The organism is Glycomyces mayteni (assembly GCF_042428885.1).
Lineage (GTDB): Bacteria > Actinomycetota > Actinomycetes > Mycobacteriales > Micromonosporaceae > Glycomyces > Glycomyces mayteni.
On sequence record NZ_JBHMBP010000005.1, the window covers coordinates 227,362 to 283,690 of the forward strand.

Genomic DNA, 56,329 nt, shown 5'->3' on the forward strand with positions numbered 1-56,329 from the left:
CCTGGAGGGTCGGTCCCGGCGATGCTCGCCATCCGCGACACGATGCGGCTCGTGCCGTGCGACGTCGCGACGCTGGCCCTCGGGATCGCGTGCAGCGCAGGGCAGTTCCTGCTCTCGGCCGGGACGCGGGGCAAGCGGAAGGTGCTGCCGCACGCGCGCATCCTCATGCACCAGGGGTCGGCTGGGATCGGCGGCGGGGCCGTCGACATCGAGTTGCAGGCCAACGACCTGCGCTACACCAGGGACACCGTCCTCAAGCTCATCGCCGAGGACACCGGGCAGACGGTCGAGCGGATCTTCGAGGACTCGCTGCGCGACCGCTGGTACACCGCCGACGAGGCCCGCGAGTACGGGTTCGTGGACGGGACCGTCACCTCGTTCGAGGAGATCACGCCGAAAGAGCGACCGGGCATCGGGCTGCGCGTCGCGGCCGAGAGGGGCACGAAGTGAGCAGCTACATGATTCCGAACGTGATCGTCGACCAGGGCCGCGGCGAGCGCGTCATGGACGTCTACTCGCACCTGCTGTCGGGCCGGATCATCTACCTGGGCACCGGGATCGACGCGGGCGTCGCGAACGCGCTGGTGGCGCAGCTCCTGCACCTGGAGGAGGCGAACCCCGACAAGGACGTCAACCTCTACATCAACTGCGAGGGCGGCGACCCGAGTGCGATGCTCGCCGTCTACGACACGCTCCGCTACATCCGCCCGAAGGTCGCCACGCTGTGCGTGGGCCAGGCCGTGGGCGTCGGCGCGGTCCTCCTCGCGGCCGGCACCGAGGGGATGCGCTCGGCGCTGCCGCACGCGCGCATCGTCCTCGACCAGCCCGGCGGCCAGGGCCGCGGCCCGATCCCGGACCTCATCATCCAGGCCGACGAGCTGGTGCGGGTGCGCGACAGCATGGAGCAGATCCTCGCGCGCCACACCGGGCAGACCGCCGAGCAGCTGCGCATCGACACCGACCGGGACCGCGTCTTCACGCCCGAGGCCGCCAAGGCCTACGGTCTGGTCGACAACATCCTGGAGGCGCAGTGACCGCATAGACTCGCCCGATGCTGATTGTCGAAGACCTGCTGCTGCTCCTGCTCGACGACGAGAAGGGCCACATCGCCGGGGAGGGGACGCTGTACTACCCGCTCGGCGGGGCGGTCCTCATGGACCTGGCGCTCGCGGGGAGCGTGCGCTTCGAGGAGGGGAGCGGCGCGTTCTCGGTCGCGAAGGTCCACGCGGTCGCGGGCGCGGCGCCCGAGGACGACCTGCTCGCCGACGCGTACGCGGTCGCGGCCCCCAAGCCGCGCACCGTGAACGAGCTGCTGATCCTCATCGGGACGAAGCTGCGCACGCGCGTTGCCGACCGGCTGGTGGACAAGGGCCTGGTGCGGCGCGACACGAAGAAGGTGCTCGGACTGTTCCGCTCGACCACGTGGCCCGCCGCCGACGCCGCCCACGAGGAGGAGCTGCGCGGTCGCGTCAAGGCCGTGCTCGTCGGCGGCGAGGAGCCCGACGCCCGGACCGGGGCCGTCATCGCGCTCCTGTCGGCGAGCGGGAGCCTGCACCAGGTGCTCCACTACGACGAGCTCAAGTGGACCGAGCTCGACAAGCGCGCCAGGGCCGTGGTCGAGGGCCGGTGGGCCGCGGAGGCGGTGCGGAACGCGATCACCGCCACGAACGCGGCGGTCGCGTCGGCCGCGACCGCCGCCGCGGTCACCATCGCGACCCAGTAGCGGGCCGCAGGAGCGGGGCCCGGACGGCTCCGGGCCGCCGAGTCTCCGACCCGAAACGGGCCCTATGCCGCCAGCGCGTAGGCCGCCCGGCAGACCGGGCCGGACGGGGCGCCCGCGCGGTCGACGGTGGACCTGTCGAGGAGGATGCGCTCGGCGACTTGGAGGACCAGGTCGCCGAGGGTGGTCTCCAGGGCCCCGGCGACGGCGGCGATCATCTCGCTCGACGGTTCTTTCACGCCGCGTTCGATCTCGGAGAGGTACTGCGGGGAGATGCCCGCGCGGTCGGCGGTCTCGCTCAGGGTCTCGCCGCGGTCGCGGCGGGCGGATCGGAGCTGTTCGCCGAGGGCGTCGCGCCACAGGGGCTCGCTGGGAGCCGGGCTCGGCGGCGTCGGTCGGTGGTGTTCCGGCGCGGTGACCGGGTTCGGGGAAGTCTCAGCCATGGTTAACCGTATTCCGGCGCGGGCGGGGTTTTCCACCGGTTCCGCTGAAGGCGCAATCTGAGGATTCCTTGAGAAATCTGGGACCCCGCTGTTGACTTGATACCCCCAGGGGGTATAAATTGAGATCAAGGAGATACCCTCCAGGGGTATGATCGAGCGAGAGGAAGCCGCCATGAGCGTCATCGAGTACCAGGTCACCGGAATGACCTGCGGCCACTGCGAGATGTCGGTGCGCGAAGAGGTCGGCAAGATCGGCCCCGTCGGCACGATCGACGTCAGCGCCGCCACCGGCAAGCTCGTCCTCACCACCGACGCCGCCGTGGACGACGCCGCGGTCATCGCCGCCGTCGACGAGGCCGGGTACAAGGCGGTGCGGATCTGATGAAGACCCCCGTCCGACTCGGCGCCTTCGGGCTCGGACTCGCCGCGCTGTTCGGGGGCGCGTACGCGGTCGCCGCGAACGTCGTCCCCGACAGCGCCGTCGACCAGCGCCTCGAAGACACCGACACCGAGCACGACATGGACATGGAGACGGAGACCGGCATGGAAGACCACGGCGGCCACGAGGCCGACCCGGTCCGGGGCCTCTCGATCGAGCAGGACGGCTACGTCCTCAGCGAGGTCGCCGCACCCGCGGCCACCGGCGACGAAGGCGTGCTCGCCTTCGGCATCACCGCCCCCGGCGGCGAGCCGCTCAAGCAGTACACCGAGTCCCACGAGAAGGAGCTCCACCTCATCGTCGTCCGCGCCGACGGCGCCGAGTTCCGGCACGTCCACCCCGAGTTCGACGGCGAGACCTGGTCCCTGCCCTGGTCCTGGGAGCAGCCCGGCACCTACCGCGTCTTCGCCGACTTCGTCCCCGGCGACGCCGCCGAGGACATCGACGTGACGCTCTCGCGGACCGTGGAGGTCGCGGGCGACTACGAGCCCCGCGCCGAGAACCCGGTCACCCGCACTGCCAGCGTCGACGGCTTCGACGTCACTCTCACCGGCGACCTCGCCGCGGGCACGACCACCGAACTCACCGTCGAGGTCACCCGGGACGGCGCGCCCGTCACCGCCCTGGAGCCCTACCTCGGCGCCTGGGGCCACCTCGTCGCCCTCCGCGAAGGCGACCTCGGCTACCTGCACGTCCACCCCGAAGGCGACGAGCCCGAACCCGGCACCACCTCAGGGCCCGAGATCGTGTTCGCCACCGCCGCCCCCACCGAGGGCCGGTACCTCCTCTACCTGGACTTCCAGGTCGACGGCCAGGTCCACACCGCGCCCTTCGTCCTCGACACCGACGGCACCGAGCCTGCTGGGGACGCCACCGGCGAGGAACCGCACGGCCACGACGCCGACGAGCCCTCGCACGACGACAATTAGACGCACGAGCAGAGGAAGGACGAGACCATGGCATCGGCCCCCGCCGCCGCGAACCGCATCGAACTCGAAATCGGCGGCATGACCTGCGCCTCCTGCGCCATGCGGATCGAGAAGAAGCTCAACAAGCTCGACGGCGTCACCGCCAGCGTCAACTACGCGACCGAGAAGGCCCAGATCGAGGCCCCCGCGGGCACCGACCCGGCCGAGCTCATCGCCGTGGTCGAGAAGACCGGCTACACCGCGGCCGTCCCCAAGGCCCCCGAGCCCGAGGCCGACGACGCGGACCGGCCCGACCCCGAGCTCACCTCGCTGCGAGGCCGCCTCATCGCCTCGATCGTCCTGTCGGTCCCGGTCATCGCCATGTCGATGGCCCCGGTCCTCCAGTTCGAGTACTGGCAGTGGCTCTCGCTCGCGCTGGCGTGGCCGGTGATCCTGTGGGGCGCGTGGCCCTTCCACAAGGCCGCATGGACGAACCTTCGCCATGGCGCGGCCACCATGGACACGCTCGTGTCGGTGGGCACCCTCGCGGCGTTCGCGTGGTCGGTCTACGCGCTGTTCTGGGGGACGGCCGGGACGCCGGGCATGAAGCACCCGTTCGAGTTCACCGTGGAGCCCAGCGACGGCGCCTCGAACCTGTACCTCGAAGTGGCCGCGGGCGTCACGATGTTCATCCTCGCCGGCCGCTACTTCGAGAAGCGCTCCAAGCGCAAGGCCGGGGCGGCGCTGCGGGCGCTGCTGGAGATGGGCGCCAAGGACGTCGCGGTGCTCCGCGGCGGGACCGAGGCCCGCATCCCGATCGCGCAGCTCGCCGTCGGGGACGAGTTCGTGGTGCGGCCGGGGGAGAAGATCGCCGCCGACGGCGTGATCGTCTCCGGCACCTCCGCGATCGACGCGTCGATGCTCACCGGCGAGTCGGTGCCCGTGGAGGTCGCCGAGGGCGACCCGGTCACCGGCGCGACCGTCAACGCCGGGGGCCGCCTGGTCGTCAAGGCCACGCGGGTCGGCTCGGACACGCAGCTCGCGCAGATGGCGCGCCTCGTCGAAGAGGCCCAGTCCGGGAAGGCCGAGGTCCAGCGCCTCGCCGACCAGGTCTCGGGGATCTTCGTGCCCGTGGTCATCGCGATCGCGATCGGCACGCTCGGGTTCTGGCTCGGCGCCGGGTTCCCCGCGGCCTCGGCGTTCACCGCCGCCGTCGCGGTCCTCATCATCGCCTGCCCGTGCGCCCTCGGCCTCGCCACGCCGACCGCGCTGCTGGTCGGCACCGGCCGCGGCGCCCAGATGGGCGTGCTCATCAAGGGCCCGGAGATCCTGGAGTCCACGCGCAAGGTGGACACGATCGTCCTCGACAAGACCGGCACCGTCACCACCGGGAAGATGACCCTGGTCGACGCACTCGCCGCGGAGGGGACCGACCGGACCGAGCTGCTGCGGCTCGCCGGCGCGATCGAGCACGCCTCGGAGCACCCGGTGGCGCAGGCGATCGCGAAGGGCGCGGCCGCGGAGGTCGAGCTCCCGGCGGTCGAGGACTTCCAGAACGTCGAGGGCAAGGGCGTGCAGGGCGTCGTGGACGGGCACTACGTCGTGGTCGGCCGCGAGAGCCTCCTGGCGGACTGGAAGCTCGAACTGGACCCGGCGCTGGCCGAGGCGAAGGCCGAGGCCGAGCGCGGCGGCAAGACCGCTGTGGCCGTGGCCTGGGACGGCGAGGCCCGCGGGGTCCTGGTCGTGGCCGACACGGTCAAGCCGACCAGCGTCGAGGCCGTCGCCCAGTTCAAGGCCCTCGGGCTGACGCCGGTCCTGCTGACCGGCGACAACCGGGCCGTGGCCGAGCGCATCGGCGCGGAGGTGGGGATCGAGGAGGTCATCGCCGAGGTCCTGCCCGCGGACAAGGTCGCTGCCGTCGCGAGGCTCCAGGCCGAGGGCAAAGTGGTGGCGATGGTCGGCGACGGCGTCAACGACGCCGCGGCGCTCGCCAAGGCCGACCTGGGCCTGGCGATGGGCACCGGCACCGACGTCGCGATCGAGGCCGCCGACTTGACGCTGGTCCGCGGCGACCTGCGCGGCGCGGCGGACGCCATCCGCCTGTCGCGGCGCACGCTCGGCACCATCAAGGGCAACCTGTTCTGGGCGTTCGCCTACAACGTCGCGGCGATCCCGCTCGCGGCCCTGGGCCTGCTCAACCCGATGCTCGCCGGTGCGGCCATGGCCTTCTCCAGCGTGTTCGTGGTCGGCAACAGCCTGCGGCTGCGCTCGTTCAAGAGCCGCGCGCTCTGACAAGACGACGAACCGCCCCGGCGCTCTGCGCCGGGGCGGTTCGCGTGTCGCGTTCAGGCGGGCTGCGCGGCGGCGCGCTCGGCGGCGAGGAACTCCTCGCGTTTGCGGTGGTGGAACCAGAACGGCGCCAGCGGGACCACGGAGCAGACGAGCGCGAGGAGCGTGGTGCCGAAGCCCCAGCCGAGACGGCGGCGGATGACGAGGGTCGAGCCGGCGAGGAGCACGAAGAGCGCGCCGTGGAGCGAGCCCAGCGGCATGACCAGGTCGATCTCTGAGACCCGGCTCAGGCCCGAGCCGAAGACGAGGAGGAGCACGAAGGACCAGCCTTCGGCGAGGGTGAGCATCCGGTAGAGGAAGACGGGGTTCTTGGCCATGGCCGGGACTCCTTCGGTCGGTTTCCGCGCCGAACCTAACACCGGCCGCCCGGAGGGCGGCGGGGCGGAGCTGCGGGTGTAGGCCGCGCCTCGGCGCGGGTCCGGGGCGGGTCCGGCGCGGGGCCTGCGGCGAGGTCCGGAGGCGGCGTTGGGAGTGGAGTCCGGGCGGCGGGGCCCGGCGGCGAGGGCCGCCGCGGCGCCTGCGGCGCCCGCCGCGCGGCGGGCGTAGGGCACGCCCCGTCCCACCCACATCCACCACCACCAACCGAAAAAGACAAACGTCTCACCGGGGTCCGACATCGGGGCCCTCTTGGAGGGCCGATCGGGGGTGGGAGCGGTGCCGGTGTGACTGGTGTTGCGTTCTCGGGAGACTCTGATATCGTTCCTGGAAACGTTCTTAAGAACGTTCCCAAACCCCTCCTGCCAGCAAGGATCGAGGATGGCTGAGACGAAGAAGTCCAACCTCCAGCTCGTGGCCGCCAAGGCCGGCGTGTCCGTGTCCTCCGTGTCGCGGGTCCTCAACGGCGGCTCCGCCTCGGAGGAGCTCGCCAGGAAGGTCCGCGAGGCCGCCGACGAACTCGGCTACGTCCCCCACGCCAGCGCCCGCACCATGCGGACCGGCCGCACCGACCAGATCACCCTCGCCGTCGCCGACGTCGGCAACCCCGTCTACGTGCAGATGATGCGCACCGTCACCGGGATCGTCGCCAAGGCCGGGTACCGGCTCGTGGTCTCCTCCACCGGCGCCGACCCGCAGTCGCAGATCGACCTGGTCACCAGCCTCAACCGCGGGTATGCCGACGGGCTGCTCATGAGCCCGCTGCGCATCACCGAGGACCTCGTGGAGGCCATGCGGTCCAGCCGCCTCCCGATCGTCGTCATCGGCACCCTCCCCGCCGACGTCGCGCTCGACAACGTGCGCGCCGACTCCGCCACGGGCATCGGCCTCGCCGTGGAGCACCTGGTCGCCCAGGGCCGCCGCCGGATCGCGCTCGTCAACGGCCCCGTGGACACGGTGCCCGGCTCGGCGCGCCTCGCCGGGTACCTCTCGGCGATCGAGCGGTTCGGGCTCGCGACCTCCGCGGAGCTCCAGGTCACCGCCTCGGCGTTCACGTACAAGGCCGGGCGCAAAGCCACCGCCGCGCTCCTGGGGCAGGCCAGCCCCGACGCGATCATCGGCGCCAACGACCTGCTCGGCGTCGCCGCGCTCAAGGAGCTCGCCGCGGCCGGGCGGCGCGTCCCCGGGGACGTCGCGGTCGTCGGCATGGACGACACCGACGCCGCCGAACTCGCCACCCCGTCGCTGACCTCGGTGGACCTGGGCTCGGCGAAGCGCGCCAAGGCCGCCGCGAAGCTCCTCATCCGCCGCATCGCCGACCCCGGCGCCCCCGTCAGCCGCATCGTCATCCCGCCGGCCCTGTCCGTCCGCGAATCCACCGGAGGCCAGGCATGACCGTCCTCGCCGCACCCGCACCGCCCCTGAAGCGGCGCCGCTCGACCGAGGGCCGCGACGCGTGGCTGCTGGTCCTGCCCGCGCTGCTGCCGGTGATGCTGTTCAGCGTCTATCCGCTCGTGTACGGCGTGCTCCTGGGCTTCACCGACGCGAAGGCCGGGCTGAACGCCGAGACGCACTTCAACGGCCTCGACAACTACGCCGCGCTCATGGGCAACGAGCTGTTCTGGAACTCGTTCAAGATCGGCCTCGTCTGGGCGTTCTCGGTGACGATCCTCCAGTTCCTCGCCTCCCTGGGCCTGGCGCTGCTGCTCAACCTGAACCTGCGGCTGCGCTGGCTGGCGCGGACGCTCGCGCTCATCCCGTGGGCGATGCCGCCGGTGATCATCGCGATCATGTGGCAGCTCATGCTCAACCCGAACTACGGGCCTGTCAACCGGACCCTCGACGCGGTGGGCCTGCCGGCCTCGATCAACTGGCTCGGCGAGTCGGCGATCGCGCTCCCGGTGGTCATCGTCGTGGGCGTGTGGGCGGGGATGCCGCAGACGACGATCACGCTCCTGGCCGGGCTCCAGTCGGTGCCCGCGGAGCTGAACGAGGCCGCCGCGATCGACGGCGCCTCCACATGGCGCCGGTTCTGGCACGTGACGCTCCCGGCGCTGCGCCCGATCGTCACGGCGATCACCACGCTCGACCTGATCTGGAACTTCAACTCGTTCGCGCTGGTGTTCGTGCTGACCGCGGGCGGCCCCGGCGGGACCACGATGCTGCCGAGCCTGTTCGCGTACAACGAGGCGTTCCGGTACGGCAACTTCGGCTACGCCGCCGCGATGGGCAACGTCATGGTCATCCTGATCGGCGCCTTCCTGATCCTGTACCTGCGCGCCCAGATGCGGAGCCGGAACTCATGACGAAGTCGATGCGCAACCCCCTCGCCCGCCCGCTCCAGTACGTCGCGCTCCTGGCGTACATGTGCTTCCTGGCGTTCCCGCTGGTCTTCCTGCTGACGACCGCGTTCAAGACCGACCGCGAGATCCGCTCGCCCGACCCGAGCTTCCTGCCGCAGTCGCTGAGCTTCGACAACTTCACGACCGCGATCGAGCGCGCGGACCTGTTCCGCGCGGCCGGGAACAGCCTCCTGACCGCGGTCACCACCACCGTGATCGTCACGGCAGTGGCGCTCCCGGCGGCCTACGCGCTGGTGCGGTTCCGCACGAGGCTGCGGGCCGTCGCCACCGGGTGGATCCTGCTGTCGCAGGTGTTCCCGTTCATCCTCATCATCATCCCGCTGTTCCTGCTGCTCAAGGACATCGGATTGGTGAACACGCTGCTGGGCCTGGTCCTGGTGTACGCGGTGTGGGCGCTGCCGTTCGCACTGTGGATGCTCCAGGGCTACGTCTCGGCGATCCCCGTCGAACTCGAAGAGGCCAGCGCCGTCGACGGCGCGGGGCGGTTCAAGACCCTCGTCAAGATCGTGCTGCCGCTCCTGGCCCCGGGCCTGGTCGCGACCAGCCTGTTCACGTTCATCAACTCCTGGAACGAGTTCTTCTTCGCGCTCGTGCTCATCCAGGACCCTGACATGCAGACCCTGCCGCTCGCCCTCGCCCGCTTCGTGGGCGCCGAGGGGCAGGTCCAACTCGGGCCGCTGGCCGCGGCCGCGCTCATCGCGTGCCTGCCCAGCCTCGTGTTCTTCATGCTCATTCAGAAACGGCTCACCGCCGGACTCCTCAGCGGCGCGGTCAAAGGCTGACCGGGCCGACCACTATGGAAAGAGAGAACGAAATGCGAACTCGCACCAGCGCCAGCGTCGCCGCGGTTGCCGGGCTGCTCGCCCTGCCCCTCGCGCTGACCGGATGCTCGGCCTTCGGCGTCGGGGACGACGGCGACGACGGCGGGAAGGTCACCCTGACCTTCCAGTCCCTCGCCTACCAGGACACCACGATCGCTGCCACGCAGGGAATCGTCGACGCCTGGAACGAGGCCAACCCCGACGTCCAGGTCGAACTCGTCCAGGGCTCGTGGGATAACGTCCACGACCAGCTCGTGACCCAGTTCCAGGGCGGCACCGCCCCGGACATCATCCACGACGAGTCCGCCGACATCATGGGCTTCGCCGAGCAGGGCTACCTCGCCGACCTGAGCCCCTACCTCTCGGACGACACCAAGTCCGCGGTCTCGGACGACATCTGGGGCACCGTCACCGCCTCCGACGGCGCCGTCGTCGCGGCCCCGACCCTGCTCCAGTCGTACGTGGTCTTCGCGAACACCGACGCGTTCGCCGACGCGGGCCTGGAACTCCCGACCGGCACGGAGCTGACCTGGGACGACTTCCAGGCCCTCGCCGGCCAGGTCGCCGGGGACGGCTTCGGCCTCGGGTGGGGCCTCCAGCAGCCCACCGCCGCGGTCATGAACCTCTCCCTCGGATTCGACGGGACCTTCTTCGACGGCGACGCCATCGACGTCGGCGCCGAAGAGCTCGCCGTGCCCGAGCGCATCCACGCCATGGCCTACGACGACGGCTCGCTCGACCCGGTCTCGCTGACCCAGTCCGGCTCCGACGTGCTGCCGGGCTTCTTCGACGGCAAGTACCCGATGTACGTCGCGGGCAACTACATCGCCCAGCAGATCACCGAGTCCGCGCCCGAGGGCTTCAACTGGGCGGTCCTGCCCCCGCTCGCCGGCACCGCCGGGGCCGCCCAGGCCGCGAACCCGCAGACCATGTCCGTGGCCGCCGAGTCCGAGCACGTCGAGGAGTCGGCCGCGTTCATCGACTTCTTCATGCAGGCCGACCACCAGGCCGCGCTCGCGCAGGGCGACTGGCTCATCCCCTCCTCCACGGACGCCCGCGACCTCGTCGCCGAGCAGACCGCGGGCGAGAACGGCTGGGACGCGATCCTCGCCTCCGGCGAGGGCCTGTCGGCCGCGCCGTTCCAGTCGGCTGTGAACTACCCGCAGTGGAAGGACCAGTACGCGACCCCGGCCCTCCAGCAGTACCTGGCCGACGAGATCACCGCCGAGCAGCTCCAGACGCAGCTGACCGACGGCTGGAACAGCCTCGGATAGCCACCGCCCGAACCACCCCGCGCCGCCGGGGCCGCGAGGCCCCGGCGGGCACCCGAACCGAACTGAGGAGACACGATGACCCTGCCGCCGAACACCGACGTACTCGTGGACAAGGCGACCGGCGCGCTCGCGGGCGCCGCGGTGGGCGACGCGCTCGGCGGCGCCGCCGAAGGGAACACGCCCGAGGCGATCCAGCAGCGGTACGGCGGCTTCATCGAGGGGATCGTGCCGCCCTTCAACGCGGACTGGCGCAACGCCCGCCCCATCGCCCCCTACCACAAGGGCGACGGGCACATCACCGACGACACGCTCATGACCTGCGCACTCGTCGACGTGTACGGCACCGTCCGGGACCACCTCACCGCCCACGACGTCGCGGCGCACCTCGTGCCGCTGCTCATGGGGGAGAAGCGGTGGATCCCCGAGTTCGAGTCCGAGGCGCTGCTGCTGCACCGGATCTTCCTCGCCGAGAAGTGGCTCGTGGCCCGCCTCCACTACGGGCACATCGACCCGCGCGAAGCCGGGGTCGGCAACATCGTCAACTGCGGCGCGACCATGTACGCCGCCCCGATCGGCATCGTCAACGCGGGCAGCCCCGAGGCCGCCTACGCTGAGGCCATCGACGTCGCCGGAGCCCACCAGTCCTCCTACGGCCGCGAGGCCGCAGGGGTCTACGCCGCCGCCGTCGCCGAGGCCATGCGCCCCGGCGCGAGCGTCGAGTCCGTCGTCGCCACCGCCCTGCGCCTCGCCAAGGACGGCACCCGCGCCGCCATCGCCGCCGTCACCGACGCCGCCCGCACCGTCGCCGACTGGCGGACCGGCCTCGCCGACCTGCGCCGCGCCGTCGAGCCGTTCGACACCGTCGGCCCGAACTACCGCGCCCCCGCCATGGACGCGCGCATCCCCAGCCGCACCAAGGCCATCGAAGAACTCCCGATCGCCCTCGGCATGCTCGTGGCCGCCCGCGGCGACTACCGCGACGCCGTCCTCGGGTCCGTCAACTACGGCCGCGACTCCGACTCCATCGCCGTCATGGCCGGATCGATCGCCGGGGCCCTCGGCGGCCTCGCCGCCGTCCCCGCCGCCTGGGTCGAGGACGTCTCCGCGGCCAGCCGCATCGACGTCACCGCCACCGGCCCCGCCATGGCCGCCGTCGCCCGCGACGTGTGGGCCCGCGACGCCGAGCGCGCCGCAAAGGTCGCCGACGCGCGCACCGCCTACGCCGGAGCCGCCGCATGATCCGACTCTCCTGGACCCAGCCCGAGGACCTCGTCCCGCACGCGCTCGAAGCGGCCCGCCTCGACGGCCGCGACGCCGCCGCGATCCGCGACCGCTGGACCGCCGCGGGCGGCTCCACGACCGCGCCCGTCTCCGGCGCGACCCCCGAGCCCGCCCCCGAACCCCTGCGCGCCCTCGCCCGCGAGCTCCTCGACGACCTCGACCGGCTCCCCGACCCCGCTGCGCTGCAAGCGAACGAACCCGACGACCTCGGCCCCGTCCTCGCCCTCGCCGCGCCCCCCGAACTCCCCGAACCCGGGAACCTCCAGGACCGCGTCCTCGGCGCGTGGCTCGGCCGCGCCGCCGGATGCCTCCTGGGCAAACCCGTCGAGAAGATCCCCCTCGACGGCATCCGCGCCATCGCCAAGTCCACCGGCAACTGGCCCCTCCACGGCTACTTCACCGAACAGGGCCTCGACCCCGACATCGCCGCGCGCCACCCGTGGAACCGGCGCTCGCGCCCCACCAGCCTCGCCGAGAACATCGACGGGATGCCCGAGGACGACGACCTCAACTTCCCGCTCATCGCCCTCCACCTCCTGGAGCGCCACGGGCCCGGCTTCACCACCGACCACGTCGCCCAGGCCTGGCTCGACCTCCTCCCCGGCGGCCGCGTCTTCACCGCCGAGCGCATCGCCTACCGCAACCTCCTCGACGGCGTCGAACCCGACCGGGCCGCCGCCGTCCGCAACCCCTTCCGCGACTGGATCGGCGCGCAGATCCGCACCGACCTGTACGGCTGGACCCGACCCGGCCTGCCCGTCGAGGCCGCGACGCTCGCCTGGACCGACGCGCGCCTCTCCCACGGCCGCAACGGCCTCTACGGCGCCATGTTCGCCGCCGCAGCCTCCTCGGCCGCCGTCACCGGCGCCTCCGTGGACACCGTCCTCGCCGCAGGGCTCTCGGTCGTCCCGGCCCGCAGCCGCTACGCCGCCGCCGTCGCCCGCGGCATCGCACTCGCCGCGGGCGACCTGCCCGACGAGGCCGCGATCGACGCCCTCCACGCCGAGTACGGCCACCTCCACTGGGTCCACGTCCTCAACAACGCCGCGCTGCTCGCGTTCGCGCTGGCCCGCGGCGCGGGGGACTTCCACCGCACGATCACCCTCGCCGTCTCCGGCGGCTGGGACACCGACTCCGTCGGCGCCACCGCCGGGGCGATCACCGGCGCCATCACGGGCGCGAAGGCCCTGCCCGCCGAGTGGACCGCGCCCCTCGACGACCGGTACACGACCTCGGTGCCCGGCTTCGCCGGCGCCACGTTCACGGCCCTCGCGGCCCGCACCCTGGAGGCCTCCGCATGACCGTCCTCGTCCTCGGCTCCGCGAACCTCGACCTCGTCTACGAGGTCGAGCGCATCCCCGCGCCCGGTGAGACCGTCCTGTCGCTCGGCTTCGGGTCGTTCGCGGGCGGCAAGGGCAACAACCAGGCCGTCGCCGCCGCCCGCGCGGGCGCCGACACCCGGTTCATCGCCGCGCTCGGCGCCGACGCCTCGGGCGACCGGCTCGCCGCCGAGGCCCGCGACGCCGGGATCACCCTCCTCGACCGCCGCGTGGACGCCCCCACCGGGACCGCCGCGATCTTCGTGGACCGGCGCGGCGAGAACTCCATCGTCGTCGAGTCCGGCGCGAACGCGCTGCTCACCGACCTCACCGCCGCCGAACACGCGGCCATCGCCGACGCCGACGTGCTCGTCCTGCAACTGGAGACGCCCGTCCCGACCGTGGCCGCCGCGGTCGCCGCCGCGAAGGCCGCCGGGACCCGCGTGGTCCTCAACGCCGCGCCCTCGGGCGACGTGCCCCCCGACGTGCTCTCCGCCGTGGACGTGCTCGTCGTCAACGAGCACGAGGCCGCTGACCTGGCCGGGCCCGGCGACGCCGTCGCGGCCCTGACCGCCCGCGGCTGCGCCGTCATCGTCACCCTCGGCGCCGAAGGCGCCCTCGTCGGCGTCCCCGGCCAGGACCCCGTCCGGGTCCCCAGCTACAAGGTCAACGCCGTCGACACCACCGGCGCCGGAGACACGTTCGTCGGCGCGTTCGCCGCCGCCCTGGACGACGCCGCCGGCGGCGCCGCCACCGGCCTCGAAGCGCTCGTGGCCGCCACCGGCTTCGCCACCGCCGCCGCCGCGCTCGCTGTGCAGCGCAAGGGCGCCGTCCCGTCCATTCCGACCCTGGAGGAGGTGCGGGAGTTCCGTGACGCACGCTGATCCCGACGAGGCCGCCACCAACACCTTCGACCCGCTGGTGCCCCGCCCCATCGACCGGCCCACCGTCCTGCCCGAAGGCGGGAAGATCGACCCCGGGACCGGGGACGTCGCGAAGATCTTCGCCGCCCCCGAGGACCCCGCCGACTGGCCCGCCTGGCGCGCCGACCTCGCCGCCTGGCGCGACGAGGCCCGCGCCCGGCTCGCCTACGACGGCAACGCCTACGAGGACCCCCGCACGGCGTGGGCGTCCCGCGCGTTCGCCGTCGCCCAGGTGTGGCTGTGGGACGAGCGCCTCTTCGACCACGCCGAGCAGCGGTTCACCGTCGACCGGTTCCTGGAGTCCATCGCAGGCCAAGGCGGCCTCGACGGCCTCGTCCTGTGGCACGCCTACCCCGTCATCGGCATCGACGACCGCAACCAGTTCGACTTCTACCGCGACGTGCCCGGCCTCGCCGGGCTCGTGCGCGAGTTCCACGACCGCGGCCTGCGCGTGTTCGTCGACTACAACCCCTGGGACACCGGCACCCGCCGCACCGGCCGCGACGACGCCGACGAACTCGCCGCCCTCTGCGCCGAGATCGGCGCCGACGGCGTCTTCCTCGACACCCTCAAGGAAGGCGACGCGAACCTCACCCGCGCCCTCACCGCCACCGACCCGCCGCAGGTCCTCGAAGGCGAGTCCCGCGTCCCCAACCAGCGCATCGAGGACCACCTCCTGTCCTGGGCCCAGTGGTTCGCCGACTCCGAGGCCCCCGGAGTGCAGCGCGCCCACTGGTACGAGCGCCGCCACATGATGCACTCCATCCGCCGCTGGAACCGCGACCACTCCGGCGAACTCCAGTCTGCGTGGATGAACGGCACCGGCGTCCTCGTGTGGGACGCGGTCTTCGGCGTCTGGGTCGGGTGGAACCGCCGCGACGAGGCCACCCTGCGGCGCATGCTCCGCGTGCAGCGCGCCCTCGCCGACGTGCTCGCCGACGGCGAATGGGCGCCCCTCGACGGCGCGACCCCCGAAGCGGTCGCCGCCGGGGTCTACGCCTCCCGCTGGACGCTCGGCGACCTCACCCTGTGGACCCTGGTGAACCGCCGCGACATCGACTGGATCGGCGCCCCGCTCGCCGCCCCCGCCGCGGGCCGCCGCCTCGACCTCACCGCCGGGACCGAGGTCACCGGCGCCGTCAAGGTCCCCGGCCGCGGCATCACCGGCATCCTCGACCTCGCCCCCGGCGCCGCCGCTCCCGAATGGCTCGACGCGCTCCTCGCCGAGGCCGCCGCCGACCCCGGCTCCTCCGACGCCCGCTTCCCCGCCCGCGACGCCGTCCGCGTGCGCCCGAAGCGGTCCGCACTCCAGATCCCGCCCAACACCGCCGTGCGGCCCGCCCCCGGCACCAGACGGCTCCCGGTGACCTTCCGCCGCCGCGAGACCGGCTTCTACCAGGGCGCGCCCTACGTCGAGGAGTGGAAGCCCCTGCCCCCGCGCCTCCACGACGACCGCGAAGAGACCGTGACCGCCGAGACCGGCCCGGTCGCCGTGGCCGCCAACGAGGTCACCGTCCGCCAGTACCGCCAGTTCCTCGAACGCTCCGGATACGAGCCGCAGATCCGCGACCGGTTCCTGTGCGGCACCGAAGACGCCGCGGACGCCGCGCCCGTCACCGGCGTGTCCCTCGACGACGCCCGCGCCTACGCCGCCTGGGCCGGGGCCCGCCTCCCCGACGAGTTCGAATGGCAGCTCGCCGCCGCCGAACCCGGCTTCGCGCGCCGCGAACCGGCCGTGTGGAACTGGACCGAGAGCGAGCACGCCGACGGCGTCACCCGCTTCGCGATGCTCAAAGGCGGCAGCGATCACCGCTCCGAAGGCTCCGACTGGTACACCGACGGCGGCGTCCAGGACCCCTCGTTCAGCCTCAAATTCCTCCTCCCCGGCCTCGGCCTCGAACGCTCCAGCAGCATCGGCTTCCGCATCGCCTGGGACCTGACCCGAGAGGAGCGCGCATGACCGCGCCGCTGGAGGGCCTGCGCGTCCTCGACGTCTCGACCCTGTTCGCCGGGCCCATCGCCGCGACCTTCCTCGGCGACTTCGGCGCCGACGTGATCAAAGTGGAGCACCCGACGAAACCGGACGCCTCCCGCGGCCACGGGCCCTCCAAGGACGGCGTCAACCTGTGGTGGAAGACCCTGGGCCGCAACAAGCGCACCGTCACCGTCAACCTCGGCGACCCCGAGGGCGCCGACCTGCTGCTGCGCCTCGCCGCCGACGCCGACGTCCTCATCGAGAACTTCCGGCCCGGCACCCTCGAACGCTGGGGCCTCTCGCCCGAGCGCCTCCACGAGGCCAACCCGCGGCTCGTCGTCGCCCGCGTCACCGCGTTCGGCCAGACCGGCCCCTACTCGCACCGCCCCGGCTTCGGGAGCCTCGCCGAGGCCATGAGCGGCTTCGCGGCCCTCACCGGCCAGCCCGACGGGCCCCCGACGCTCCCGCCGTTCGGCCTCGCCGACGGCATCGCCGCGCTCGCGACCGCCTACGCCGTCATGGTCGCGCTCCGCTCCGCCGACCGCGACGGCCGCGGCCAGGTCGTCGACCTCGCCATCATCGAGCCGATCCTCATGCTCCTCGGCGGCCAGATCACCGCCTACGACCAGCTCGGCACCCTCCAGGCCCGCAGCGGGAACCGCTCGGTCAACAACGCGCCCCGCAACGTCTACAAGACCGGCGACGGCGAATGGGTCGCCGTCTCCACCTCCTCCCAGTCCATCGCCGAACGCGTCCTGCGCCTGGTCGGGCGCGGCGATCTCGTCGCCGAACCCTGGTTCGCCTCCGGCCACACCCGCGCCGAGCACGCCGACGAACTCGACGACGCCGTCGGGGCCTGGATCAAGGCGCGCCCCACCGCCGAGGTGGTCGCCGCGTTCGAGGACGCCCAGGCCGCCGTCGCCCCCGTCTACGACGTGCGCGGCGTCCTCGCCGACCCCCAGTACCGGGCGATCGGCACCGTCCAGACCGTCCAGGACGAGGAGCTCGGCCCCCTCAAGATGCAGAACGTGCTGTTCCGCCTCTCCGAGACCCCCGGCGCGATCCGCTTCCCCGGCCGCCGCCACGGCCAGGACACCGACGAGGTCCTCGCCGAGGTCGGCGTGACCCGCGAGCAACTCGAACGACTGCGGGAGAAGGGGATCGTATGAACCCGGTCAGCGCGCTCTACGTCCCGGGCGACCGCCCGGACCGCTTCGACAAGGCCGCCGCCTCCGGCGCCGACACCGTCATCCTCGACCTGGAGGACGCCGTCGCCGACACCGCGAAGGCCGCCGCCCTCGACCACGTCACCGCCTGGCTCGCCGCCTACGACGGCACGGTCGACGTGCAAGTCCGCGTCAACGTCGGCGCCGACCACGAGATCCGCGCCGTCCGCGCCACCGGAGCGCCCGCGGGCCTGCGCATCCCCAAAGTCGAGACGCCCGAAGACCTCGGCGTCATCGCCCACCTCGCGCAGGGCCTGCCGCTGACCGCGCTCATCGAGTCCGCGCGCGGCCTCCAGAACGCCGCCGCCATCGCCGCCCACCCCGCCGTCGCCGCCCTCGCCCTCGGCGAGGCCGACCTGCGCTCCGACCTCGGCGCCACCGCCGAAGCCGTCCTCGACCACGCCCGCATCCTCGTCCTCGTCGCCGCCCGCGCCGCCGGACTGCCCGCCCCGATGCTCTCGGTCTACCCGCGCATCCAGGACCTCGACGGCCTCCGCGCCGACACCGAGCGCGGCAGGGCCCTCGGCCTGCGCGGCCGCACCGCCGTCCACCCCAAGCAGCTCCCGGTCATCCGCGAGGTCTTCGCGCCCACCGCAGCAGAGACCGCCTGGGCCGAAGCCGTCGTCGCCGCCCTCGCGGACGGGGGCGTGGCGACCCTCCCCGGCGGCGAGATGGTCGACCCCGCGATGCTGGGCCGGGCCCGGAGCATCCTCGGCCGGTAGCGGGCATACTCGTGCGGTGACACTCATCCGACGCGAAGCCGACGGCGACCAGATCGCCGTCCACGCCCTCCAGGACGCCGCCTTCAAGACCGCCGCCCACGCCTCCGGCCACGAGGCCGACCTCGTCGACGCCCTCCGCGGCACCGACGCGTGGGACCCGCGCTTCTCCCTCGTCGCCGAGACCGACGGCGAGGTGACCGGCCACGTCGTCTCCACCTACGGCACCCTCGCCGGGACCCGCGTCCTCGGCCTCGGCCCCATCGGCGTCGACCCCGCCCGCCACGGGAAGGGCATCGGCTCGGCCCTCATGCACGCCGCCATCGGCGCCGCCGACGCCGCCGGCGAACCCGCGATCATCCTCCTGGGCGACCCGAAGTTCTACGGCCGCTTCGGCTTCGTTCCCGCCTCCGCCCACGGCGTCGACCCCGGACCCCACGAATGGGGCGACTACTTCCAGATCCGCACCCTCGCCGCCTGGAACGACGACCTGCACGGCTCCTTCGCCTACGCCCCGCCCTTCGACCAGTTCGGCTGACACCGATGAATCCCCGCCCCCGGCCGCGTCAGAGAGGAAGGAGAGAGGAGACCAGGTGACCGACCTGCCCAAGACCGCGCTCTGGAACGCGATCTTCGCCGAACGCGACGCCCTCGCGGCCGACCTCGCCGGATTCGAGGACTGGACCGCGCCCTCGCTGTGCGAGGGCCTCACCGTGCGCGAGGTGCTCGCCCACCTCACCGCCGGCGCCAGCCTCACCTTCAGCACATGGATGGCCGGGGTCTTCAAATGCCGCTTCGACTTCGACAAGCAGGTCGACATGCAGCTGCGCCGCCACATGGGCGCCTCGGGCGCCGAGACCCTCGACCGGTTCGCGCGGACCGCCACCAGCACGAAGCACCCGGTCCCCGTCCCCGCCGTGCTCGGCGAGATCGTCGTCCATGGCGAGGACATCCGCCGCCCCCTCGGCATCCGCCGCGACCACCCGGTCCCGGTGCTGACCGCGCTGGCCGTGTACTTCCAGCGCTCGAACATGACCGTGCCCTCGGGCAAGCGCGCCGCGGGGCTGCGGCTCGACGCCGCGGACGGTCCGTTCGCGGCCGGGGACGGCCCGCTCGTCACCGGCCCGACCCTCGCCCTCGTCATGGCGATGGCCGGGCGCACCGCCTACCTCGACGAGCTGAGCGGCGAGGGCGCCCCGGAGCTTCGCGAACGGTGCGCCGACCTCAAGTGAGGCGACGCGAAAGCCGCCGGACCCTCGGGGTCCGGCGGCTTTACGCGTTGCGTCTTACCGCAGGTCGAACCGGTCGAGGTTCATGACCTTGACCCACGCGTTCGCGAAGTCCTGCGCGAACTTCTCGGCGGCGTCGTCGCTGCCGTACACCTCGGCGAGGGCCCGCAGCTCGGAGTTGGAGCCGAACAGCAGGTCCACGCGGGTGCCCGTCCACTTCACGGCGCCGGTGGCGTCGTCGTGGGCCTCGTAGACGCCGTCGTCGGCGGTCTTCCAGGTCACGCCCGGAGCCAGGAGGTTCCGGAAGAAGTCGTTGGTGAGCTGCCCGGGGCGGTCGGTGAGCACGCCGTGCTTCGCGTCCTCGAAGTTCGCGCCCAGGACGCGCAGGCCGCCGACGAGGACGGTCATCTCCGGGGCGGTCAGCGTCAGCAGGTTCGCCTTGTCCACGAGGAGGAACTCCGCGGGGATGCGGTGGCCCTTCCCGAGGTAGTTGCGGAAGCCGTCGGCCGTGGGCTCCAGCGGCGCGAACGAGTCGGCGTCGGTCTGCTCCTCGCTCGCGTCCACGCGGCCGGGCGCGAACGGCGCCTCGACGTCGAACCCGGCGTCCTTGGCGGCCTTCTTGACCGCGGCGGTGCCGCCGAGGACGATGAGGTCGGCCAGCGAGACCGGCTTGCCGAACGCGGCCTTGACCGCTTCGAGCTTCGCGAGGACGATTCCGAGCTTGTCGGGCTCGTTCACGGTCCAGCCGCGCTGCGGCTGGAGGCGGATGCGGGCGCCGTTGGCGCCGCCGCGCTTGTCGCTGCCGCGGAACGAGGAGGCCGCGGCCCACGCGGTGGTCACGAGCTGCTGCACCGACAGGCCCGAGTCGAGGATCTTCGCTTCGAGGTCGGCGACGTCGGCCGCCGACAGCGGCTCGCCCTCGGCCTGCGGCAGCGGGTCCTGCCAGATGAGGTCCTCGGAGGGCACCTCGGCGCCCAGGTAGCGGACCTTCGGGCCCATGTCGCGGTGCGTCAGCTTGAACCAGGCGCGGGCGAACGCGTCGGCGAACGCCTCCTGGTCCTCGGCGAAGCGGCGCGAGATCGGCTCGTAGACCGGGTCGAAGCGCAGCGACAGGTCGGTGGTGAGCATGGTCGGCTGGTGCGACTTGGACGGGTCGTGCGCGTCGGGGACGGTCCCGGCGCCCGCGCCGTCCTTCGGGCGCCACTGGTGCGCGCCCGCGGGGGACTTGAACAGCTCCCACTCGTAGCCGAACAGGATCTTGAAGAAGCTGTTGTCCCACAGGGTCGGCGTGTCGGTCCAGATGCCCTCCAGGCCGGAGGTGATCGCGTCGCCGCCCTTGCCGGTGCCGTAGGCGTTCTTCCAGCCCAGGCCCAGCTCCTCGACCGGGGCGCCCTCGGGCTCGGGGCCGACGTTCTCGGCCGGGCCCGCGCCGTGGGTCTTGCCGAAGGTGTGGCCGCCCGCGATGAGCGCGACGGTCTCCTCGTCGTTCATCGCCATGCGCGCGAAGGTCTCGCGGGGTTGACGTAGATCAGGCCCATCTGGACGGCGGCGAGCGGGTTCTCCAGCTCGCGGTCGCCGCTGTAGCGGGCGTCGCCCAGCCAGGTGGTCTCGGGGCCCCAGTAGACGTCCTCGTCCGGCTCCCAGACGTCCTCGCGGCCGCCCGCGAAGCCGAAGGTGCGGAAGCCCATGTTCTCCAGCGCCACGTTCCCGGTGAGGATCATCAGGTCGGCCCAGGACAGCTTCTGGCCGTACTTCTGCTTGACCGGCCACAGGAGGCGGCGGGCCTTGTCGAGGTTGCCGTTGTCGGGCCAGGAGTTGAGCGGCGCGAACCGCTGCTGCCCGGCGCCCGCGCCGCCGCGGCCGTCGCTGATGCGGTACGTGCCCGCGGAGTGCCAGGCCATGCGGATCATGAGCGGGCCGTAGTTCCCGAAGTCGGCCGGCCACCAGTCCTGGGAGGTCGTCAGGACCTGCTCGATGTCGGCCTTGACCGCGTCGAGGTCGAGCGAGAGGAACGCCTTGCCGTAGTCGAAGTCCGCGCCCAGCGGGTTGGCCTCGGCCGGGTTCTTGGCGAGCAGCTTCAGGTTGAGCCGGTCGGGCCACCAGCCGCGGTTGCCGCCGCCCTGCGCGGGGATCGGCGCGCGGCCGTGCGCGACCGGGCACTTCGACTCGGCGCCGGCCTCCGGGTCGTGGATGATGGCTTCGTGGTCGTCGGACATGGCTTTCCCTCCAGTGTCGCCGGGGAGCCCCGCACCCCTGCCGGAGCGGCCCCTACAAGGTCTAAACAACAAACTACTCGTAGTTTAGACAGAGTCTAAATGAGGGTCGTCCGGCGGCCTCCCCGCCGGAACGGACCCGTGCACCGGGCCCATTCTAGGGACGACTCGGACGATCAGGAGCGAATCGGTCGCCCGGGTCACTCGGACCAGTCGTACCCGGGGTTGCGGCACAGGCAGAACGGGTGGCCGACCGGGTCGGTGTACACCTGCCACCCGTAGCCCTCGTCGTTGACGAAGTCCTTCAGGTGGACCGCGCCGAGCGCCTCGATCCGCTCGCGCTCGGGCGCGAACTCGTCCACCTCGAAGTCCAGGTGGAACTGCTTGGGGTGCTCGTCGCCGGGCCAGCTCGGCGGCGTGTAGTCGTCCACCTTGTAGCACGCCAGCTCGATGTCGCCGAACACGACGCTCGCCCACTCCTCGCGGCTGGTCGCGGCGACCTCGCGCCCGGTCACGGCGGCGTAGAACGCGGCGAGGGCCATCGGGTCGGGGCAGTCGATGATGAAGTCGGTGAGTCGCAGCATCAGGTGATCCTAGGCGTCTTCGGCGAGGTGCTTGGGCTTGCGGGCGGCGGGGGAGCAGACGGCGGCGACCGCGACGAGGACGAGGACCACCAGGAAGGCGTTGCGCAGGCCGACCTCCTCGCCGAGGAGGCCGATGAGCGGCGGGCCGACGAGGAAGGCCATGTACCCGATGGTGGCGACGGCGGCGACGTTGGCGGTGGCCCTGCGGGGGTCGTCGGCGGCGGCCGACATGCCCACGGGGAAGCCGAGGGACGCGCCCACGCCCCACAGGACCGCGCCCGCGATGGCGATCGGGGCGGTGGGGCCGATGATGACGAGCAGGAGCCCGGCGAGCGCCAGGAGCGCCGAACCGGCCAGGACCGGGACGCGCCCGAACCGGTCGAGGGCCGCGCCGCCGAAGAGCCGCCCGGCGGTCATCGCGGTGACGAACACGGCGAAGACCGCCGCGCCGCCGGGGTTGGTCAGGCCGTAGCCGTCGACCATCGCCAGGCCGAGCCAGTCGTTCGCGGTGCCCTCGGTGAACGCCATGCCGAGGATGATGAAGCCGATGAGGATGATCCGCGGGTCCGTCCACGCCGACAGGCGGGTCCGCCAGCCCGCGGGCTCGCCCTCGGTCTCGTGCGGCTCCTCGGCGGGCTGGAGGTAGCGGACCACCCAGAGGTCCACGGCGATGACGGCCGCGCCGACGACCCCGAGGTGGGCGGCGACGGGCACGCCGAGCTGCTCGGTGAGCGCGCCGACCCCGGCGCCGAGCATGGTGCCGACGCTGAACCCCGCGTGGAACATCGGCATCAGCGTCTTGCCGATGCGCCGCTCGTTGGCGGCCCCGGCGACGTTCATCGCCACGTCGAGCACCGAGTTGCCCGCGCCCGCGACCATCAATGCCACGAACAGCAGCCAGAAGCCGGGGACGTACCCGGCGATGAGACCGGCGGCGATGAGGCCGACCGCGGCGGCCGCGAGGAACCAGCGGATCGCCTTGTTCACGCCGATGTGGGTGATGACGTGGCTGGAGGCGACGAGCCCGAGGATCGCGCCGCCGGACATGCCGAGGATGAGGAAGCCCATCTCCTGCGTGGACGCGCCGAGGATGTCGCGGATGTTCGGCACCCGAGCCGCCCAGTTCGCGAACACGAAGCCCGAGAGGGCGAAGATCGTGAACACGGCGTTGCGCCAGTGGGCCAGCACCGGGTCGGTGCGTCCTCGGCGCTCGCGCAGGGTGGAGTCGGTCACGGCGGTCCAATCCGGTCGTGGGCACAGGGGGGTGCCCGCGGCGGAGCACCGCACCAGCTTGCATCCGATCGGCCCGATCGACAAACCATTTCGACAGGTGAGGGCCGGTGGATCGCTCAACCCCGGCGGAACCCGAGGTCACGCTAGGCTTGCCCGCATGGACGAAGGGCTCTCGATCGGGGAGGTCGCCGAGGCGACCGGCCTGAGCGTGCACGCGCTCCGCTACTTCGAGCGCGAGGGCCTGTTCCTGCGCGACATCCCGCGCTCGGGCGGCGGCCGCCGGGTCTTCTCAGCGGCCGACGTGGAGTGGCTGGTGCTCCTCAACCGGCTGCGCGACTCCGGGATGCCGATCGCGGGCATCCGCGAGTTCGCGGCGCTCGTCGGGGCCGGGCCCGGCAACGAGGCGGAGCGGCTCAAGCTCCTCAAGCAGCACGAGGCCGACGTGCGGGCGAAGATCGCCGAGCTGGAAGCCTGCCTCGACGTGGTGCACCACAAGGTCGTCGCCTACGAGCGGCACGTCGAGGAGGGCACCGCGCGGGGCCTGTGGTCCCCGGGTCAGGGTGCGGCCCGGTAGGGCATCGCGCCGTCGAGGCGCCAGTGGTCCCGGTCGGCGCCCTCGCCCGCCGAGAGCAGGCGCACCCCGTCCTCCTTCCACCACAGCCACCCGGCGATCCCGGTGACCGGCAGGCCGGCCAGGAACGCGATGAGCACGGCCTTCCCCAGCGGCTCGGCCAGCGGCAGGTAGACCAGGGACCCGAACACCACCGCTGCGGCCGTGAGCGCGAGACCGGCCAGCGCGATCGTCAAGCGCCGCTTGCGGACCCGCGTCGTCTCCGCGGCGCTGCGGACGCGCAGGAGCAGCTCCCGGCCGCAGGTGCCGCAGCGGATCTCGGCGATCTCTTCCCCTGACGCGGGCCGCCGGTAGGGGACCAGGGTGGTCGCGAAGCGCTTGGTCTCGCGCGAGTAGACGATCACGGTGAAGAAACTGGTGTCGACCAGGTGCCCGACGGTGATCCCCGACTGTTCCCGCAGCTCGCGCATGGCGTGCTCCTCCCGTTGGCCGCCACTGTAGTCCGGGCCCGCCCGGACCGGTCCCGTGCGCCCCGCATCCGCCTCCGGGACGGGAGCGGCCTCGCCATGTGCTAGCGGTCGGCGGGCCCTTTGACGCCCCACGCCTGGAACAGGACCGCGGTCGTCGCCACCGGCACCATCCGCACGGTCTCGCGTCGCCGCGCGAGCCACCGGGCCGCGTCCCCCAGGTGCGGCGCGATCCCGCGCAGCGTCAGCTCGACCCCGTGCCTGGCGCACTCGCGCACCAGTTCCCGGCGGTCCACCAGCAGCGCCGGGTCGTGGACGCCGCGCACCGCGATCCGCGGAATCCGCTCCGCCACACCGATCGCCAGGAACCGGCACAGCGCCGTCGCCGCGAGCGTGTCGATCACGAGCAGCCCGCCGGGCTTGAGCAGTCGGCACGCCTCCGCGACCACCGCCGCCAGGTCCGGGACGTGCTCCAGGATCTCCCCGGCCACCACCACGTCGGCGCACCCGTCCGGCAGCGGCACCGCCGCCGCGTCCCCGCGCACCGCCAGCACTCCGCGTTCCCGTGCGAGCGCGAGCGACTCACGCGAGAGGTCCACGCCCACATGGGCATACCCGTCCACGTGCGGCGCCAGCAGCCCCGCCCCGCAGCCCAGGTCCACCAGGACCGCGCCCGGCCGCCCCGCCGGGACCAGCGCCCCGCGGGCCGCCGCCAGCCAGTGCAGCACCGCGAACACGCCCCGCGGCCGCCACCACTCCCCGGCCAGGTCGTCGTAGAGCGCCGGGTCGTTCGCGGTTCGGGTCTGGCGTGCCATACCGCCAGGGTGGCACACTGACCCGATGACAACGGCCGCGGCGATGCTCCGAGCGCTCGTCCTTGCGTCCCATCCGCTTCCGGCCCTCGCGGTCACCCTCGTCACCGCCGGCCTCGCCGCCTCCGCGGGCCGGTCCGCGCCCGGCGTCGTCGCGATCGCGTTCGCGATCCTGCTGGGCCAGCTGTCCGTCGGCTGGCTCAACGACCTCGTGGACGCCCCCCGCGACGCGCAGGCCGAACGCGCCGGGAAGCCCCTCGCCTCCGGGGAGCTCCACCCGGCGATCGCCTCCGCGGCCATCGCGCTCGCCGCGCCCGCCGCGGTCCTGCTCACTCTCGTCTCCGGCGTCCCCGCGGCCCTCGCCCACCTCGCGGCGCTCGCCTCCGCGTGGGCCTACGACCTCGGCGTCAAGTCCACCGCGTTCTCGGTGGCGCCCTTCGCGTTCTCCTTCGGGATGCTCCCGGCGATCGTCTCCCTCGGCCAGCCCGGCGCCCCCTGGCCGCCCCTGTGGCTCATGGCCGCCGCCGCGGCCCTCGGCTGCGCCGCGCACTTCGTGAACGTCCTGCCCGACCTCGCCGACGACGCCGCCACCGGCGTCCGCGGCCTCCCGCACCGACTGGGCCCCTTGGCCACACAACTCCTGGCCGCGGCCCTGGTCCTCGCCGCCTCGGTCCTGCTCGCGTTCGGGCCGCCCGGCCCGCCCTCGGCCCTGGTCCTCGCCGCCGTCCCCTTCGCCGCGCTCGTCCTCGCCGCCGGACTCGCCCTCGGGCGCAGGCCCGGTTCGCGGGCCGCGTTCCGCGCCGTGCTCCTCGTTGCCCTTGTCGACGTCGTCCTGCTCCTCCATACTGGGGTCCCTTCGGCCTGAGGAGTGAGCGCATTGCCAGCACCGACCGAGTCCAGGGGCGGCGAGGCGCTCGCGCTGGCGCGCGAGCTCGCCCCGCGGTTCGCCGACCGGGCCGCGGCCCACGACGAGCGGGGCCGCTTCCCCGAGGCCGACTTCGCGGAGCTGCGGGAGGCGGGCCTGACCGGGCTCATGGTCCCCGCGCGGCTCGGCGGCTTCGGCGCCACGTTCGCCGAGTACGCCGCGGTCGCCGCGGCGCTGGCGCGGGGCGCGGGCTCGACGGCGCTCATCTTCAACATGCACGCCTCGGTGACCGGCGCGCTCGCGCAGACCCCCGAGCACCTGGTGCGCGCCCTCGGCGCCCCCGAGTCGTTCTTCGCCGCCAGGGACAAGGCCCTCGCCGCCGCCGCGGACGGCGCCCTCTACGGGGTCGCGATGAGCGAGCGCGGCGGCGGCTCGCGGCTCTCGAAGACCACGACCGCGTACCGCCGCAGCGACAACGGCTACCGGATCACCGGCGCGAAGGCGTTCGTGTCCGGCGCCGGGCACGCCGACGCCTACCTGGTGACCGCCCGCGACGCCGACGCCGAGGAGCCGCTCGTGTCGCACTTCCTCGTGCCCGCGGGCGAGGGCGTCCGCGTCGAGGAGACCTGGGACTCGCTCGGCATGCGGGCCACGGGAAGCCACGACGTCCACTTCGACGTCGAGGTCGGCGCGGACGCGCTGCTCGGCGGCGTCGAGGGCCTCGCGCTGCTCCTGGCCGAGGCGATGCCGCAGTGGCTCGTCGCCTCCTACGCCGCGGTCTACACCGGGGTCGCCCACGCCGCCGTGGACGCCGCCGCCGCGCACGTCAGGGGCCGCGGTCTGGACGCGCTCGCGCCGGTGCGCTCGCGCATCGGCCGCGCCGACGCCGCCGTGGCCGCCGCCGAACTCGTGGTCGCCGAGGCCGCCCGGCGCATCGACGCCGCACCGGGCGAGGAGGACACCAACCGGTGGGTGTGGCGCGCGAAGCTCACCGCCGGGGACACCGCGTTCCAGGTCGCGTCCTCGCTCCTGGAGGCCGCCGGGACCTCCGCGTCCCGCCGCGGGCACCCGCTCGAACGGCTCTACCGGGACGCCCGCTGCGGGGCCCTCCAGCCGGCCACCTCGGACGTGTGCGCCGACTGGCTCGGCGCCGCGGCCCTCGGCGCCGACCCCGACCACGACACCGCGGTCCCGCGGTGGTGACCGCCGGCATCGCCGGGATCGGCACCGCCCTGCCGCCGCAGTTCGCGCAGGAATGGCTGTGGGACAACGTCTTCCGCGGCCACTTCGGCGGCAGCCGCGTCGCCGCGCGCATGTTCGACACCGCGGGCGTCTCCCGCCGCCACTCCGCCACGCCGCCCTACGAACTCGCCGACGCCGCGGACTGGTCCACCGAGGAGCGCATGCGCCGCTACGCCGAACGCGCGCCCGCGCTCGGCCTGCGCGCCGTCCGCCGGGCCCTCGCCGCCTCCGGCACCGACCCCGACGAGATCGGGCTCCTCGCCGTCGCCACCTGCACCGGTTACGGCACGCCCGGCACCGACATCGACCTCGCCGGGGCCCTGCCGCTGCGCGCCGACGCCCGGCGGCTCCTGGTGGGCCACATGGGATGCCACGCCGCGATCCCCGCGCTCGGGGCCGTCGCCGACTACACCGCCGCCCACGACCGGCCCGCCGTGCTCCTGTGCGTCGAGCTCACCTCGCTGCACGTGCAGCCCGCGACCCGCGACATCGACCAGGCCGTGGTCCACGCCCTGTTCAGCGACGCCGCCGCCGCGGTCGTGGTGCGCCCCGGCGACGGGCCGGGCCTGCGCGTGGTCGACGTCGCCGCCCGCACCGACACCGTCCGGCGCGGCCACATGACCTGGCGCGTCACCGACCTCGGCTTCCGCATGGGCCTCTCACCGGAGGTCCCCGAGGCCCTGAGCGAGCACGTCGGCCCGCTCGTGAAGGACCTCCTCGCCCGCCACGGCCTCGACCGCTCCGAGGTCGCCGCGTGGGCCGTCCACCCCGGCGGGCCGCGCGTCCTCGACGCCGTCGCCGCCGGACTCGACCTCGCCCCCACCGCCCTCGACCCGTCCCGGAAGGTCCTCGCCGAGCACGGCAACTGCTCCTCGGCCACGGTCCTCCTGGTCCTGGACGAGATCCTCAAGGACGGGCCCCCGGACGGCCCGGTCGTCATGCTCGCCTTCGGCCCCGGCCTCACCCTCTACGCCGCGCTCCTCGCCTGAAAACGCGTTGCGGGACCTGCCGGGTCCCGTGATACGTTTCGCGCCATGTCCTCGCCCGAAGCGTCCAGACCCGGGCCGCCGCACCGCCGGCGGCCCTGACGCCCGTGCGAGTCCCCAGCCCCGCTCCGAGAGCGGGGCCGCCTCTCCGCGCGTCCAGTGGCCGCGGCGGTCCACCGCCGACCGTCCGCCGCTTCCGGAGAGACACACACTCATGCCGTTCGTCCTGTACGCCCTTGCCGTCGCCGTGTTCGCGCAAGGCTCCTCCGAGTTCATGCTCGCCGGGCTCCTGCCCGACATCGCCGCCGAACTCCACCTCACCATCGCCCGCGCCGGGCTCCTGACCTCCGCGTTCGCCGCGGGCATGGTCCTCGGCGCGCCGCTCATGGCCGCCGCCGGACGCCGCTGGCCCCCGCGGGCCTCGCTCGCGGCGTTCCTCGCCCTGTTCATCGCCGCCCACGCCGCCGGAGCCCTCACCGACTCCTTCGCCCTCCTCCTCGCCACCCGCGCCGTCGCGGCCCTGGCCAACGCGGGCTTCCTCGCCGTCGCCCTCGCCACCGTCGCGCTCCTCGTCCCCGCCGACACCAGAGCCCGCGCCCTCTCGATCCTCTTGGGCGGCACCACGCTCGCCCTGGTCGCCGGGGTCCCCGCGGGCGCCCTCCTCGGCGAGGCCCTCGGCTGGCGGGCGACCCTGTGGGCCGTCGCGGCCCTCGCCGCGCCCGCGCTCGTCGCGGTCGCGCTGGCCGTCCCCGACCGGCCCGCGGCCGCCGGACCGGTCGGCCTGCGCACCGAGCTGCGGGTCCTCAAACGCCCCGACGTACTCCACGTGCTCGCGCTCGGCGTCCTCGTCAACGGCGCGACCTTCGGCGCCTACACCTACCTCGGGACGCGGCCCGCCGTGAACGTCCCGCTCGTGCTGGCGCTGTTCGGGACCGGCGCGCTCCTCGGCGTCCTCGCCGCCGGACGCCTCGCCGACCGCCGCTGGAAGGCCCTCCTCGCCTGGGGCGGGCCGCTGCTCCTGGCCGGATGGCTCGCCCTCGCGCTCCTCCCGGCCGCGCTTGGGCCCCTCGCGTTCGTCCTCGGCGCGCTGGCGTTCGCGGTGGGCAGCACGCTCATCGGACGGATCATGGCCGCCGCGCAGGACGCGCCCACCATGGGCGGGTCCTACGCGACGGCCGCGCTCAACGTCGGCGCGATGCTCGGCCCGGTCCTCGCCGGGATCGGCTACGACGCCGCCGGACCGGCGGGCCCGGCGCTCGTGGCCGCCGGACTCGTCGCCGCCGCGGTCACCGTGCGAGCACTCCGGCGCTGACCGGCCGCGGCGCGCGGACCGGCACCGCGCGCCGCGCCGCCAGCCACCCGGCGACCGACCCCGGGCGTGGGCTACCGGCTGGAGTGACGGCGGGCGCGCAGGGTGAGCTTGCGGGTCATGAGCGACGCCGACGCGGCGATCACCGTGACGTTGAACGCCATCTGCACCGTGACCAGGCCGCGCGCGATCTGGCCCTGGGCGTGGACGTCGCCGAACCCGACGGTGAGGAGCGTGCTCAGCGCGAAGTAGAGCGCGTCGATCCGCGTCGCGATCCCCGCGAACTGGCCGGGCCGGTGGACCGCGACGCCGTAGTCGGCGAGCGCGAACACGAGGACCCCGCCGAGGACGGCGACGAGGAGCCCGCCCAGCGGCGCGGCCGGGTCGCGGAGCTGCCGGACCACCTCCCAGCGGGCGACCAGCGCGATCGTCGCGAGCATGGCCGCGGTGGCGGTCCACCGCAGCACCAGCACGAGCGTGTCGGCGTCGGCCCGCATCGGCACCACCGCGTACGCGACGCCGAGCGCGGCGCACACGATCGCGTACCGCCACCCGGCCGGGAGCCGCCTCACGACGGCGCCCCCTCGGCCCGCGCCCCCTCCGGCACCTCCGCATCGCGGGGCCGGTCGAGGACCCGGCCGGTCACGAACGCGACCACCACGGCGATGAGCACGACCGGGGCCATCGCCGCCGCGTCGGCGCCGAGCAGCAGGGTCACCAGGATCGCCGCCGACACCGGCAGCGGCAGGACCGCCACGGTCGCCGCGCCCATCCCGGCCGCCAGCGCCGGGACCGCCCCGAACCCGGGGAGGGCGCTGAGCAGGACGCCCGCGGCCGCGCCGAGGAACAGGCCCGGGAAGATCGGGCCGCCGCGCAGCGCCGCCAGCGACACCGCGTACGCGACGCCCTTGAAGACGAGGATCGCGACGAGCACGCCGATCCCGAGCCCCTCGGGGTCGGCGCTCAGCTCCCCGAGCGAGTCCTGCCCCGACAGGAGCACGTCGACGGGGGAGCGGCCGGTGAGCAGCGAGTACGCGCCCGCGCAGGCGGCCGTGACCGCGACCGCGGTGAGCGCCATGGACATCGGCCGCCGCTGCGCGACCGGCGCGAGGCGCCTGCCCAGCGTGTGGACCTCGCGGACGCCGACCGCGATGAGCACCGCGGCCGGGACCGTCCACAGCAGGTCCGTGACGTGCAGGCCCGCGGACGGCAGGCCCGGCAGCTCCAGGGAGGACACCGGCAGGCCCGTCCACGACCCGAGCCCGGTGAAGATCAGCGCGCCCACGCCCGCCGACAGCAGGCACGGCAGCAGCAGCCGGGTCAGCTTCGGGCCCGCGAACCCGGCGGCCTCCAGGATGAACACGGCCGCGACCAGGGGGCTCCCGAAGATCACGGCGACCGCGGCGGCCGAACCGGAGGTGCCGACGATCATCGCCGCGGGCGTGCCCTGCGTGCGGCGCGCGAGTATGAGCGCGGTCGCCGCGCCCACGGCCATGAGCGGCGCCTCGGGGCCGAGGACCACGCCCAGCGGGAGGCCGCCGACGGCGGCGAGGAGCACGCCGGGCAGGTACGAGGGCCGCACGGGCTCGGCGGAGAGCCCGTTGATCGGCAGGTGCCCGGCCGCGCCGGGCGTCCACTTGATCGCCGCGCCGGTGAGCAGGCCGCCCAGCAGCAGCCACGGGACCGGCCACCACCACGGCACCGGGTCGAGCCCGAAGTCCGCGGGCAGGTCCTCCCACACCAGGGCCGTCAGGCGGTACAGCAGTGCGAGGAACGCGAACGCGACCGCCGAGACGGGGACGCCGACGAGCCCCGCGAGCAGCAGCAGCCTCAGGTACGCCCGGGTGCGCGCGAGCTGCTCCAGCCGCCCGGTCTCCGGTTCCGCCCGCTCGTCCACTGCGCCCCCTTGTCACAGTGGATCTTCCACCGCGCGGGGGCCCGGCACCGGGCGTTCGGCGCAAACGCCTCGGTCAGCGCGCCCCGACCGGCCGCAGCGCGGCCATGGTCCGGTCCAGGCACGGCGCGAACTGGTCGGGGTCGCAGCTGGGGAACGCCGCCGCGTGCAGGCACGCGAACGCCCCGCCGACCATCGCCCGCAGCACCACCGGGTCCGCGTCGTCCCCGACCCGCTTCGTCAATGCATCCGTGAGCATCCGCTGGAGCAGCTCCAGGCGGCACAGGTACGAGGCGAGGAGCCGCGGGCTCCCGTCGATAATTCGCTGGATCGCGGCGTCGTGGTCGCGCGATACTGGGTCGCCGAAGCGCTCGACGACCGGGTCGAACGCGCGCCGCAGCGAGTCCCACTCGGGCTCGCCCGCGGGCCGCGCCGCCAGCCGGGCCGCGAGGTCCTCTCCCAGCCGCTCCAGGCTGTCGAGGACGACCTCGTCCTTCGAGGAGAAGTACCGGAAGAACGACCGCTGCGACATGCCGACGGCCGCGGCGATCTCGTCGACCGTCGTCTCCTCGAAGCCCTTGTCGACGAACAGTTCCTCGGCGGCCCGTGCGATCCGCGACTGCACGGCCCGGCGTGACACTTCTCGCAGACTTCCACCGGCGCTCATGATCGGATGGTAGCAACTGCAATGATTGACAGTCACTGACACATCCGGTGCGTCAGCGTCGTCACCACAGCGCGGACCCGGCGGCACCGGCCCACAACACCCGAAGGATCCCCCGAAATGAGCGTTGACCAGCGACCGGCCGACACGCCGCCGGCCGAACCGGCGCAGGCCGCCGAACCCGCCCCCTCCGAAGGGGTCCCGGCCCAGATCAAACTCGTCCTCGGCGTGCTCCTGGTGGCCGCGTTCGTGATGATCCTCAACGAGACCATCATGGGCGTCGCGCTCCCCGAGCTCATGGAGCAGTTCAGCCTCACCGCCGCCACCGTCCAGTGGCTGACCACCGGGTTCATGCTCACCATGGCCGTGGTGATCCCCATGACCGGGCTCATCCTCCAGCGGTTCACCACGCGCACCGTGTTCATCGCGGCGATGACCCTGTTCACCGTCGGCACGGTCCTCGCCGCCTCCGCACCGGTCTTCGGCGTCCTCGTGGCCGCCCGCGTCATCCAGGCCAGCGGCACCGCTGTCATGCTGCCGCTGCTCATGACCACCGTCATGACGTTCGTCCCCGCCGACCGGCGCGGGCGCACCATCGGCTTCATCACGATCGTCATCGCCGTCGCCCCCGCGATCGGCCCGACGTTCTCCGGGTTCATCCTCTCCCAGCTCACCTGGCACTGGATGTTCCTGTCGGTCCTGCCGATCGCCGTCCTCGGCCTCGTCCTGGGCGCCCTGAAGATCCAGAACCTCGGCGAGACCCGCCCGGTGAAGTTCGACGTCCTGTCCGCGCTGCTGTCCGCGGTCGCCTTCGGCGGCCTCATCTACGGCCTCAGCTCGATCGGCGAGGCCGCGGCCGGCGCCCACACGCCCGTCCCGCCGTACGCGGCGATCACCGCGGGGGCGGTCGCCCTGGCGCTGTTCGTGCTCCGGCAGCTGCGCCTCCAGCGCACCGACTCGGCCCTGCTGGACCTGCGCGTCTTCCGCAGCCGCTCGTTCACCGTCGGCGTCGTCATGCTGCTGGTCTCCATGGCCGCGCTGTTCGGCTCGCTCATCCTGCTGCCCATGTACCTCCAGAACGTCCTGGAGCTCACCACGTTCCAGACCGGCCTGGTGGTCCTGCCCGGCGGCCTCGCCATGGGCCTGACCGGCCCGACGGTCGGCCGCCTCTACGACAAGCTGGGCCCGCGCCCGCTCGTCATCCCCGGCTCGTTCGGCGTGTTCGGGGCCCTCGCCCTGCTGACGCTGCTCGACCAGGCGAGCCCGGTGTGGTTCGTGGTCCTCATCCACGTCCTCATGAGCCTGAGCCTGAGCCTGCTCATGACGCCGCTCATGACGTCCTCGCTGGGGTCGCTGAAGATGGAGCTGTACTCGCACGGCAGCGCCGTCCTCACCACGCTCCAGCAGGTCGCGGGCGCCGCGGGCACCGCCGTGTTCATCACGCTGATGACCACCGGCACGAAGGCGAGCCTGGAGTCCGGGGCCGGGGCGATCACCGCCACGGCCGACGGCATCCACACCGCGTTCCTGTGGGGCGCGGGGATGGCCGTGATCGCCGTGGCCGCGGCGTTCCTGGTCCGCAAGCCCGTCGTCGACGGCCAGGAGCCCGCGCTCGCCGCGCACTAGCTCCTGCACGACGCCACCGGGCCCGGCCGCACTGCGCGGCCGGGCCCGGTTCCTCTTGTCCTACATGCCGTCGAGGTACGGCCGGTGGCTGTCCATGAACTCCCAGCCGTAGTACCGGTCCCAATTGATCGACCAGGTCATGAGCCCGCGCAGGTCGGGCGAGGGCCCGCCGCGGAGCGTGTACCCGCCGCAGTTCGCGCCCGACGTGAGGCAGTCGAGCGCCTGGTGGACCTGGGCGGGCGGCGTGTACCCGTTCCCGGCGCTCACGGCCGCGGGGAGGCCGAACGCGATCTGGTCCTCCCGCAGGCCCGGGAAGAACTGGCCGGTGTTCGCGACCTGGAACCCGGCCTTGAGCATGTCGGTCATGGCGATGTGGAAGTCCGCGCCGCCCATGTTGTGGTACTGCCCGTCGAGGCCCATGACGGGCCCGGAGTTGTAGTCCTGCACGTGGAGCACGTCGAGCTCTGAACGGAGGGCGTGGATGACCGGCAGGTAGGAGCCGGTGCGGTTGTCGCCGGCACTGGTGCCGCCGTAGAACTGGTGGCCGACCTGCACGAAGAACGTCTCGGGCGCCATGGAGAGCGTGAAGTCCTCGCCGTACTTCGCGGTGAGCGACTTCAGGGCCGAGATGAGGTTGACGATGACCGGCGTGGTCGGGTTCCGGAAGTCGCTGTCCCCGGCGTTGAAGTACAGGGAGTGGCCCTCGAGGTCGACGTCGAGGCCGTCGAGCCCGTACTCGTCGATGACGGCGCTGACGGAGTTCACGAACGCGTCGCGGGCGGCGGCCGTGGTCAACTGGACCTGCCCGTTCTGCCCGCCGATGGAGAGCAGGACCTGCTTGCCCTCGGCCTGCTTGCGGTCGACCGCGGCGATGAACTCGGCCTTGCTCTCGACGTTCGGGCACTCGGCGGCCGGGCACAGCGAGAACCGGATGTCGCCGGAGGTCGGGGTGGTCGGCTCGCCGAACGCCAGGTTGATCACGTCCCACTCGGCCGGGACGTCGTCGAGGCGGATGTAGCCCGAGCCGTTCGCGAAGCTGGTGTGCAGGTACCCGATGAGGGCATTGTCGGCGAGCCGCGGATCAGGCGTGCCCGGGTCCTCGCCGCCGTCACCGTCCCCATCGCCGTCACCGTCGCCCTCGCCGGGCGGGCCGTCGAGGACCGCGTCGTCGATCCAGAAGTCGCCCTGCCCGTACCAGCCGTGGACGTACACCTCGGCGCTCGTCTGGGAGGCGCCGGTGGTGAACGCGGTCGTCAGCTGCGTGTACTGGCCGGGGGAGGAGGTCCAGGTGGACCCGGCGCCGGTCGCCCCGAGGTACACGTAGGACCCGCGCACCCATGCGCTGAAGGTGTAGGAGGTGCCCGGCTGCACGGGAACGCTGACGGTGCACTTCCCGATCGAGGAGGCGCCGGCGGTGGACTGGAGGGCCTTCGTCCCGGACCTGACGGAGGAGCCGACGACCTGCGCGGCGTCGCAGGCCCATGTGGTCGAGCCGGACTCGAACCCGGGGTCGGCGAGCAGGTTGGCGGCCTGGGCCGGGGAGGCCGTGAGCGCCCCGGCCAGCACGACGGCCGCGGCGGCGAGCAGGGAGGCGAACAGGCGTGGTCGTGTGGCGGTGGGTCGTCTCATGTTATTGACAGTAAACCTTACTATTAATATCTGTCAATATCTCACTGCCTCAGGCGGGCGGCGCGGGCCGGTAGAGCCCCACGAGGACGCCGTGGCGCTCGCCCTCCCCGTCGTCGGCGAGCCCGTCGACCAGCTCCTCCAGCGTCGCGCGCAGCCGCCTCGCCCGCTCCTCGGTGAGGCGCACGTTCCGCAGGACCATCAGCGGGTCGCCCGGGTCGGTGAGCAGCTCGTCGGCCACGGCGCCGAGTGCGGCCCGGGTGCCCTCGCCGCTGGTGTCGTACTTGTACTTGCGGGCCGCCCGCGCGTAGTACTGCTCGGTGCCGCCGCGGACCCGGCTCGTATGCGCGAGCCGCACCAGTCCGGCCTCCACCAGGATCTTCAGGTGGTGCCCGGCGCTGCCCTTGCTGATGCCCAGCTCCGCCGCGAGCCCGCTCAGCGTCGCGGGCTCCTGCCCGAGGGCGAACAGCAGCCGGTGGCGCAGCGGGTGCGCCAGCGCCCGGTACTGGCCCGGCGTCGACAGGGTCATCGATTCCTCTGGTGCGTCCATGAATCAAGTGTCCAGAATGCTGGACACTTTGTCAAATCGGTGGTTCACTACTAGACGAGAACCCATTGGAGGACCCCATGACCCTGATCCCGCGCCTCACCGACCTGCTCCTGGAGCACTACGTCTTCCCCGACACCGCCGCCGAGCTCGCCAAGACCCTCGCCGCCGCCGACGCCGCGGGCCGCTACGACGGCGCCGACCAGGCCCGCCTCGCCGAGCTCGTCACCGCCGACCTCCAGTCCGCCAACGGCGACCTCCACCTGCGCCTGAAACACAGCGAGGCCCCCCTTGAGGAGACCCACGACGACGAGGAGACCCAGATGCGGCAGATGGGGGAGTGGGCCGACCTCACCTGCGGCGGCGTCGCGAACGCCGCCCGCCTCCCCGGCAACGTCGGCCTCCTCAAGATCGCGCCCCTGTTCTTCCCGCCAGCCGTCGCCGGCGACCGCGTCACCGCCGCCATGCACCTCCTCGCCGCCGCCGACGCCCTCATCATCGACCTGCGCGAATGCCTCGGCGGCGACCCGGACATGGTCGCCCTCGCCCACAGCTTCCTCGTCGGCCACGAACCCGTGCAGCTCTCCGGCATGGCCCACCGCGACCCCGCCGACTTCAAGCAGGCGTGGACGTTCCCCGTCCCCGGCCCCAGGTTCGGCCCCGACAAGCCCCTGTGGGTCCTCACCAGCGCCACCACGTTCTCCGGCGGCGAGGCCCTGAGCTTCGACCTCCAGGAGCAGGGCCGCGCCGTCCTCGTCGGCGAGACCACCCGCGGCGGCGCCCACCCCCGCCAAGGCTTCAAAGTGGACACCCACCTCGAAGTCACCATCCCCACCGCCCGCTCCGTCAGCCCCCTCACCGGCCGCAACTGGGAGGGCACCGGCGTCGTCCCCGACATCCCCGCCCCCGCCGCCGACGCGCTTGCCGCCGCCCACCGCCTCGCCCTCGAAGCGGTCCTCGGCCTCGGCGCCGACGGCTTCCGCGCCCAGGTCGCCGCCGAGGCCCGCCAGGCCCTGCACGACCTCGGCGACGCCTGAGCCACGACGTGATGCATTGCGGTGCAGCCGGTCCCCGGCGAACCTGAAAGCCGGGGCCCGGGACGGCGGCGTATCGTGTGGCGCACCGAGGGGCGGCAGAAACCACCACCGCCCCGCCCATAACGGTCGCACCCCGCGCCCTGGGCGTCCCCGACCCCCGTAAGGAGACCTCACTTGCAGCGCACCACACCGATGCTCGGCGTCATCAACGTCCTCATGGAAGGCCAGCGCCGCGCCGAATCACGCAGCAACGCCAAAGTGGACGCCCTCTTCGACAAGATGACCGCCAAGGCCCGCAAGGACTCCGGCACCACCGACCTCGTCCTCACCGACGAGGACGCCGAGATCCTGGAGAGCCTGCGGTTCCTCCTCCACTGCTGGGCCGCCACCCCCGCCCTCTCCGGCGTCGGCTGGCGCTCCGCGAAGGACATGGTCGAGGCCCGCATCTCCAACCTGCTCACCGTCCGCCGCCTTCAGGCCCAGCACCCGCAGGTCCGCGACGAGGTCGTCGAGCGCCCCATCTTCGTCCTCGGCCTGCCCCGCACCGCCACCACCCTCACCCAGCACATCATCGCCGGATCGGACCACGCCCGCGCGCCCGAACTGTGGGAGATGTACTACCTCGGCCTCGAACCCGACGCCGAAGAGCGCCAGCGGCGCATCCGCAAGACCCAGAAGCGCCTCGACATGACCCTCCTCATGTCCAAGACCTGGCAGCACATCCACCCCACCAACGCCGAATGGCCCGAAGAGGACTACTGGCTCAAGTTCCACGCCACGTTCCACACCACCGTCGCCCCCCTCCCCGGCTACCTCGACTGGTACCGCACCAAGTACGACCGCGACACCGACTTCCGGTTCGTGCGCGACGCCCTCCAGGTCCTCCAGGCCGGACGCCCCAAGCAGCGCTGGGTCCTCAAGCACCCCGGGAACATCTTCAACCTCGACTCGATCCTCCGCGTCTTCCCCGACGCCCAGATCGTCCTCACCCACCGCGACCCCAACACCGTCATGTCCTCGCTGTGCTCCATGGTGGAGAGCCTCTACAGCATCCACCTCAAGCGCGGCGCCGTCGACCCCAAGGCCATCGGCCGCCAGTGGCTCCACGAACTCGCCACCGGCATGGACCAGTGCCGCCGCGTCCGCGCCGAGAACGCCCGCCCCGGCCGCTTCATCGACGTCAAGTACCACCGCCTCACCGGCTCCCCCCACAACGCCGTCCCCGAGCTGTTCCGCCAGCTCGACCTCCCCTGGGGCCCCGACGACGAGGCCCGCCTCGACGAGCACCTCACCCGCACCGGCCAAGGCGGCGGCCGCGACGGCGTCCGCCGCCACGAGCACTCCCTCCTCGGCTACGGCCTCGACCCCACCGAGGTCGACGACGCCTTCGGCAGCGACTACATGCGCATCGCCGCGGGCTGACCGGCAGCCCCGCGTCCGGTCCGGTTCGTCATGACCGGACCGGACGGTGCCGAGATCGACTGCCACCCCCTCCGCTTCGCCCCCGACGGCTCCGCCCTCCAAGCCGCCCGCGACCTCCACGACATGGCCCGCCTCCGCGAGAAGTTCGGCGTCGCCACCCACTTCTGACCCCTCACCTGAAATCCCGCGACGGCGCCGCCGGACTGTTCAGATCCAGCTCGACCAGCTTGTACGCCACCACCATCGGCATCGCGCTCGCATGCGCGTCCACGGCCTTCTCCACCGTCCCCCTGATCCGCAGCGCCTTCGCCACCGTCGCCACCGACTGCCACCGCTTCCACAACCCCTGCGAGCACACCACGTTCGCGATCCCCGTCTCGTCCTCCAGGCTCAGGAACGTCACCCCCTTCGCCGTCGACGGGCGCTGGCGGTGCGTCACGATCCCGGCGATCTCCACCCGCTTCCCGTCCTTCATGTGCGGCAGCCGCCTCGCGGTGAGCACGCCCTCGGCGTCCAGCCCCGCCCGCACCAGCTCCATCGGGTGCGTCTCCACCGACAGCCCCAGCCCCGTGTAGTCCGCGCGCGCCAGCTCGGCCGCGCTCATCCCCGGCAGCGTCGGCGGCGGCGCCGCGGGCCCGGTCCCCGGGATCGTCCCCGGCCGCTCGTCCACCGTCCCCGCCGCCCACAGCGCCTTCCGCCGGTCCCCCTCCAGGCTCCCCAGCGCCCCGGCCACCGCCAGCTTCTCCATCCGCGCCCGGTCGATCCCCGCCCGCCGCGCCAGATCCGCCAGCGACCCGAACGGCCCCGCCTCCCGCGCCGCCGCGATCCGCCGCCCCGCCTCGCCCCCGAGCCCCTTGACGTTGTCCAGCCCCAACCGCACGTCCGCCACCCCGTGCAGCGGCGCCTCGCGCTCCCTCGCCGTCGCCACGAGCGAGGCCACCTCCCCGCTCGCGTTCACATCCGGCGCCAGCACCTCGATCCCGTGCCGCTGCGCATCGGCGATCAGCGACGCGGGCGAGTAGAACCCCATCGGCTGACTCGCCAGCAGCCCCGCGTAGAACGCCGCCGGATAGTGGCACTTCAGCCACGCCGACGAATACACCAGGTGCGCGAACGACGCCGCGTGCGACTCGGGGAACCCGAAGTCCGCGAACGACTTGAGCTGGTCGTAGATCTGGTCCGCCTGCGCCCCGACGATGCCGCGCTCCTCCATCCCCGCGTACAGCCGCTCCTTCAACTCCTCCATCCGCGCCGCGGACCGCTTCGCGCCCATGGCCCGCCGCAGCTGGTCGGCCTCCCCGCCGTTGAACCCCGCCGCGTCGATCGCGACCTGCATGAGCTGCTCCTGGAACAGCGGCACCCCGTACGTCTTCTTCAACGCGGGCATGAGACGCGGGTGGACCAGGTGCTCCCACGGCTCGCCGTGCCGCCGCCGCAGGTACGGGTGCACCGCCCCGCCCTGGATCGGCCCCGGCCGGATGAGCGCCACCTCCGCGACGAGGTCCTTGAACCTCCTGGGGCGCAGGCGCGGCAGCGTCGCCATCTGCGCCCGCGACTCCACCTGGAACACGCCCACCGTGTCGGCCCGGCACAGCATCTCGTAGACCTCGGGCTCGTCCGGCGGCAGCTGCCACAGGCGCACCACCCGCCCGTGGAAGTCCCGCACCAGGTCGGACATGCGGTGCAGCGCCTCCAGCATCCCCAGGCCCAGCAGGTCGAACTTCACCAGATGCGCGTCGGCGCAGTCCTCCTTGTCCCACTGGAGGACCGTCCGGTCCTTCATGCGCGCCGGCTCCACCGGCACGACCTGGCTCACCGGCTCCTCGGTGAGCACCATCCCGCCAGGGTGGATCCCCAGGTGCTGCGGCAGGTCCCGCAGCTCGCCCGCGAGCGCCTGCACGTCCGCCGGAATCCCCTGGGCCTCGCCGGGGTCGATCCCGCTCCACCGGTGCAGCCGCTTCGACCACGCCACCGCCTGGTCGTGCCCGTACCCCAGGGCCTTCGCCGCGTCCCGCACCGCCGACCGCGGCCGGTACGTCACCACGTTCGCCACCAGCGCCGCCCGGTCCCGCCCGTACTTCCCGTAGACGTACTGGATGACCTCCTCCCGGCGGCCCGACTCGATGTCGATGTCGATGTCCGGCGGCCCGGTCCGCTCGTCCGACAGGAACCGCTCGAACAGCAGCCCGAACTCCACCGGGTCCACACTGGTCACCCCGAGCGCGTAGCAGACCGCGCTGTTCGCCGCCGACCCCCTGCCCTGGCACAGGATGTCGCTGCGCTCGCAGAAGTCGACGATGTCCGCCACGATCAGGAAGTACCCGCTGAACTTCAACCGCCGGATCACCCGCAGCTCCTTGTCGAGCTGATCCCACTGGTCCACCGCCCCGGCCCGCGGCCCGTACCGCTTCAGCGCCCCCCGCAACGTCAACTCGGCCAGGTGCGAGAAGTCGTCGTACCCCTCGGGGACCGGGAAGTGCGGCAGCTGCGGCTTCAGCAGCTCCAGGTCGAACGCGCACTCCCCGGCGATCCGCACCGACTCCTCCACCGCCTCCGGGAAGTCCGCGAACCGCAGCGCCATCTCCTCGCCCGAGCGCAGATGCGCCCCCGCGTTCGCGGGCAGGAACGGGTCGACCTGCTCCAGCGTCGTCCGCGCCCGGATCGCCGCCAGCGCCGCCGCGGCCTTCGCCCGCGCCGGAGCCGCGAAATGCGCGTTGTTCGTCGCCACCACCGGGACCCGGCACCGCCGCGCCACCGCCGCCAGGGCCTCCATCCGCTCGACGTCCCCCGGCAGGTCGTGGCAGGTCAGCTCCACCGCCACGTTCCCGGCCCCGAACAGGTCCACCAGCCGCCGCAGCTCCCGCTCCGCCGCGGCGGGCCCGTCCGCGTCCAGCGCCGCGTTCAACGGGCCCTTCCGGCACCCGGTCAGGACCTGCCACCGCCCGCCCGCACTCTCGGCCAGCGACTCAAGGCCGTATTTCGGGAGGTCCTTCTCGCCGCCGTCGAGCTTCGCGACCGTGATCGCCCGCGAGAGCCGCCGGTACCCCTCGGGGTCCCGCGCCAGGACCACCAGATGCCGCCCCGCCGGGTCCGCCTGGCCCCGCCGCGCCCGCGGCATGTCCAGCCCCAGCTCCGCCCCGAACACCGTCGGCAGCTCCGGCCCCCTCGCGGCCGTCGCGAACTGCGACACCGCGTACAGGCCGTCGTGGTCGGTGATCGCGAGCCCCCGCAGCCCCAGCCGCTCCGCCTCCGCGACCAGCGCCGCAGGGGAGTCCGCGCCGTCCGCGAACGAGTAGTGCGAATGGCAGTGCAGCTCCGCGTAGTCAGTCATACCAGCCCGCCACCCGCCACCGGCCGTCCTCGCGCACCAGCAGCGCCGCGCTCCCGTCGGCCAGCTCCACCTGGAGCCGCGCGTACCTGCGGGCCTCCGCACTCCACCACCGCTCCGCCACCGGCCACGGACCCGCCCACGCCGCGACCCGAATCCGCCTGCCCCCCAACGCGACCAGCGCCGGAGTCGCCGAGAGGTCCCCACGGGACGAGACCGCCACGGGCGCCCCCGCCGCATCGAGCACCTCCACGTCCTCCCCGGCCCCCGTCAACTGCGGCAGCGGATCGGGCAGGCCGCCCGGCCACGGCCCCGACGGCGGCGCCGGGACCGGCTCGACCTCCCATGCGGCGCTGGCGTACCGCTCGTCTAGGTCGCGGCCCTCGGACAGGCCCGCGATCCGCACGGCCTCGGGGCCGAACAGGCTCTGCGCGTGCCGCAGCGCCGCCTCGGCCTTGACGGCGGCGGCGCTCTTGGCGCCCCACAGGCCCTGCCCGGCCGCGACGAGGCCGACCAGGCCGCCGGGGGCGAGTTCGAGCGAGGTGACGGCGTTCGCGGCAGCGTCCCCGCCGTGGACGAGGGGCCCGGCGGCGAGCCAGCCTTCGAGCTGCCAGCGGACGCGGCGGGAGAGGTCGGCGGCGGTGATCGCGGGGTCGACCTGCCAGGTGCGGCGCCGCTCCAGGCCGCTGCCGGTGCGGGCGGTGACGGTGACGCGGGTGCAGGTGAGGTTGCGCTCGTCGAGGACGCGCAGGAGCCGCTCGGCGAGGGGCCGGGCGGCGACCACGGCGTGCTCGACGGTCTCGTAGGGGTCCTCGGGGGTCTCGGCGACCGCGAGCTCGGGCAGGGCCGGGCGGGGGACCAGCGGGCGGGAGAAGCGCCCGGCGGCGAGCAGCTGGGCCCGCCGCACGGGCGCGCCGAACCGCTCGGCCACGGCCTGCGGCGGCAGCGCCCGGAACTTCCCGAGCGTGTCGATCCCCAAGTGCCGCAGCGTCTCGCAGTCCTCCGGCTCCACGAGGCCGGTGAAGCGCAGATCGGTGACGTCCCGTCCGGCGAGGAACGCGGCGTCGCCGCCGCGCGGCACGATCCGGCCGTCCTGCGCGGCCAGGACCGCCGCGAACAGGCCGTCGGCCACGCCGGTGAGGCAGTCGTGCCCGACCAGGCCCGCGACGGTGTCGATGAGCCGCTCGCAGAACGCCGACTCGTCGCCCGCCCCGGCGCGCAGCGGCACGGCCGCGAGGCCGGGCTCCAGGACCTCCACGTACGGGGTGAGCAGGTCGAGGGCCTCCAGGACCGGCTCGAACGCGGCGCCGTCCTCGCCGTCCCAGTCGACCAGCCGCATCACCAGGACCCGGCCCGGGGCCCGCCGGACGCGGGCGGTCATCGCGGCCCGCCCCCGGCGACGGGGTCCCCGCCGGTACGGGACCCCGCGGTGCTCACCGGGTACCGCGGGGCGATGCGCCTCCCGGTGCCGTCGCGCGCCTCCTCCGCGGCGAACCGGTTCCCGGTGCGCGTCTCCACGGCGTTCTCGCGCAGGTCGAGGACCCGCTCGGGCGGCCTGCCGCCGTACGGCCAGATCGAGGCCCGCCGCAGCCCGCCCGAGCGCCAGCGGGAGGCCACTTCGAGCTCGCACGCGTTGATGCGCCCGGCGCCCCAGCGGCGCCCGGCGTTCTCGCGCAGGCCGTTCCAGCTGGCCCGGGACACGTGCAGCCGCGCGTCGGCCCCGGCCACGGGCCGGGTCTCCCACCACACGATGGAGGCGCCGCTGCCGCGGGCGCGCGCGGTGAGCCGCCGCGCCTGCGCGGGGCTCAGGCCCTCGCTGGGGACGACGATCGCGGCGACCCCCTCGGCGAGCGCCCCGGCCGCCTCGGCGACGCGCGCCCCCGGATCGACCAGCGCGACCCGCCCGAGGTCCACCCCGGCGGCGGTCGCGGCGAGCGGATACACCCGCGGCATCCCCACCAGCGCGCACCACGCTCCCGCGCCGGTGGGGCCGGCCAGGAGGCGCCATAGGAGGGAGGTCGCGCCGCGGCGGTTGGCGGTGATGGCGGTCACTGTTGCGAGGCCGCCGTGGGGGAGGAGGGCGGAAATGTCGGGGGTGACGGGCAGGATGGTCTTCGGGGGCCCAGTGGGCGCCGCGGAGCGGCTCTCGCCGTGCCCGGGCGCCGTCGGCGCTCCGGCGGCGGGACGGACCGCGCCCGGTGCATCCGTGGGCGCGGCTGCGGTCCCGGTGCGGGCCCCGGCGCCGCCCGCGGCGGCGCGGCGCAGGTCCGCGCCGGTGCGCAGGCCGAGCTCAGCGGCCAGTGCGGCCGCGACTGTGGTCGCCACCAGAACCCCCGTGCTGTGTCGAACATGTGTACCAAGATCAACTTACCGAACGCGGCGGCCTGCGCAACTTAAAACGGGTGTTCGATAAATCTCGCGGGGCGGGTGTGCCCGACGCCATGCCACCCGGACGGGTGACAATGCGGCCGCGACCCCCGCGCGGCCCGGCGTTCTGTCGGACCCCCGGGCAAAGATCGCCGCCATGGTCCCCTGGGTGGGTGGGGGCTAGGGATGGATATACGGCCCGCGGCACTCAGCGCTACCAATCGAGACATAGCTATATAGGAAAGTCTGTGCTAAGGTCTGACTACTTCTTGCAAGATCTGCAAGAAATCATCTGGGAACGGCAAGAACCGACGAGACCGACAACCACGTCCCACAGGAGCCCGACATGACTCGCGGACCCCGCCGCCGTTCCCGGCTGCTCGCCGCCGTCCTCGCACTGGCCGCCGCGCTCATGGCGCTGGCGGCCGTCCCCGCCGCGACGGCCGCCGCCACCACCGCCACCGTCTACTACCGCGCCGCCTCCGGCTGGAGCGGCGCCAACATCCACTACGCCCCCGACGGCGGCGCCTGGACCGCCGTCCCCGGCGTCCCCATGGCCGCCGCCTGCACCGGCTGGCACACCCGCACGATCGACCTCGGCACCGCCGCCGGAGCGCAGGTCGTCTTCAACGACGGCGCAGGCGCCTGGGACAACAACGGCGGCGCGAACTACCGCGTCGGCCCCGGCGACACCACCGTCGCCGGCGGCCGGGTCAGCGCCGGGAACCCCTGCGGGGGAGCCGAAGCCGTCGTCTACTACGACCTCACCTCCATGGGCTGGACCCAGGCCTACCTCCACTACGCGCTCGCGGGGACCTGGACCACCGCCCCCGGCACCGCCATGGCCGAGCCCGCCTGCGCCGGGTGGGCCCGCCTCACCGTCCCCCTCGGCTCCGCGACCGGCCTGACCGCCGCGTTCAACAACGGCGGCGGCATCTGGGACAACAACGGCGGCAGCGACTACCGGATCGGCGAGGGCCGCACGCTCGTCTCCGGCACCGAGGTCACCGCCGTCGCGGCCGACCCGTGCGAGGCCGCCGAGCCCGACACCGTCGCCCCCGCCGCCCCGACCGGCGTCACCGCCACCGTCAACGCCACCACCGTGATCCTGTCGTGGACCGCCGCCACCGACGACGTCGGCGTCACCGGCTACCGCCTCACCCGCACCTCCGCCGACGGCACCGTCACCCGCACCACCGCCGCCACCAGGTTCACCGACGCGAACCTCGACCCGAACACCGAGTACGCCTACACCGTCGCCGCCTACGACGCCGCCGGGAACCTCTCCGGCGCCACCGGCGCCACCGCGACCACCGGCGACGCCCCGCCCGCCGCCGCGGGCGGCGAGATGCTCGGCGGCGACCCCCGCCAGGACCCGATCTACTTCGTCATGACCGCCCGCTTCTACGACGGCGACGAGTCCAACAACCGCGGCGGCGCCAAGCACGAGACCTCCGGGAACGCCGAGTACGACGACCCGATGTTCCGCGGCGACTTCTCCGGCCTCATCGAGCGCCTCGACTACATCAAGGCCCTCGGCTTCTCCGCCGTGTGGATCACCCCGGTCGTCCTCAACCGCTCCGACTACGACTACCACGGCTACCACGGGTACGACTTCTACGAAGTGGACGCCCGCCTCGAATCCGAAGGGGCCTCCTACCAGGACCTCATCGACACCGCCCACGGCAAGGACATGAAGATCTACCAGGACGTGGTCTTCAACCACTCCTCCCGCTGGGGCGCGGTCGGCCTGGAGACCCCCACCGTCTACGGCGTCCAGGACGACCAGTGGGGCGACTTCTACGACGACCCCAACCCCGACTTCACCTACGACGGCCTCGCCGTCGAACCGAACTCCGGCCGCTCTTACTACAACGGCGACCTCTGGTCCACCGCCGAGCCCGCCGGCAACACCTGCCGCAACTGGGGCGTCTTCACCGGCAACTACAGCGCCGAGGGCTGGCGGGTCTACAACTGCCAGTGGCCCAGCCCCACCTCCGGCATGTTCTCCTCCCAGCACTACCACCAGTGCTGGATCGGGAACTGGGAGGGCGAGGACGCCCGCTCCTGCTGGATCCACGAGGACCTCGCCGACTTCAACACAGAGAACGAAGCGGTCCAGGACTACCTGATCGGCGCCTACGAGCAGTACATCGACATGGGCGTCGACGGCTTCCGCGTCGACACCGCCGTCCACATCCCCCGCGTCACCTGGAACCGGGTCTTCCTCCCCGCGCTCCAAGACCACCTGGTGGAGAAGTACGGAGAGGAGAAGGCCCAGGACTTCTACATCTTCGGCGAGGTCGCCGCGTTCGTCCACGACCGCTGGAACCGCGGCTCGGTCAACCACTCCGCGCAGTTCTACACCTGGCAGGAGCGCCGTGAATACGCAGCGGACGACGTCGCCGCCGCGATCGAGCAGTACGACTGGGAGAACGCCCAGGGCACCGAGAACCAGCCCACCAGCGACAACGCGTTCCTCGACGGGAACGCCTACCACGCGCCCGACCACTCCCAGTTCTCCGGCATGAACATCATCGACATGCGCATGCACATGAACTTCGGGGAGGCCTCGAACGCGTTCTTCAACGGCAAGGACTCCGACGCCTGGGTCAACGACGCCACGTACAACGCCGTCTACGTCGACTCGCACGACTACGGCCCCAACAAGTCCAGCACCCGCTACGCCGGAGGCACCGACGCCTGGGCCGAGAACATGAACCTCATGTGGACGTTCCGCGGCGTCCCCACCCTGTTCTACGGCTCCGAGATCGAGTTCCAGGCGGGCGTGCGGATCGACTGCGGGCCCACCTGCCCGCTCGCCGAGACCGGACGCGCCTACTACGGCGACCACCTCGAAGGCACGCTCGCCGTGAGTGACTTCGGCGAGGTCGAATCCGCCACCGGCGCGATCGCGGCCACCCTCGACCAGCCGCTCGTGCAGCACCTCCAGCGCCTCAACGAGATCCGCCGGGCCGTCCCGGCGCTCTCCATGGGCCAGTACTCCACCGAGGACGTCAGCGGCGGCATCGCGTTCAAACGCCGCTACACCGACGCGGCCACCGACAGCTTCGTCCTCGTCGCCATCACCTCCTCCGCGACGTTCACCGACATCCCCAACGGGACCTACACCGACGCCGTCACCGGCGACGTCGAGACGGTCGCGAACGGGACCCTGACCGCCACCGTATCCGGGCAGGGCGACATGGCCGTCTACGTGCTCGACACCGCGCTCACCGACGCCCCCGGCCAGGTCGGCGACGACGGACCTTATCTGAACTGAGTTCGCACCGGAGACCTTGCCGCCCAGAACGACCGGGCCGGCCGCGGGGCGACCCCCCGCGGCCGGCCCGGTCGCATGGACGAGAGAAGCGGCCGGACCGGTCAGTCGATCGTGTGCCCGCCGTTGACCGTCAGGCGCTGGCCCGTCACGAACGCCGCCGCGTCGGAGGCCAGGTAGGACACCGCGGCCGCGACGTCCTCGGGGACGCCCATGCGCCCCATCGGGACGTCCGCGAGGTACCCCGCGACGTCCGCGTCCGTCAGCTCGCCGTGCCGCTCCACCGGCGTCCACCCCGGCGCCACCAGGTTCACCGTGATCCCGTCCGGCCCCAGCTCCCGCGCCCACGAGCGCGTCAGCCCCCACTGGGCGCCCTTCGCCGCCACGTACGCCGACCAGCCCGCCAGCGCCCGCTCGAACATGTCCGAGCCGATCTGCACGACCCGGCCGCCGCCCGCCGCGCGCATGTCCGGGAGGAACGCGCGCAGCAGGAGCGTCGGGCTCTTCACGAAGAACTCCAGCTGCGCGAGGTGGTCGGCCCATTCGAGGCGGTCCACGGGGGTCTCGGGCTGCGGGCCGGTCGCGTTCGCCACCAGCACCGTGACCGGCCCGAGCTCGGCGCGGACCCGGTCCGCGAGGCCCGCGACCGCGGCCTCGTCGGTGACGTCGGCGCCGAACGCGGCCGCGGTGCCGCCCGCGGCGCGGATGTCGGCCGCGACCCGCTCGGCGCCGTCCCGGCTGGTCCCGTAGTTGACGGCGACGGCGAGCCCGTCGGCGGCGAGGCGGCGGGCGATGACGGCGCCGAGGCCGCGGGACGCGCCGGAGACGAATGCGACGGGCATGAGAGGGACCTCCAAGTCGGCGGACCGCGCTTCGGCCCGGTCGAACCTAGCCGCCGCTGAACCGGTTCGGCAACCGCGGTCCTGCCTTCAGGGACGCCGAGAGGCGGCGCCCGGTCCCGGGCGCCGCCTCGTCTTCAGCGCGCTAGCAGCCGATGCTGCCGAACCGGTCGGTGGTCACGTTCACGACCGAGGGGCGCGGGATCGAGCCGGGGCCGTCGGGCCACTGCGAGAGCGGGTTGTCGTAGGACGCGCCGGAGAGCTCGCCCGGGTGCTGGGCCGCCACCAGGATGTGCTTCTCCTGGACGACCGGGCCGCAGGTCTCGGCGCCGATCGGGACGGTGAGGAACTGCTTGGTCAGGCCGCGGTGGCGGCCCTCCAGGGCGACGGCGAACAGGCCGTCGTTCGAGCCGAGCGCGTTGCCGTCGGTGGAGATCCACAGGTTCCCGTACGGGTCGAACGCCACGTTGTCGGGGCAGGAGATCGGGGAGACCTGGTCCTTGGGGAAGCCGCCGAAGTAGGTGTCGGCCGCGGCCGGGTCGCCGCAGACCAGCAGCAGGTTCCAGCCGAACGTCAGGGACGTCGGGTCGTCGCGGCGCTCGGTCAGCTCCAGGATCTGGCCGTGCTTGTTCGCGTTGCGCGGGTTCGCCTCGTCGGCCTTCGCGTTCGAGCCGGTGCCGCGGTTGGTGTTGTTCGTGAGCGCCACGTACACCTTGCCGGTCTTGGGGCTCGGCTCGACGTCCTCGGGGCGGTCCATCTTGGTCGCCCCGACCTTGTCGGCGGCCTGGCGGGTCCACACGTAGACCTCCTCGGCCGAGAAGCCGTCCACGTACGACGTGGTGCCGGACGCGAGCTTGATCCACTCGCCCGAGCCGTCGAACCGGCCGTCGGAGGGGAGCGCGCCGGTGCCGTCGATCTCGGCGGCGGGGCTGTCGCCGGTGAACCGCGCGACGTACAGGGTGCCCTCGTCGAGGAGCTTCCGGTTGTGCTCGCGGGCGCGACGCGAGCTCCCCGACTTCATCTTCTCCTTGGACACGAACTTGTACATGTAGTCGAAGCGCTCGTCGTCGCCCATGTAGACCACGACGCGGCCGTCGCGCGCCAGGCGCGGGCCCGCGCCCTCGTGCTTGAAGCGGCCCAGCGCGGTCCGCTTGCGCGGCGCCCACTCCGGGTCGTACGGGTCCAGCTCCACGATCCACCCGAACCGGTTGGGCTCGTTGGGCTCCTGCTCCAGGTCGAAGCGCGGGTCGTACTGCTCCCACTTGCGCGCCGAGGCCCCGCCGGAGAAGCCGTAGCGGGCGAGCTTCGCCTTCTGGTCGGCGTCGGTCATGGTCGCGAAGTTCGCGAAGTACTGGTTGAAGTTCTCCTCGCCCGAGAGGATCGTGCCCCACGGGGTGGTCCCGCCCGCGCAGTTGTTCAGCGTGCCCAGCGCGGTCGCGCCCTCGGCGTCGGCGGTGGTCTTGAGCAGGTCCGAGCCCGCGGCGGGGCCGGAGATCACGAACGGCGTCTCGGCGGTGATGCGGCGGTTGAGCCCGTCGCCGACGACCGGGGTCAGGGCGCCGGTGCGGCGGTCCTCCTCGACCGTGACGACCGACAGGCCGTGCGCGGCCAGGCCGATGCGGATCTGGTCCTCGGTGGGGGCGGCCTCGTCGTAGTCCGGGAGCATGGAGCTCTCGGTGGTGTACTCGTGGTTGCACACGAGGACCTTCTTGCGGCGGTCGTCGGGGTGGTCGAGCAGCGCCGTGTAGTCGTTGTTGTAGCCGAACTGGCCGGCCTGCGACTCGGGCGTCTGGTTCTCGGGGTCGAACTCCGGCGCCCCCTCCAGGACCGGGTCGCCCCAGCGGATCACGACCTGCGGCTCGTACCCGTCGGGCACGGACACGGCGTCGGCCCGGTTCGGCGCGACCGCGTCGAAGTCCAGGCCCTTCGGGCCGCGGCCCCAGCGCGTCGCCGAGGAGGCCCCGTCGGTCTCGGCGGCCGCGGCGGAGCCCGCGAGCGCACCGGTCGCACCGACGACCAGGCCCGCCGCCACGCCGCCCTTGAACAGGCCGCGGCGCGAGAGGGCCTTGGCGATCACGTCGCCCAGGTACTCGTTGTCGGAGGTGTTCGGCACGTCGTGGCTGCACGCGTCGCCGCAGCGGTACTTGCACGTCAGCGCCGAGCGCCCGCCGTGCACCGACGGGAAGACCTGAAGGCGGCGTCGTTCCGGGATCTGGGGTTGCATTCGCTTCTCCATGGCAGTCCGATGGGGAACGCGGGCGGGGGTCGTCGCGTTCGGTTGTCTCTCGCCCCGGACGCTATGCGGCACGGGTATGCGGTTCCACCAACGTCGAATGAACACCAGGGGAACGCCCTCGCCACGGTATAGAGGAATCGACCGAGGCGAGGGCGAAACGGGTCAGTCGGCGGCGCCCGCGGCGGCCCGCACCGGCGCCCCCTTCACGCCCAGCTCCTCGGTCGGGACCTTGAACGTCTCGCGCGCGGTGAACACCGCGACCGCGTTGACCAGGCACATAACCGCCGTGAACACGGCCACCCGCACCCACGCGCCCTTGTCGGCGCCCTCCAGGGCGACCGCGACCGTCGGCAGGAACCCGCTGATCGCGAACCCGATCTGCGTGCCGATCGCCATGCCCGACAGGCGCACCCGCGCGGTGAACATCTCCCCGTAGAACGACGGCCAGGTCGCGTTCGCCGCCTGGTACACGAGCCCGAACAGGACGATCCCGAGCCCGAAGATGAGCGCCCAGTTCCCGACCGAGATCGCCCACAGGTACGGGAAGATGAGCACCCCGCACCCCAGCGACCCGAACAGGAACACTGGCTTGCGCCCGAACCGGTCCGCGGCCCCGCCCCACATGGGGATGAGCGCCACCGCGAGGAGGTTCGCCGCGACGCCGACCCACAGCATCGGGGTCCGCTCCAGGCCCACCGTGTTCACCGCGTACGTCAGGGCGTAGACGGTGAAGATCGTGGACACCGAGGCGATGAGCGCCGCGCACACCACGCGCAGCACGTCGGCCCAGTGGTCGCGCATGAGGACCGCGAGCGGCAGCTTCACGGTGTTCCCGGCCCTCGCCTCGTCCTCGAAGACCGGGGTCTCCTCGATGCGGCGGCGGATGACGTACCCGACGACGACCATGACCACGCTGGCCCAGAACGGGACGCGCCAGCCCCACGACAGGAGGTCCTCCTCGGGGAGGGCCGCGACGGGCAGGAACGCGGCGGTCGCGATGAGCTGCCCGGCCTGCGTCCCGCTGAGCGTCCAGGACGTGAAGAACGCCCGGCGGTGCGCGGGCGCGTGCTCCAGGCTCATCGAGTTGGCGCTGGCCTGCTCGCCCGCGGCCGACAGGCCCTGGAGGAGCCGCAGGGTGACCAGCAGGACCGGCGCGGCGACGCCGATCGACTCGTAGGACGGGAGGCAGCCGACGAGGAACGTGGTGGCGCCCATGAGCAGGAGCGTGAACACCAGGACCCGCTTGCGGCCGAAGCGGTCGCCGACGTGGCCGAGGACGACCGCGCCGAGGGGGCGGGCGGCGTAGCCGACGCCGAAGGTGGCGATGGCGAGGAGGGTGCCGGTCGCGGCGTGCTCGGTGGGGAAGAAGACCTTGCCGAACACGAGGGCGGCGGCGGTCCCGTAGATGAAGAAGTCGTAGTACTCCAGGGCGGAGCCGATCCAGGCGGCGACGGCGGTGCGCCTGGGGGTGCCGCGGCGGGCGGCGTCCGGCGGTCGGGGGGCGGGGTGGTCGGACACGGTGATCTCCTTGCGCCATTGCAGGGGCGGCGGGGGGTGCCAGATGGTCATCGCGGTGATGAACGTACTGGATAGTTATGTACTGCTTGGTTAATCTCCGATCATTCGCCGGTGCGGCGGCGCTGTCAAGGGGGCGCGGCAGGGGAAATGCGCAGGTCGGCGGGCAGCATGCATTGCGGCCCTTCGATGTTGCGGGAGTGGCGCGTGTGGTCAGCGCTTGGCGAGGTAGTCGACGACCATGTCGCCGAGCATGGTCCGGTAGTGCGCGCGGCGGCCCGGGTCGAGCATGTCGCGCCCGAAGATGGTACTCCAGGTGTGCCGGTTGGCGATCCGGAAGACGCAGTAGGAGGAGATGAGCATGTGGACGTCGAGCGCGTCCACGTCCTCGCGGAGCACCCCGGCGGCCCAGCCGCGTTCGAGGATGCGCCCGATGAGCTCGGGCACGGGCGCGGACAGGCTCGGGAGCATCTCGGACTGCGCGAGGTGCTTGGCGCCGTGGATGTTCTCGATGGAGACCAGGCGGATGAAGTCGGGGTGCGACTCGTGGTGGTCGAAGGTGAGCTCGGCGAGCTCGCGCAGGGCGGCGAGCGGGTCGAGGTGCTCGACGTCGACCTGCCGCTCCAGGGACCGGATCACCGAGTAGGCCTGTTCGAGGACGGCGAGGTACAGGCCCTGCTTGGACTCGAAGTAGTAGTAGATCATCCGCTTGGTGGTGCGGGTCTTCGCGGCGATCTCGTCGACGCGGGCGCCCGCGTAGCCGTTGGCGGCGAACTCGCTCGTGGCGACGTCGAGGATCTCGGCCCGGGTGCGCTGGGGGTCGCGGACGCGGTCGGCGGCCGGGGCGGTCTCTCGGGTGCTCAAGCGGGACCTCGTGTCGGGGGAGTGGCGGAACCGCAACTCTAGCTCGCGAGGCCGCGGGCCGGCCGGACGGGCGGCGGCGGGCGGGCCTCTCACCGGGTCTTTTCAAACGGGCGCAAGGTTGCTAGGTTGAAGTAACTAGTTCGTACAAAGAAGCCGAACGGCGAGGAGGCCACGTGCCCACAGACTTCGGCGCTCCCGGCGCGCACCTCATCGGCCTCGTCGGCGCCGGGATCGGGCCCTCCCTCAGCCCCGCGCTCCACGAGCGCGAGGCCCACGAACTGGGCCTGCGCTACCAGTACCGGCGCCTGGACCTCCTCGAACTCGGCGTCGGGCCCGACCGGGTCGGCGACCTGCTCGCGGCCGCGCGGCTCACCGGATACACCGGGCTGAACGTCACCCACCCCGTCAAGCAGGCCGTCATCGCCCACCTCGACGCGCTCTCGGAGGAGGCCGCCGTCCTCGGCGCCGTCAACACCGTCCTGTTCAAGGGCGGCAAGGCCGTCGGCTACAACACCGACGCCTCCGGGTTCGCCCGCAGCGCCATGGGCGGCCTCGCCGGGGCCCGCCTCGACCGGGTCGTGCTCCTCGGCGCGGGCGGCGCGGGCGCGGCCGTCGCCCACGCGCTCCTGGGCATCGGTGCCGGGCGCCTCACCGTCCTCGACCTCGACGCGGACCGCAGCGCCCGCCTCGTGGACGCCCTCGGCGCCCACTTCGGACGCGATCGCATCGCCGCCGGGCCCGCGGGCGGTCTCGCGGCCGCCCTCGACGGCGCGGACGGCCTGGTCCACGCCACGCCCACCGGCATGGCCGCGCACCCCGGCACCGCCGTCCCGCCCGCGCTCCTGCACCCGGGCCTGTGGGTCGCCGAAGTGGTCTACTTCCCGCTGGAGACGGCGCTGCTCGCCGCCGCGCGCGCCGCCGGATGCCGCGTCCTGGACGGCGGCCGCATGGCCGTCTACCAGGCCGTGGACTCCTTCCGGCTGTTCACCGGCGCCGAACCCGACGCGGACCGGATGCTCCGCCACTTCGACGCGCTCGCCGCCGCCCGCTGAGGAGGAACCCTTGCACCCCATGGGCATCGCCACCGTGTGCCTCTCGGGCACCCTCGACGACAAGCTCACTGCCGCCGCGGCCGCGGGCTTCGACGGCGTCGAGGTCTTCGAGCCCGACCTCGTCGCGTCCGCCGACACCCCCGAGGAGGTGCGCGCCCGCTGCGCCGACCTCGGCCTCGCGATCGACCTGTACCAGCCGCTGCGCGACTTCGAGGCCGTGCCGCCGCCGCTCCTGGCCGCGAACCTGCGCCGGGCCGAGCACAAGTTCGCCGTCATGGAGCGCCTGGGGGCCGATCTGCTCCTCGTGTGCTCCACCGTCCATCCGGACTCAGTGGACGACGACGACCTGGCCGCCGAGCACCTGCACCTCCTCTCCGAACGCGCCGCCGCCCACGGCGTGCGCATCGCCTACGAGGCCCTCGCCTGGGGCCGCCACGTCTCGACCTTCGACCGGGCCTGGCGGATCGTGCGCCGCGCCGACCACCCCTCGCTCGGCCTGTGCCTCGACAGCTTCCACATCCTCTCCCGGGGGTCCGACACTTCGGCGATCCGCGTGATCCCGCCCGAGAAGCTGTTCTTCCTCCAGCTCGCCGACGCCCCGCGCATGGACATGGACGTCCTCCAGTGGAGCCGCCACCACCGGCTGTTCCCCGGCCAGGGCGCGTTCGACCTCGCCGCGTTCCTGCGCACCGTCCTGGACACCGGCTACACCGGGCCGCTGTCGCTGGAGGTCTTCAACGACGTGTTCCGCCAGTCGGACCCGCGCACCGCCGCCGTCGACGCCCTGCGGTCGCTCCTGGGCCTCCAGGAGGCCGCGTCCGTGGACACCGCCCTGCCCGCGCCGCCGCGCCTCGACGGCGTCGCGTTCGTGGAGATCGGCGCGGGGCCCGGCGCCGACGCCGAGGTCGCCGCGGCCCTGGGCGCGCTCGGCTTCACCCGCGGCGGCGCGCACCGGTCCAAACCGGTCGACCTGTGGGAGCAGGGGACCGCGCGCATCCTCGTGAACCGGGCCGCCGCGGCGGAGGGCGCGACCGCGGTCGCCGCCATCGCCGTCGAGAGCACCGACCCGCCCGCCTCGGCCCGCCGGGCCGAACGGCTCCTGGCCCCGATCCTGCCGCGCGAGCACCGCGCCGGCGAAGCGGACCTCGCCGCCGTCGCCGCCCCCGGCGGCACCTCGGTGTTCTTCTGCCGCACCGACGCGCGGGAGGGCTGGCGGGCCGACTTCGCTCCGACCGGCGAGCCGGCCGACGCCGGCGCGGGCCTCCTCGGCATCGACCACGTGGCCCTGACGCAGCAGACCGACGACTTCGACGGCGCGGCCCTGTTCTACCGCACCGTCTTCGGCCTCGACCCCGAGACGCCCGCCGAGGTCGCGGCCCCCTTCGGGCTCATGCGCAGCCTGTCCATGGCCGACGCGCATCACCGGGTCCGGATCGCCCTGAGCGTCGCGGCGGTGCGCCGCGGCGGCTGGGCCCCCGCCGTCCCGCACCCCCAGCACGTCGCCTTCGCGACCGGCGACATCACCGCGGCCGCAACGCGGCTGCGCGAGGCCGGGCTGCTCCTGGAGATCCCCGCCAACTACTACGAGGACCTCGACGCGCGCCTGGCCCCGCCGCCCGAGCGCCTCGGCCGGCTGCGCGACCGCTCGCTGCTCTACGACCGCGACGCGCACGGCGAACTCCTGCACTGCTACACGCCCGTGCTCGGCTCCCGCGTCTTCTTCGAGGTCGTGCAGCGCATCGGCGGCCACCTCGGCTACGGCGCCCCGAACGCCCCCGTCCGCATGGCCGCCCACCGCCGCGACCGCCTGCGCCGCAGCGCATGAGGGGCCGGGCCGCAAGGCCCGGGCCCTCATGTCGCCCTACGCGGGCCGTCCTATTCGAGCTTCTCGAACCAGAACTCGTGCTTGAGGAACGACGTGTCGTACTCGTGCCCCGGGTACGGCGGGATCAGCTGCGACGCCTGGAACAGCCGCCAGCCGTCCCGCAGCGCCTCCACGCCCGAGTCGTACGGCGGCAGGTCGCTGTCGCCGGTGGTCGGGTCGGACTTGCCGGTGCCGTCGTAGAAGGACCACGCGAGGACCTCCGAGTCGAGTCCGGACGTGTTCAGGTACATGACCAGGACTTGCTGCTTCATGCGGCCCTCCCAGGGCGGTTGGCGACGCGCGTCGCCCACAGGTCGATGTCGAACGAGGCGTCGCCGGTCATGGCCCGCCACAGCTTGATGCGGTTGTAGATCTCCAGCCGCCCGGTCGCGTGCTCGGTCCACGGGTGGAACACCGACAGCTCGCGGACCACGCCCGGGTCGTCCAGGTCCGCGGTGTCCCACAGCCGCATCTGCGGCACCGTCGGGTTGAACCGGATCTTGTACATGTAGCGGCGGACGT

General features: G+C 73.1%; 49 protein-coding genes and 2 pseudogenes (2 of these 51 running past the window's edge). 30 read left to right on the top strand and 21 right to left on the bottom strand.

The genetic code is table 11. The annotated features are described in order from the left end of the window. The 3 genes in view from ACFFXY_RS22645 to ACFFXY_RS22655 are tightly spaced (at most 17 nt apart) and all read left to right on the top strand, a layout consistent with a single transcriptional unit that may run on beyond the window. Positions 1 to 450, top strand: partial view of a ClpP family protease gene (locus tag ACFFXY_RS22645; RefSeq protein ID WP_359951715.1) — the 3' portion only. The gene continues 180 nt to the left of window position 1, outside the view; 450 of the gene's 630 nt are visible here — the last part of the coding sequence; the start codon falls outside the window, past its left edge; the stop codon is at positions 448 to 450. After that, complete coding sequence (locus ACFFXY_RS22650) at positions 447 to 1,034, top strand: ClpP family protease (RefSeq protein WP_382356092.1); 588 nt, start codon at positions 447 to 449, stop codon at positions 1,032 to 1,034. The genes ACFFXY_RS22645 and ACFFXY_RS22650 overlap by 4 nt, the downstream gene beginning before the upstream one ends. A 17-nt stretch (positions 1,035 to 1,051) precedes the next feature. Continuing rightward, positions 1,052 to 1,723 (top strand): GOLPH3/VPS74 family protein, encoded by a 672-nt coding sequence (locus ACFFXY_RS22655; RefSeq protein WP_382356094.1) that lies wholly within the window; start codon positions 1,052 to 1,054, stop codon positions 1,721 to 1,723. A 62-nt stretch (positions 1,724 to 1,785) separates the two neighbouring features. Here ACFFXY_RS22655 and ACFFXY_RS22660 read toward each other — a convergent pair whose 3' ends face one another. Beyond that, complete coding sequence (locus ACFFXY_RS22660) at positions 1,786 to 2,163, bottom strand: helix-turn-helix domain-containing protein (protein ID WP_382356096.1); 378 nt, start codon at positions 2,161 to 2,163, stop codon at positions 1,786 to 1,788. Positions 2,164 to 2,335: 172 nt separating this feature from the next. Here ACFFXY_RS22660 and ACFFXY_RS22665 point away from each other — a divergent pair, with 172 nt between their 5' ends. From ACFFXY_RS22665 to ACFFXY_RS22675, 3 genes are read left to right on the top strand one after another with little or no spacing between them, the layout of a single operon-like run. Then, positions 2,336 to 2,545: a heavy-metal-associated domain-containing protein gene (locus tag ACFFXY_RS22665; protein WP_382356710.1), complete on the top strand. Its 210-nt coding sequence runs from the start codon at positions 2,336 to 2,338 to the stop codon at positions 2,543 to 2,545. Further along, positions 2,545 to 3,531, top strand: a complete 987-nt coding sequence (locus ACFFXY_RS22670; protein ID WP_382356098.1) for a DUF8832 domain-containing protein — start codon at positions 2,545 to 2,547, stop codon at positions 3,529 to 3,531. The genes ACFFXY_RS22665 and ACFFXY_RS22670 overlap by 1 nt, the downstream gene beginning before the upstream one ends. 27 nt (positions 3,532 to 3,558) lie before the next feature. Next, complete coding sequence (locus tag ACFFXY_RS22675; RefSeq protein ID WP_382356100.1) at positions 3,559 to 5,802, top strand: heavy metal translocating P-type ATPase; 2,244 nt, start codon at positions 3,559 to 3,561, stop codon at positions 5,800 to 5,802. Positions 5,803 to 5,855: 53 nt separating this feature from the next. Here ACFFXY_RS22675 and ACFFXY_RS22680 read toward each other — a convergent pair whose 3' ends face one another. Beyond that, entirely contained in the window at positions 5,856 to 6,176 is a 321-nt protein-coding gene (locus tag ACFFXY_RS22680) for a DUF3817 domain-containing protein (RefSeq protein ID WP_382356102.1), read from the bottom strand. Between the two features lie 439 nt (positions 6,177 to 6,615). Here ACFFXY_RS22680 and ACFFXY_RS22685 point away from each other — a divergent pair, with 439 nt between their 5' ends. The 12 genes from ACFFXY_RS22685 to ACFFXY_RS22740 all read left to right on the top strand — a co-directional run bounded on the left by ACFFXY_RS22685 (position 6,616) and on the right by ACFFXY_RS22740 (position 19,367). Next, on the top strand, positions 6,616 to 7,629 hold the full coding sequence (locus ACFFXY_RS22685; protein WP_382356104.1) for a LacI family DNA-binding transcriptional regulator: 1,014 nt from the start codon (positions 6,616 to 6,618) through the stop codon (positions 7,627 to 7,629). Further along, complete coding sequence (locus tag ACFFXY_RS22690; protein ID WP_382356106.1) at positions 7,626 to 8,540, top strand: carbohydrate ABC transporter permease; 915 nt, start codon at positions 7,626 to 7,628, stop codon at positions 8,538 to 8,540. The genes ACFFXY_RS22685 and ACFFXY_RS22690 overlap by 4 nt, the downstream gene beginning before the upstream one ends. Further along, a complete protein-coding gene (locus tag ACFFXY_RS22695; RefSeq protein WP_382356108.1) occupies positions 8,537 to 9,379 on the top strand; it encodes a carbohydrate ABC transporter permease in 843 nt (280 codons plus the stop codon). Before ACFFXY_RS22690 ends, ACFFXY_RS22695 begins: the two co-directional genes overlap by 4 nt. A 32-nt stretch (positions 9,380 to 9,411) precedes the next feature. Next, positions 9,412 to 10,692 carry an ABC transporter substrate-binding protein gene (locus ACFFXY_RS22700; protein ID WP_382356110.1) on the top strand — a complete coding sequence of 427 codons (1,281 nt, stop codon included), beginning with the start codon at positions 9,412 to 9,414 and terminating at the stop codon, positions 10,690 to 10,692. Positions 10,693 to 10,767: 75 nt separating this feature from the next. Next, positions 10,768 to 11,931 (top strand): ADP-ribosylglycohydrolase family protein, encoded by a 1,164-nt coding sequence (locus tag ACFFXY_RS22705; protein ID WP_382356112.1) that lies wholly within the window; start codon positions 10,768 to 10,770, stop codon positions 11,929 to 11,931. Beyond that, positions 11,928 to 13,274, top strand: a complete 1,347-nt coding sequence (locus ACFFXY_RS22710; RefSeq protein WP_382356114.1) for an ADP-ribosylglycohydrolase family protein — start codon at positions 11,928 to 11,930, stop codon at positions 13,272 to 13,274. The genes ACFFXY_RS22705 and ACFFXY_RS22710 overlap by 4 nt, the downstream gene beginning before the upstream one ends. Then, positions 13,271 to 14,176, top strand: coding sequence for a ribokinase (locus ACFFXY_RS22715; RefSeq protein WP_382356116.1), 906 nt, complete (start codon positions 13,271 to 13,273; stop codon positions 14,174 to 14,176). Before ACFFXY_RS22710 ends, ACFFXY_RS22715 begins: the two co-directional genes overlap by 4 nt. Next, positions 14,163 to 16,175, top strand: coding sequence for an SUMF1/EgtB/PvdO family nonheme iron enzyme (locus ACFFXY_RS22720; protein WP_382356118.1), 2,013 nt, complete (start codon positions 14,163 to 14,165; stop codon positions 16,173 to 16,175). Before ACFFXY_RS22715 ends, ACFFXY_RS22720 begins: the two co-directional genes overlap by 14 nt. Beyond that, positions 16,172 to 17,359 (top strand): CaiB/BaiF CoA transferase family protein, encoded by a 1,188-nt coding sequence (locus tag ACFFXY_RS22725; RefSeq protein WP_382356120.1) that lies wholly within the window; start codon positions 16,172 to 16,174, stop codon positions 17,357 to 17,359. The genes ACFFXY_RS22720 and ACFFXY_RS22725 overlap by 4 nt, the downstream gene beginning before the upstream one ends. Continuing rightward, positions 17,356 to 18,138, top strand: coding sequence for an HpcH/HpaI aldolase/citrate lyase family protein (locus tag ACFFXY_RS22730; RefSeq protein WP_382356122.1), 783 nt, complete (start codon positions 17,356 to 17,358; stop codon positions 18,136 to 18,138). The genes ACFFXY_RS22725 and ACFFXY_RS22730 overlap by 4 nt, the downstream gene beginning before the upstream one ends. A 16-nt stretch (positions 18,139 to 18,154) precedes the next feature. Continuing rightward, on the top strand, positions 18,155 to 18,673 hold the full coding sequence (locus ACFFXY_RS22735) for a GNAT family N-acetyltransferase (RefSeq protein WP_382356124.1): 519 nt from the start codon (positions 18,155 to 18,157) through the stop codon (positions 18,671 to 18,673). A gap of 55 nt (positions 18,674 to 18,728) precedes the next feature. Beyond that, entirely contained in the window at positions 18,729 to 19,367 is a 639-nt protein-coding gene (locus ACFFXY_RS22740) for a maleylpyruvate isomerase family mycothiol-dependent enzyme (protein WP_382356126.1), read from the top strand. Between the two features lie 54 nt (positions 19,368 to 19,421). Here the strand turns inward: ACFFXY_RS22740 and katG are convergent. From katG to ACFFXY_RS22755, 3 genes and pseudogenes are all read right to left on the bottom strand, one after another. Beyond that, positions 19,422 to 21,580: pseudogene (gene katG, locus ACFFXY_RS22745) on the bottom strand (catalase/peroxidase HPI). A gap of 197 nt (positions 21,581 to 21,777) precedes the next feature. Next, a complete protein-coding gene (locus tag ACFFXY_RS22750) occupies positions 21,778 to 22,161 on the bottom strand; it encodes a VOC family protein (RefSeq protein WP_382356128.1) in 384 nt (127 codons plus the stop codon). Between the two features lie 9 nt (positions 22,162 to 22,170). Further along, positions 22,171 to 23,394 (bottom strand): MFS transporter, encoded by a 1,224-nt coding sequence (locus ACFFXY_RS22755; RefSeq protein WP_382356130.1) that lies wholly within the window; start codon positions 23,392 to 23,394, stop codon positions 22,171 to 22,173. A gap of 157 nt (positions 23,395 to 23,551) precedes the next feature. Between ACFFXY_RS22755 and ACFFXY_RS22760 the strand changes: the two genes are divergently transcribed. Beyond that, positions 23,552 to 23,968: a MerR family transcriptional regulator gene (locus ACFFXY_RS22760; RefSeq protein WP_382356132.1), complete on the top strand. Its 417-nt coding sequence runs from the start codon at positions 23,552 to 23,554 to the stop codon at positions 23,966 to 23,968. On the opposite strand, the gene ACFFXY_RS22765 is transcribed toward ACFFXY_RS22760, so the two are convergent. Then, entirely contained in the window at positions 23,950 to 24,435 is a 486-nt protein-coding gene (locus ACFFXY_RS22765; RefSeq protein WP_382356134.1) for a hypothetical protein, read from the bottom strand. The two genes, ACFFXY_RS22760 and ACFFXY_RS22765, sit on opposite strands and share 19 nt — an antisense overlap. 101 nt (positions 24,436 to 24,536) lie before the next feature. Then, a complete protein-coding gene (locus ACFFXY_RS22770; RefSeq protein WP_382356136.1) occupies positions 24,537 to 25,247 on the bottom strand; it encodes a methyltransferase domain-containing protein in 711 nt (236 codons plus the stop codon). Between the two features lie 25 nt (positions 25,248 to 25,272). Between ACFFXY_RS22770 and ACFFXY_RS22775 the strand changes: the two genes are divergently transcribed. The 4 genes from ACFFXY_RS22775 to ACFFXY_RS22790 all read left to right on the top strand — a co-directional run bounded on the left by ACFFXY_RS22775 (position 25,273) and on the right by ACFFXY_RS22790 (position 29,649). After that, a complete protein-coding gene (locus ACFFXY_RS22775; protein WP_382356138.1) occupies positions 25,273 to 26,109 on the top strand; it encodes a UbiA family prenyltransferase in 837 nt (278 codons plus the stop codon). Positions 26,110 to 26,121: 12 nt separating this feature from the next. Next, positions 26,122 to 27,312, top strand: coding sequence for an acyl-CoA dehydrogenase family protein (locus ACFFXY_RS22780; protein WP_382356140.1), 1,191 nt, complete (start codon positions 26,122 to 26,124; stop codon positions 27,310 to 27,312). Next, positions 27,306 to 28,340, top strand: coding sequence for a type III polyketide synthase (locus tag ACFFXY_RS22785; protein ID WP_382356142.1), 1,035 nt, complete (start codon positions 27,306 to 27,308; stop codon positions 28,338 to 28,340). The genes ACFFXY_RS22780 and ACFFXY_RS22785 overlap by 7 nt, the downstream gene beginning before the upstream one ends. 211 nt (positions 28,341 to 28,551) lie before the next feature. After that, complete coding sequence (locus ACFFXY_RS22790) at positions 28,552 to 29,649, top strand: Cmx/CmrA family chloramphenicol efflux MFS transporter (protein ID WP_382356144.1); 1,098 nt, start codon at positions 28,552 to 28,554, stop codon at positions 29,647 to 29,649. Positions 29,650 to 29,720: 71 nt separating this feature from the next. Here the strand turns inward: ACFFXY_RS22790 and ACFFXY_RS22795 are convergent, their stop codons facing one another. From ACFFXY_RS22795 to ACFFXY_RS22805, 3 genes are all read right to left on the bottom strand, one after another. After that, complete coding sequence (locus ACFFXY_RS22795) at positions 29,721 to 30,218, bottom strand: potassium channel family protein (RefSeq protein WP_382356146.1); 498 nt, start codon at positions 30,216 to 30,218, stop codon at positions 29,721 to 29,723. Then, positions 30,215 to 31,543: a chloride channel protein gene (locus tag ACFFXY_RS22800; protein WP_382356148.1), complete on the bottom strand. Its 1,329-nt coding sequence runs from the start codon at positions 31,541 to 31,543 to the stop codon at positions 30,215 to 30,217. The genes ACFFXY_RS22795 and ACFFXY_RS22800 overlap by 4 nt, the downstream gene beginning before the upstream one ends. Before the next feature lie 73 nt (positions 31,544 to 31,616). After that, complete coding sequence (locus tag ACFFXY_RS22805; RefSeq protein WP_382356150.1) at positions 31,617 to 32,207, bottom strand: TetR/AcrR family transcriptional regulator; 591 nt, start codon at positions 32,205 to 32,207, stop codon at positions 31,617 to 31,619. A 117-nt stretch (positions 32,208 to 32,324) separates the two neighbouring features. Here ACFFXY_RS22805 and ACFFXY_RS22810 point away from each other — a divergent pair, with 117 nt between their 5' ends. Continuing rightward, positions 32,325 to 33,830 (top strand): MDR family MFS transporter, encoded by a 1,506-nt coding sequence (locus ACFFXY_RS22810; protein WP_382356152.1) that lies wholly within the window; start codon positions 32,325 to 32,327, stop codon positions 33,828 to 33,830. A gap of 60 nt (positions 33,831 to 33,890) precedes the next feature. Here the strand turns inward: ACFFXY_RS22810 and ACFFXY_RS22815 are convergent, their stop codons facing one another. Next, positions 33,891 to 35,459, bottom strand: coding sequence for a chitinase (locus tag ACFFXY_RS22815; protein ID WP_382356154.1), 1,569 nt, complete (start codon positions 35,457 to 35,459; stop codon positions 33,891 to 33,893). 49 nt (positions 35,460 to 35,508) lie between these two features. Beyond that, on the bottom strand, positions 35,509 to 36,006 hold the full coding sequence (locus tag ACFFXY_RS22820) for a helix-turn-helix domain-containing protein (protein WP_382356156.1): 498 nt from the start codon (positions 36,004 to 36,006) through the stop codon (positions 35,509 to 35,511). Between the two features lie 77 nt (positions 36,007 to 36,083). On the opposite strand from ACFFXY_RS22820, the gene ACFFXY_RS22825 reads away from it, so the two are divergent. The 3 genes and pseudogenes from ACFFXY_RS22825 to ACFFXY_RS22835 form a co-directional block, all read left to right on the top strand. After that, positions 36,084 to 37,040, top strand: coding sequence for a S41 family peptidase (locus ACFFXY_RS22825; RefSeq protein WP_382356158.1), 957 nt, complete (start codon positions 36,084 to 36,086; stop codon positions 37,038 to 37,040). 174 nt (positions 37,041 to 37,214) lie between these two features. Beyond that, positions 37,215 to 38,462 (top strand): sulfotransferase family protein, encoded by a 1,248-nt coding sequence (locus ACFFXY_RS22830; RefSeq protein ID WP_382356160.1) that lies wholly within the window; start codon positions 37,215 to 37,217, stop codon positions 38,460 to 38,462. 24 nt (positions 38,463 to 38,486) lie between these two features. Then, positions 38,487 to 38,630: pseudogene (locus ACFFXY_RS22835) on the top strand (nucleotidyltransferase domain-containing protein); the annotation flags it as partial. Positions 38,631 to 38,634: 4 nt separating this feature from the next. Here ACFFXY_RS22835 and ACFFXY_RS22840 read toward each other — a convergent pair. The 3 genes from ACFFXY_RS22840 to imuA' are packed head-to-tail and all read right to left on the bottom strand — an operon-like array spanning position 38,635 to position 44,115. Then, positions 38,635 to 41,793: an error-prone DNA polymerase gene (locus tag ACFFXY_RS22840; RefSeq protein ID WP_382356162.1), complete on the bottom strand. Its 3,159-nt coding sequence runs from the start codon at positions 41,791 to 41,793 to the stop codon at positions 38,635 to 38,637. After that, on the bottom strand, positions 41,786 to 43,171 hold the full coding sequence (locus ACFFXY_RS22845) for a DNA polymerase Y family protein (RefSeq protein WP_382356164.1): 1,386 nt from the start codon (positions 43,169 to 43,171) through the stop codon (positions 41,786 to 41,788). Before ACFFXY_RS22845 ends, ACFFXY_RS22840 begins: the two co-directional genes overlap by 8 nt. After that, entirely contained in the window at positions 43,168 to 44,115 is a 948-nt protein-coding gene (imuA', locus tag ACFFXY_RS22850; RefSeq protein WP_382356166.1) for a DnaE2-dependent mutagenesis accessory factor ImuA', read from the bottom strand. Before imuA' ends, ACFFXY_RS22845 begins: the two co-directional genes overlap by 4 nt. Positions 44,116 to 44,503: 388 nt before the next feature. Here imuA' and ACFFXY_RS22855 point away from each other — a divergent pair, with 388 nt between their 5' ends. Then, positions 44,504 to 47,440, top strand: coding sequence for a carbohydrate binding domain-containing protein (locus tag ACFFXY_RS22855; protein WP_382356168.1), 2,937 nt, complete (start codon positions 44,504 to 44,506; stop codon positions 47,438 to 47,440). A 101-nt stretch (positions 47,441 to 47,541) separates the two neighbouring features. Here the strand turns inward: ACFFXY_RS22855 and ACFFXY_RS22860 are convergent, their stop codons facing one another. The 4 genes from ACFFXY_RS22860 to ACFFXY_RS22875 form a co-directional block, all read right to left on the bottom strand. Beyond that, complete coding sequence (locus ACFFXY_RS22860; RefSeq protein WP_382356170.1) at positions 47,542 to 48,279, bottom strand: SDR family oxidoreductase; 738 nt, start codon at positions 48,277 to 48,279, stop codon at positions 47,542 to 47,544. A 142-nt stretch (positions 48,280 to 48,421) separates the two neighbouring features. Beyond that, positions 48,422 to 50,500 carry a PhoX family protein gene (locus ACFFXY_RS22865; RefSeq protein ID WP_382356172.1) on the bottom strand — a complete coding sequence of 693 codons (2,079 nt, stop codon included), beginning with the start codon at positions 50,498 to 50,500 and terminating at the stop codon, positions 48,422 to 48,424. Between the two features lie 174 nt (positions 50,501 to 50,674). Continuing rightward, positions 50,675 to 52,081 carry an MFS transporter gene (locus ACFFXY_RS22870; RefSeq protein WP_382356174.1) on the bottom strand — a complete coding sequence of 469 codons (1,407 nt, stop codon included), beginning with the start codon at positions 52,079 to 52,081 and terminating at the stop codon, positions 50,675 to 50,677. A gap of 159 nt (positions 52,082 to 52,240) precedes the next feature. Then, entirely contained in the window at positions 52,241 to 52,891 is a 651-nt protein-coding gene (locus ACFFXY_RS22875) for a TetR/AcrR family transcriptional regulator (protein WP_382356175.1), read from the bottom strand. Between the two features lie 173 nt (positions 52,892 to 53,064). Between ACFFXY_RS22875 and ACFFXY_RS22880 the strand changes: the two genes are divergently transcribed. Both ACFFXY_RS22880 and ACFFXY_RS22885 read left to right on the top strand, forming a co-directional pair. Then, complete coding sequence (locus tag ACFFXY_RS22880; protein WP_382356177.1) at positions 53,065 to 53,943, top strand: shikimate dehydrogenase; 879 nt, start codon at positions 53,065 to 53,067, stop codon at positions 53,941 to 53,943. Between the two features lie 19 nt (positions 53,944 to 53,962). After that, positions 53,963 to 55,768 carry a bifunctional sugar phosphate isomerase/epimerase/4-hydroxyphenylpyruvate dioxygenase family protein gene (locus ACFFXY_RS22885; protein ID WP_382356179.1) on the top strand — a complete coding sequence of 602 codons (1,806 nt, stop codon included), beginning with the start codon at positions 53,963 to 53,965 and terminating at the stop codon, positions 55,766 to 55,768. 50 nt (positions 55,769 to 55,818) lie between these two features. Here ACFFXY_RS22885 and ACFFXY_RS22890 read toward each other — a convergent pair whose 3' ends face one another. Together ACFFXY_RS22890 and ACFFXY_RS22895 are read right to left on the bottom strand one after the other, a co-directional pair. Next, a complete protein-coding gene (locus ACFFXY_RS22890) occupies positions 55,819 to 56,079 on the bottom strand; it encodes a hypothetical protein (protein WP_382356181.1) in 261 nt (86 codons plus the stop codon). Further along, positions 56,076 to 56,329: the 3' portion of a phytanoyl-CoA dioxygenase family protein gene (locus ACFFXY_RS22895; RefSeq protein WP_382356183.1), read on the bottom strand. Its footprint extends 559 nt past the window's final position; 254 of the gene's 813 nt are visible here — the last part of the coding sequence; the start codon falls outside the window, past its right edge; it ends in the stop codon at positions 56,076 to 56,078. The genes ACFFXY_RS22890 and ACFFXY_RS22895 overlap by 4 nt, the downstream gene beginning before the upstream one ends.

Bases quoted from the DNA above. Each gene is read 5' to 3' on its own strand.
- ACFFXY_RS22870 (WP_382356174.1), bottom strand. From the start codon at position 52,081: ATGACCATCTGGCACCCCCCGCCGCCCCTGCAATGGCGCAAGGAGATC.
- ACFFXY_RS22765 (WP_382356134.1), bottom strand. From the start codon at position 24,435: ATGCGCGAGCTGCGGGAACAGTCGGGGATCACCGTCGGGCACCTGGTC.
- ACFFXY_RS22750 (WP_382356128.1), bottom strand. From the start codon at position 22,161: ATGCTGCGACTCACCGACTTCATCATCGACTGCCCCGACCCGATGGCC.
- ACFFXY_RS22890 (WP_382356181.1), bottom strand. From the start codon at position 56,079: ATGAAGCAGCAAGTCCTGGTCATGTACCTGAACACGTCCGGACTCGAC.
- ACFFXY_RS22655 (WP_382356094.1), top strand. From the start codon at position 1,052: ATGCTGATTGTCGAAGACCTGCTGCTGCTCCTGCTCGACGACGAGAAG.
- ACFFXY_RS22685 (WP_382356104.1), top strand. From the start codon at position 6,616: ATGGCTGAGACGAAGAAGTCCAACCTCCAGCTCGTGGCCGCCAAGGCC.
- ACFFXY_RS22815 (WP_382356154.1), bottom strand. From the start codon at position 35,459: ATGAGACGACCCACCGCCACACGACCACGCCTGTTCGCCTCCCTGCTC.
- ACFFXY_RS22730 (WP_382356122.1), top strand. From the start codon at position 17,356: ATGAACCCGGTCAGCGCGCTCTACGTCCCGGGCGACCGCCCGGACCGC.
- ACFFXY_RS22675 (WP_382356100.1), top strand. From the start codon at position 3,559: ATGGCATCGGCCCCCGCCGCCGCGAACCGCATCGAACTCGAAATCGGC.
- ACFFXY_RS22805 (WP_382356150.1), bottom strand. From the start codon at position 32,207: ATGAGCGCCGGTGGAAGTCTGCGAGAAGTGTCACGCCGGGCCGTGCAG.
- ACFFXY_RS22825 (WP_382356158.1), top strand. From the start codon at position 36,084: ATGACCCTGATCCCGCGCCTCACCGACCTGCTCCTGGAGCACTACGTC.
- ACFFXY_RS22690 (WP_382356106.1), top strand. From the start codon at position 7,626: ATGACCGTCCTCGCCGCACCCGCACCGCCCCTGAAGCGGCGCCGCTCG.
- ACFFXY_RS22715 (WP_382356116.1), top strand. From the start codon at position 13,271: ATGACCGTCCTCGTCCTCGGCTCCGCGAACCTCGACCTCGTCTACGAG.
- ACFFXY_RS22865 (WP_382356172.1), bottom strand. From the start codon at position 50,500: ATGCAACCCCAGATCCCGGAACGACGCCGCCTTCAGGTCTTCCCGTCG.
- ACFFXY_RS22810 (WP_382356152.1), top strand. From the start codon at position 32,325: ATGAGCGTTGACCAGCGACCGGCCGACACGCCGCCGGCCGAACCGGCG.
- ACFFXY_RS22670 (WP_382356098.1), top strand. From the start codon at position 2,545: ATGAAGACCCCCGTCCGACTCGGCGCCTTCGGGCTCGGACTCGCCGCG.
- ACFFXY_RS22660 (WP_382356096.1), bottom strand. From the start codon at position 2,163: ATGGCTGAGACTTCCCCGAACCCGGTCACCGCGCCGGAACACCACCGA.
- ACFFXY_RS22725 (WP_382356120.1), top strand. From the start codon at position 16,172: ATGACCGCGCCGCTGGAGGGCCTGCGCGTCCTCGACGTCTCGACCCTG.
- ACFFXY_RS22845 (WP_382356164.1), bottom strand. From the start codon at position 43,171: ATGACCGCCCGCGTCCGGCGGGCCCCGGGCCGGGTCCTGGTGATGCGG.
- ACFFXY_RS22860 (WP_382356170.1), bottom strand. From the start codon at position 48,279: ATGCCCGTCGCATTCGTCTCCGGCGCGTCCCGCGGCCTCGGCGCCGTC.
- ACFFXY_RS22695 (WP_382356108.1), top strand. From the start codon at position 8,537: ATGACGAAGTCGATGCGCAACCCCCTCGCCCGCCCGCTCCAGTACGTC.
- ACFFXY_RS22790 (WP_382356144.1), top strand. From the start codon at position 28,552: ATGCCGTTCGTCCTGTACGCCCTTGCCGTCGCCGTGTTCGCGCAAGGC.
- ACFFXY_RS22820 (WP_382356156.1), bottom strand. From the start codon at position 36,006: ATGGACGCACCAGAGGAATCGATGACCCTGTCGACGCCGGGCCAGTAC.
- ACFFXY_RS22855 (WP_382356168.1), top strand. From the start codon at position 44,504: ATGACTCGCGGACCCCGCCGCCGTTCCCGGCTGCTCGCCGCCGTCCTC.
- ACFFXY_RS22885 (WP_382356179.1), top strand. From the start codon at position 53,963: ATGGGCATCGCCACCGTGTGCCTCTCGGGCACCCTCGACGACAAGCTC.
- ACFFXY_RS22770 (WP_382356136.1), bottom strand. From the start codon at position 25,247: ATGGCACGCCAGACCCGAACCGCGAACGACCCGGCGCTCTACGACGAC.
- ACFFXY_RS22775 (WP_382356138.1), top strand. From the start codon at position 25,273: ATGACAACGGCCGCGGCGATGCTCCGAGCGCTCGTCCTTGCGTCCCAT.
- ACFFXY_RS22680 (WP_382356102.1), bottom strand. From the start codon at position 6,176: ATGGCCAAGAACCCCGTCTTCCTCTACCGGATGCTCACCCTCGCCGAA.
- ACFFXY_RS22700 (WP_382356110.1), top strand. From the start codon at position 9,412: ATGCGAACTCGCACCAGCGCCAGCGTCGCCGCGGTTGCCGGGCTGCTC.
- ACFFXY_RS22705 (WP_382356112.1), top strand. From the start codon at position 10,768: ATGACCCTGCCGCCGAACACCGACGTACTCGTGGACAAGGCGACCGGC.
- ACFFXY_RS22840 (WP_382356162.1), bottom strand. From the start codon at position 41,793: ATGACTGACTACGCGGAGCTGCACTGCCATTCGCACTACTCGTTCGCG.
- ACFFXY_RS22760 (WP_382356132.1), top strand. From the start codon at position 23,552: ATGGACGAAGGGCTCTCGATCGGGGAGGTCGCCGAGGCGACCGGCCTG.
- ACFFXY_RS22665 (WP_382356710.1), top strand. From the start codon at position 2,336: ATGAGCGTCATCGAGTACCAGGTCACCGGAATGACCTGCGGCCACTGC.
- ACFFXY_RS22710 (WP_382356114.1), top strand. From the start codon at position 11,928: ATGATCCGACTCTCCTGGACCCAGCCCGAGGACCTCGTCCCGCACGCG.